Annotated in this window: 53 protein-coding genes and 1 pseudogene (2 of these 54 running past the window's edge); 25 read left to right on the top strand and 29 right to left on the bottom strand. The window is 72.4% G+C overall.

The annotated features are described in order from the left end of the window. The 4 genes from AC6H2I_RS07930 to AC6H2I_RS07915 all read right to left on the bottom strand — a co-directional run. On the bottom strand, positions 1–278 hold the start of the coding sequence (locus AC6H2I_RS07930) for a protein-glutamate methylesterase/protein-glutamine glutaminase (RefSeq protein ID WP_497500052.1). Its footprint begins 919 nt before the window's first position; the window shows 278 of its 1,197 coding nt (coding positions 1–278); it begins with the start codon at positions 276–278; the stop codon falls past the left edge of the window. A 112-nt stretch (positions 279–390) separates the two neighbouring features. Further along, the gene (locus tag AC6H2I_RS07925) at positions 391–756 is read right to left on the bottom strand and encodes a response regulator (RefSeq protein WP_497500051.1); all 366 of its coding nucleotides are present in this window, start codon (positions 754–756) and stop codon (positions 391–393) included. A 46-nt stretch (positions 757–802) separates the two neighbouring features. Then, the gene (locus tag AC6H2I_RS07920; RefSeq protein ID WP_497500050.1) at positions 803–1,300 is read right to left on the bottom strand and encodes a chemotaxis protein CheW; all 498 of its coding nucleotides are present in this window, start codon (positions 1,298–1,300) and stop codon (positions 803–805) included. After that, on the bottom strand, positions 1,297–4,107 hold the full coding sequence (locus AC6H2I_RS07915) for a hybrid sensor histidine kinase/response regulator (RefSeq protein WP_497500049.1): 2,811 nt from the start codon (positions 4,105–4,107) through the stop codon (positions 1,297–1,299). Before AC6H2I_RS07915 ends, AC6H2I_RS07920 begins: the two co-directional genes overlap by 4 nt. A gap of 196 nt (positions 4,108–4,303) precedes the next feature. Here AC6H2I_RS07915 and AC6H2I_RS07910 point away from each other — a divergent pair, with 196 nt between their 5' ends. Further along, positions 4,304–4,477: a hypothetical protein gene (locus AC6H2I_RS07910; RefSeq protein ID WP_497500048.1), complete on the top strand. Its 174-nt coding sequence runs from the start codon at positions 4,304–4,306 to the stop codon at positions 4,475–4,477. Here the strand turns inward: AC6H2I_RS07910 and AC6H2I_RS07905 are convergent. The 3 genes from AC6H2I_RS07905 to AC6H2I_RS07895 form a co-directional block, all read right to left on the bottom strand. Next, on the bottom strand, positions 4,474–5,247 hold the full coding sequence (locus tag AC6H2I_RS07905) for a nitrilase-related carbon-nitrogen hydrolase (RefSeq protein WP_497500047.1): 774 nt from the start codon (positions 5,245–5,247) through the stop codon (positions 4,474–4,476). The genes AC6H2I_RS07910 and AC6H2I_RS07905 overlap by 4 nt on opposite strands. 145 nt (positions 5,248–5,392) lie before the next feature. Then, positions 5,393–6,622: a diaminopropionate ammonia-lyase gene (locus tag AC6H2I_RS07900; protein WP_497500046.1), complete on the bottom strand. Its 1,230-nt coding sequence runs from the start codon at positions 6,620–6,622 to the stop codon at positions 5,393–5,395. A gap of 114 nt (positions 6,623–6,736) precedes the next feature. Beyond that, on the bottom strand, positions 6,737–7,447 hold the full coding sequence (locus AC6H2I_RS07895; protein ID WP_497500045.1) for a Crp/Fnr family transcriptional regulator: 711 nt from the start codon (positions 7,445–7,447) through the stop codon (positions 6,737–6,739). Between the two features lie 256 nt (positions 7,448–7,703). On the opposite strand from AC6H2I_RS07895, the gene AC6H2I_RS07890 reads away from it, so the two are divergent. Beyond that, the gene (locus AC6H2I_RS07890) at positions 7,704–8,096 is read left to right on the top strand and encodes a hypothetical protein (protein ID WP_497500044.1); all 393 of its coding nucleotides are present in this window, start codon (positions 7,704–7,706) and stop codon (positions 8,094–8,096) included. On the opposite strand, the gene AC6H2I_RS07885 is transcribed toward AC6H2I_RS07890, so the two are convergent. Together AC6H2I_RS07885 and AC6H2I_RS07880 are read right to left on the bottom strand one after the other, a co-directional pair. Continuing rightward, positions 8,068–8,607 carry an isoprenylcysteine carboxyl methyltransferase family protein gene (locus AC6H2I_RS07885; protein ID WP_497500043.1) on the bottom strand — a complete coding sequence of 180 codons (540 nt, stop codon included), beginning with the start codon at positions 8,605–8,607 and terminating at the stop codon, positions 8,068–8,070. The genes AC6H2I_RS07890 and AC6H2I_RS07885 overlap by 29 nt on opposite strands. Then, entirely contained in the window at positions 8,604–9,677 is a 1,074-nt protein-coding gene (locus AC6H2I_RS07880; protein WP_497500042.1) for a type III polyketide synthase, read from the bottom strand. Before AC6H2I_RS07880 ends, AC6H2I_RS07885 begins: the two co-directional genes overlap by 4 nt. 176 nt (positions 9,678–9,853) lie before the next feature. Here AC6H2I_RS07880 and AC6H2I_RS07875 point away from each other — a divergent pair, with 176 nt between their 5' ends. Next, positions 9,854–10,582 (top strand): DUF502 domain-containing protein, encoded by a 729-nt coding sequence (locus AC6H2I_RS07875; protein ID WP_497500041.1) that lies wholly within the window; start codon positions 9,854–9,856, stop codon positions 10,580–10,582. A gap of 53 nt (positions 10,583–10,635) precedes the next feature. Here AC6H2I_RS07875 and AC6H2I_RS07870 read toward each other — a convergent pair whose 3' ends face one another. Next, entirely contained in the window at positions 10,636–12,399 is a 1,764-nt protein-coding gene (locus tag AC6H2I_RS07870; RefSeq protein WP_497500040.1) for a methyl-accepting chemotaxis protein, read from the bottom strand. Positions 12,400–12,595: 196 nt separating this feature from the next. Here AC6H2I_RS07870 and purU point away from each other — a divergent pair, with 196 nt between their 5' ends. Beyond that, on the top strand, positions 12,596–13,462 hold the full coding sequence (purU, locus tag AC6H2I_RS07865; RefSeq protein ID WP_497500039.1) for a formyltetrahydrofolate deformylase: 867 nt from the start codon (positions 12,596–12,598) through the stop codon (positions 13,460–13,462). 212 nt (positions 13,463–13,674) lie between these two features. On the opposite strand, the gene AC6H2I_RS07860 is transcribed toward purU, so the two are convergent. Next, the gene (locus AC6H2I_RS07860) at positions 13,675–13,842 is read right to left on the bottom strand and encodes a hypothetical protein (protein ID WP_497500038.1); all 168 of its coding nucleotides are present in this window, start codon (positions 13,840–13,842) and stop codon (positions 13,675–13,677) included. Between the two features lie 345 nt (positions 13,843–14,187). Between AC6H2I_RS07860 and AC6H2I_RS07855 the strand changes: the two genes are divergently transcribed. The 3 genes from AC6H2I_RS07855 to AC6H2I_RS07845 all read left to right on the top strand — a co-directional run bounded on the left by AC6H2I_RS07855 (position 14,188) and on the right by AC6H2I_RS07845 (position 16,878). Continuing rightward, a complete protein-coding gene (locus tag AC6H2I_RS07855) occupies positions 14,188–14,793 on the top strand; it encodes a BON domain-containing protein (protein ID WP_497500037.1) in 606 nt (201 codons plus the stop codon). A gap of 67 nt (positions 14,794–14,860) precedes the next feature. Next, entirely contained in the window at positions 14,861–16,231 is a 1,371-nt protein-coding gene (locus tag AC6H2I_RS07850; RefSeq protein WP_497500036.1) for a hypothetical protein, read from the top strand. A 101-nt stretch (positions 16,232–16,332) separates the two neighbouring features. Further along, positions 16,333–16,878 (top strand): arsenate reductase ArsC, encoded by a 546-nt coding sequence (locus tag AC6H2I_RS07845; RefSeq protein ID WP_497500035.1) that lies wholly within the window; start codon positions 16,333–16,335, stop codon positions 16,876–16,878. 69 nt (positions 16,879–16,947) lie between these two features. Here the strand turns inward: AC6H2I_RS07845 and dnaE are convergent, their stop codons facing one another. Beyond that, on the bottom strand, positions 16,948–20,430 hold the full coding sequence (dnaE, locus tag AC6H2I_RS07840) for a DNA polymerase III subunit alpha (protein ID WP_497500034.1): 3,483 nt from the start codon (positions 20,428–20,430) through the stop codon (positions 16,948–16,950). 111 nt (positions 20,431–20,541) lie between these two features. Next, complete coding sequence (locus AC6H2I_RS07835) at positions 20,542–21,879, bottom strand: YihY family inner membrane protein (protein ID WP_497500033.1); 1,338 nt, start codon at positions 21,877–21,879, stop codon at positions 20,542–20,544. A gap of 98 nt (positions 21,880–21,977) precedes the next feature. Between AC6H2I_RS07835 and fabI the strand changes: the two genes are divergently transcribed. The 8 genes from fabI to AC6H2I_RS07795 all read left to right on the top strand — a co-directional run bounded on the left by fabI (position 21,978) and on the right by AC6H2I_RS07795 (position 30,011). Next, positions 21,978–22,826 (top strand): enoyl-ACP reductase FabI, encoded by an 849-nt coding sequence (gene fabI / locus AC6H2I_RS07830; protein ID WP_497500032.1) that lies wholly within the window; start codon positions 21,978–21,980, stop codon positions 22,824–22,826. Positions 22,827–22,893: 67 nt separating this feature from the next. Further along, entirely contained in the window at positions 22,894–23,970 is a 1,077-nt protein-coding gene (gene aroC, locus AC6H2I_RS07825; RefSeq protein ID WP_497500031.1) for a chorismate synthase, read from the top strand. A 109-nt stretch (positions 23,971–24,079) separates the two neighbouring features. After that, positions 24,080–24,706 carry an invasion associated locus B family protein gene (locus tag AC6H2I_RS07820; protein ID WP_497500030.1) on the top strand — a complete coding sequence of 209 codons (627 nt, stop codon included), beginning with the start codon at positions 24,080–24,082 and terminating at the stop codon, positions 24,704–24,706. 118 nt (positions 24,707–24,824) lie between these two features. Continuing rightward, complete coding sequence (locus AC6H2I_RS07815) at positions 24,825–25,397, top strand: peroxidase-related enzyme (RefSeq protein ID WP_497500029.1); 573 nt, start codon at positions 24,825–24,827, stop codon at positions 25,395–25,397. Positions 25,398–25,431: 34 nt separating this feature from the next. Next, positions 25,432–27,183 (top strand): signal peptide peptidase SppA, encoded by a 1,752-nt coding sequence (gene sppA / locus AC6H2I_RS07810; RefSeq protein WP_497500028.1) that lies wholly within the window; start codon positions 25,432–25,434, stop codon positions 27,181–27,183. Between the two features lie 105 nt (positions 27,184–27,288). Next, positions 27,289–27,801 carry a type III secretion system chaperone gene (locus AC6H2I_RS07805; protein WP_497500027.1) on the top strand — a complete coding sequence of 171 codons (513 nt, stop codon included), beginning with the start codon at positions 27,289–27,291 and terminating at the stop codon, positions 27,799–27,801. A gap of 175 nt (positions 27,802–27,976) precedes the next feature. After that, entirely contained in the window at positions 27,977–28,840 is an 864-nt protein-coding gene (locus tag AC6H2I_RS07800) for a hypothetical protein (protein WP_497500026.1), read from the top strand. A gap of 13 nt (positions 28,841–28,853) precedes the next feature. Beyond that, positions 28,854–30,011: an EAL domain-containing protein gene (locus AC6H2I_RS07795; RefSeq protein ID WP_497500025.1), complete on the top strand. Its 1,158-nt coding sequence runs from the start codon at positions 28,854–28,856 to the stop codon at positions 30,009–30,011. 28 nt (positions 30,012–30,039) lie between these two features. On the opposite strand, the gene AC6H2I_RS07790 is transcribed toward AC6H2I_RS07795, so the two are convergent. The 8 genes from AC6H2I_RS07790 to AC6H2I_RS07755 form a co-directional block, all read right to left on the bottom strand. Beyond that, on the bottom strand, positions 30,040–30,600 hold the full coding sequence (locus AC6H2I_RS07790; protein ID WP_497500024.1) for a putative glycolipid-binding domain-containing protein: 561 nt from the start codon (positions 30,598–30,600) through the stop codon (positions 30,040–30,042). Between the two features lie 2 nt (positions 30,601–30,602). Next, entirely contained in the window at positions 30,603–31,343 is a 741-nt protein-coding gene (locus AC6H2I_RS07785) for a TlyA family RNA methyltransferase (RefSeq protein WP_497500023.1), read from the bottom strand. Between the two features lie 63 nt (positions 31,344–31,406). Beyond that, positions 31,407–32,447, bottom strand: coding sequence for a sensor histidine kinase (locus AC6H2I_RS07780; protein WP_497500022.1), 1,041 nt, complete (start codon positions 32,445–32,447; stop codon positions 31,407–31,409). Positions 32,448–32,656: 209 nt separating this feature from the next. Further along, entirely contained in the window at positions 32,657–34,576 is a 1,920-nt protein-coding gene (dxs, locus tag AC6H2I_RS07775) for a 1-deoxy-D-xylulose-5-phosphate synthase (protein ID WP_497500021.1), read from the bottom strand. Positions 34,577–34,594: 18 nt separating this feature from the next. Continuing rightward, complete coding sequence (locus tag AC6H2I_RS07770) at positions 34,595–35,461, bottom strand: polyprenyl synthetase family protein (RefSeq protein ID WP_497500133.1); 867 nt, start codon at positions 35,459–35,461, stop codon at positions 34,595–34,597. Positions 35,462–35,502: 41 nt separating this feature from the next. After that, positions 35,503–35,772, bottom strand: coding sequence for an exodeoxyribonuclease VII small subunit (locus tag AC6H2I_RS07765; protein WP_497500020.1), 270 nt, complete (start codon positions 35,770–35,772; stop codon positions 35,503–35,505). Positions 35,773–35,888: 116 nt separating this feature from the next. Continuing rightward, the gene (locus AC6H2I_RS07760) at positions 35,889–36,818 is read right to left on the bottom strand and encodes a histone deacetylase family protein (RefSeq protein WP_497500019.1); all 930 of its coding nucleotides are present in this window, start codon (positions 36,816–36,818) and stop codon (positions 35,889–35,891) included. Positions 36,819–36,942: 124 nt separating this feature from the next. Then, positions 36,943–37,200 carry a sulfurtransferase TusA family protein gene (locus AC6H2I_RS07755; protein ID WP_497500018.1) on the bottom strand — a complete coding sequence of 86 codons (258 nt, stop codon included), beginning with the start codon at positions 37,198–37,200 and terminating at the stop codon, positions 36,943–36,945. Positions 37,201–37,441: 241 nt separating this feature from the next. Here AC6H2I_RS07755 and AC6H2I_RS07750 point away from each other — a divergent pair, with 241 nt between their 5' ends. Then, the gene (locus AC6H2I_RS07750) at positions 37,442–37,795 is read left to right on the top strand and encodes an ArsR/SmtB family transcription factor (protein ID WP_497500017.1); all 354 of its coding nucleotides are present in this window, start codon (positions 37,442–37,444) and stop codon (positions 37,793–37,795) included. 28 nt (positions 37,796–37,823) lie between these two features. Here AC6H2I_RS07750 and AC6H2I_RS07745 read toward each other — a convergent pair whose 3' ends face one another. Continuing rightward, positions 37,824–38,243 carry a DUF423 domain-containing protein gene (locus tag AC6H2I_RS07745; RefSeq protein WP_497500016.1) on the bottom strand — a complete coding sequence of 140 codons (420 nt, stop codon included), beginning with the start codon at positions 38,241–38,243 and terminating at the stop codon, positions 37,824–37,826. A 204-nt stretch (positions 38,244–38,447) separates the two neighbouring features. Between AC6H2I_RS07745 and AC6H2I_RS07740 the strand changes: the two genes are divergently transcribed. The 4 genes from AC6H2I_RS07740 (at position 38,448) to AC6H2I_RS07725 (ending at position 43,716) form a co-directional block, all read left to right on the top strand. Beyond that, entirely contained in the window at positions 38,448–40,709 is a 2,262-nt protein-coding gene (locus AC6H2I_RS07740; protein WP_497500015.1) for a response regulator, read from the top strand. Positions 40,710–40,872: 163 nt separating this feature from the next. Then, positions 40,873–41,844 carry a TRAP transporter substrate-binding protein gene (locus AC6H2I_RS07735; RefSeq protein WP_497500014.1) on the top strand — a complete coding sequence of 324 codons (972 nt, stop codon included), beginning with the start codon at positions 40,873–40,875 and terminating at the stop codon, positions 41,842–41,844. Between the two features lie 55 nt (positions 41,845–41,899). Continuing rightward, positions 41,900–42,403: a TRAP transporter small permease gene (locus AC6H2I_RS07730; protein ID WP_497500013.1), complete on the top strand. Its 504-nt coding sequence runs from the start codon at positions 41,900–41,902 to the stop codon at positions 42,401–42,403. Positions 42,404–42,408: 5 nt separating this feature from the next. Further along, the gene (locus AC6H2I_RS07725) at positions 42,409–43,716 is read left to right on the top strand and encodes a TRAP transporter large permease (protein WP_497500012.1); all 1,308 of its coding nucleotides are present in this window, start codon (positions 42,409–42,411) and stop codon (positions 43,714–43,716) included. Here the strand turns inward: AC6H2I_RS07725 and AC6H2I_RS07720 are convergent. From AC6H2I_RS07720 to AC6H2I_RS07710, 3 genes are all read right to left on the bottom strand, one after another. After that, the gene (locus tag AC6H2I_RS07720) at positions 43,679–46,318 is read right to left on the bottom strand and encodes an EAL domain-containing protein (protein ID WP_497500011.1); all 2,640 of its coding nucleotides are present in this window, start codon (positions 46,316–46,318) and stop codon (positions 43,679–43,681) included. The two genes, AC6H2I_RS07725 and AC6H2I_RS07720, sit on opposite strands and share 38 nt — an antisense overlap. Then, a complete protein-coding gene (locus AC6H2I_RS07715) occupies positions 46,315–46,728 on the bottom strand; it encodes a DUF805 domain-containing protein (RefSeq protein WP_497500010.1) in 414 nt (137 codons plus the stop codon). The genes AC6H2I_RS07720 and AC6H2I_RS07715 overlap by 4 nt, the downstream gene beginning before the upstream one ends. Positions 46,729–47,040: 312 nt before the next feature. Beyond that, positions 47,041–47,304, bottom strand: a complete 264-nt coding sequence (locus AC6H2I_RS07710; protein WP_497500009.1) for a hypothetical protein — start codon at positions 47,302–47,304, stop codon at positions 47,041–47,043. A gap of 141 nt (positions 47,305–47,445) precedes the next feature. Between AC6H2I_RS07710 and AC6H2I_RS07705 the strand changes: the two genes are divergently transcribed. From AC6H2I_RS07705 to AC6H2I_RS07690, 4 genes and pseudogenes are all read left to right on the top strand, one after another. Further along, a complete protein-coding gene (locus tag AC6H2I_RS07705) occupies positions 47,446–48,582 on the top strand; it encodes an FAD-dependent oxidoreductase (protein WP_497500008.1) in 1,137 nt (378 codons plus the stop codon). 131 nt (positions 48,583–48,713) lie between these two features. Next, the gene (exbB, locus tag AC6H2I_RS07700) at positions 48,714–49,907 is read left to right on the top strand and encodes a tonB-system energizer ExbB (protein WP_497500007.1); all 1,194 of its coding nucleotides are present in this window, start codon (positions 48,714–48,716) and stop codon (positions 49,905–49,907) included. A 4-nt stretch (positions 49,908–49,911) separates the two neighbouring features. Beyond that, positions 49,912–50,325: pseudogene (gene exbD, locus AC6H2I_RS07695) on the top strand (TonB system transport protein ExbD); the annotation flags it as partial. An 89-nt stretch (positions 50,326–50,414) separates the two neighbouring features. Further along, positions 50,415–51,296, top strand: coding sequence for an energy transducer TonB (locus tag AC6H2I_RS07690; RefSeq protein WP_497500006.1), 882 nt, complete (start codon positions 50,415–50,417; stop codon positions 51,294–51,296). Between the two features lie 151 nt (positions 51,297–51,447). Here AC6H2I_RS07690 and AC6H2I_RS07685 read toward each other — a convergent pair whose 3' ends face one another. Beyond that, positions 51,448–51,606 carry a hypothetical protein gene (locus AC6H2I_RS07685; protein WP_497500137.1) on the bottom strand — a complete coding sequence of 53 codons (159 nt, stop codon included), beginning with the start codon at positions 51,604–51,606 and terminating at the stop codon, positions 51,448–51,450. On the opposite strand from AC6H2I_RS07685, the gene bfr reads away from it, so the two are divergent. Next, the gene (bfr, locus tag AC6H2I_RS07680) at positions 51,544–51,993 is read left to right on the top strand and encodes a bacterioferritin (RefSeq protein WP_497500132.1); all 450 of its coding nucleotides are present in this window, start codon (positions 51,544–51,546) and stop codon (positions 51,991–51,993) included. The genes AC6H2I_RS07685 and bfr overlap by 63 nt on opposite strands. Positions 51,994–52,040: 47 nt before the next feature. Here bfr and AC6H2I_RS07675 read toward each other — a convergent pair whose 3' ends face one another. The 3 genes in view from AC6H2I_RS07675 to AC6H2I_RS07665 are tightly spaced (at most 18 nt apart) and all read right to left on the bottom strand, a layout consistent with a single transcriptional unit that may run on beyond the window. Next, positions 52,041–53,150 (bottom strand): DUF1513 domain-containing protein, encoded by a 1,110-nt coding sequence (locus AC6H2I_RS07675; RefSeq protein ID WP_497500005.1) that lies wholly within the window; start codon positions 53,148–53,150, stop codon positions 52,041–52,043. After that, positions 53,131–54,237, bottom strand: a complete 1,107-nt coding sequence (locus tag AC6H2I_RS07670) for an imelysin family protein (protein ID WP_497500004.1) — start codon at positions 54,235–54,237, stop codon at positions 53,131–53,133. The genes AC6H2I_RS07675 and AC6H2I_RS07670 overlap by 20 nt, the downstream gene beginning before the upstream one ends. Positions 54,238–54,255: 18 nt before the next feature. Continuing rightward, positions 54,256–54,663 carry the 3' portion of a di-heme oxidoredictase family protein gene (locus AC6H2I_RS07665; protein WP_497500003.1) on the bottom strand. It continues 876 nt past the right edge of the window, so 408 of the gene's 1,284 nt are visible here — the last part of the coding sequence; its start codon lies off the right edge, out of view; its stop codon occupies positions 54,256–54,258.

Raw genomic sequence — 54,663 nt, 5'->3', positions numbered from 1 at the left:
GCCACCGCCAGCAGCTTGGGGATGGCGGTGAGGCCATCCATCACCGGCATTTCGATGTCGAGGACGACGACGTCGATGGTGTTGCGCTGGAGCGAGTTGATCGCCATCTGGCCGTCGCCCACCGACGCCACCACCCTGATCTCCGCGTCGCCCTCGAGCGCCCGGGTCAGCAGCCCGCGGATCACCGCCGAATCGTCGACCACCATCACCCGGTACGGGTCGGTGCCGGACGGTCGTGCCGGCGAGCCGGCGGCGGAGCTTCGGAAGCTGTCGGACATTCTTGCGGCGGACCTTTCCAAGAACGGCGGGCGGACCCGCCGGTTGACGTGACGCGTTCGTCCTGGTCCCCGGGCCCCGGGGGGCCCGGGACCGACCGGGACGGGAGAGCCGCTAGAGCAGCCCCACCTGCTCGAACTTCGTCTGGATGATGTCGCTGTCGAAGGGCTTCATGATGTACTCGTTGGCCCCCGCCGACAGCGCCTCCTGAATATGCGCCAGGTCGTTCTCGGTCGTGCAGAACACGACCTTCGGCTTTTCACCACCGCTCATCTTGCGCAGGCGCCGCAGGAACTCGATTCCGGTCATCACCGGCATGTTCCAGTCGAGCAGGATGGCATCGGGCATTCCGCCGGCGCAGACCTCCATGGCCTGCTTGCCATCCTCCGCCTCGCTGCAGGAGAACTGGAGCTCTTCCAGGATCTTCCGCGCGACCTTGCGCACCACCCGGCTGTCGTCGACCACCAAACAGGATTTCATTGGATACGCCCCGACTGTCGTTGGCGGTGCGGCACCAGCCGCACCGTCACGCCGCTTCCATGGTGGTGAAGTTTAGCAGTCGCGGAACGTCGAGAACCACCATCAACTGCCCGTTCAGCCGGTAGATGCCGGTCGACACCTCGCGCCAGCGAGGGTCCAGGGTCGCGGGGTTGCGCTCGAAGTCGTCGTTGGACAGGCTCAGCACCTCGCCGACACTGTCGACCATCAGGCTGTAGAGCTCGCCGCGCAGGTCGACGACGATGCTCATGCCCACCCTGTCCTTGGCGCGGCCGGGCAGGCTGAGGCGCAGGCGGACGTCGATGGCGGTGACGATGCGCCCGCGCAGGTTCAACGACCCCGCGACCTCGGGCGGCGCCAGCGGGATCCGCGTGATCCGCTGGTTGCCGAGGACGTCCTGCACCTGGAGGACCGGAATGCCGAACATCTGGTCGGCAATGGTCATGGTGACGTAGTCCTGGCTGCCCCCGGAGCTGACCTCGTCGCCTTTGGACTTCTTGGCTGGAACCCTGGCCTTCGCGCTCATGCGGCACCTTTTTGTTCGGAGAGGGTCTGCTGGAGAGTGTACAGCAGGGCGTCACGGTCGAATTTGGCGACGTAGTCGGTGAAGCCCGCCTGGCGGCCGCGGTCGAGGTCGCGCGGCGTGGCGTGGCTCGACAGCGCCACCAGCGGGACGTCCTGCCAGCGCGAGCCCTGGCGGATCGCCTGGGCGAGTTCGAAGCCGCTCATGCCGGGCATCTCGATGTCGGAGACGATGACATCGAACTGCTCGCCCGCCTCGCACAGCGCCAACGCCTCGTTGGCGTTCTCCACCGCGGTGACCTCGTAGCCGGCGACCGACAGCAGCGGGGTCAGCAGGTTGCGGAAGAACGGGCTGTCGTCGACCAGCAGAACGCGCTGCAGCTTCTCCTCCTCGAAGGCGTCGGAGGACGAGCCAAACCAGTCCTTGTAGGCCTGGGTCAGGAAGAAGCCCGCGTCGATCACCTCGGTCGCCTTGCCGGCGATGATGGCGGAGCCCATCAGGCCGGGCCGGTCGGCGGCGAGCTGCACCATCAGCTTCTCCTCGACGATGTCGACGATCTCCTCGACGATCAGGCCCATGGACCGGTCGCCGTCGGCGAACACCAGCACCGGCTGGCGCCCCTCGCTGCCCAACACGAAGGCGGGGTCGATGGGGACCAGCGGCATCAGCTTGCCACGATACTGGACCACGGGAAGGCCGTTGGACAGCTCGACCTGCGCAAGGTCGACGTCCTCGAGGCGGGCGACCAGCGACAGCGGAACCGCCTTGGGCGCGCCGTGCCCGGCGCGGAACAGCAGCAGCGCCATCTTGTCCTCGTTGCGCGAGGCCTGGACGGCCATGGCCTCCTTGGTCACCGTCTCGCTGCCCATGGCGATCTCGCCGGTCGCGGTGGCGATGCCGTTGGGATCGAGGATCATGATGACCGAGCCGTCGCCGAGGATCGTGTTGCCCGAGAACATCTCGATGTGGCGCAGGATCGGCGCCACCGGCTTGACGACGATTTCCTCGGTGTCGAAGACGCGGTCGACCATGATGCCGAAGGTGTAGGTGCCGACCTGGGTGACGACGATGAAGGTCTCGTCGTCGGTCCTCGGCTTGCCCTCCACGTCCTCCAGCCGCAGCAGCTCCTGCAGCGACACCAGGGGCAGCAGGCGGTTGCGCAGGCGCAGCACCGGCGTGCCCTTGAGGCGTTCGATGGTGTGCTCGCTGTCCTGGGCGGCGCGCACCAGCTCGACCACCGAGATCTGCGGGATGGCGAAGCGCTCGCCGGCGCACTCGACGATCAGCGCCGAGACGATGGCCAGGGTCAGCGGGATCTTGATGACGAAGGTCGAGCCGATGCCCTGCTTCGACTTGATCTCGATCGTGCCGCCGATCTTCTCGATGTTGGTCTTGACCACGTCCATGCCGACGCCGCGGCCCGACACGCTGGTCACCTTGGCCGCGGTCGAGAAGCCGGGCTTCATGATGAACTGGATGATCTGCTGGTCCGACATCGCGGCCAGCTCGGCCTCGCTGGTGATGCCGTTCTGCAGCGCCTTGGCCTTGATCTTGTCGATGGCCAGGCCTTTGCCGTCATCCTGGATCTCGATGATGATGTGGCCGCCCTCGTGGTACGCGTTGAGGGTGATGCGGCCGGTCTCCGTCTTGCCGGTCTTGACCCGGTCCGCCGGCACCTCGAGCCCGTGATCGGCGGAGTTGCGGACCATGTGGGTCAGCGGGTCCTTGATCAGCTCCAGCACCTGGCGGTCGAGCTCGGTGTCGGCGCCCAGCATCTGCAGGTCGATCTTCTTGCCCAGTTCGTGGGCGAGGTCGCGCACCAGACGGGGCAGCTTGGCCCAGGCGTTGCCGATCGGCTGCATGCGCGTCTTCATGACGCCTTCCTGCAGCTCCGAGGTCACGTGGTTGAGACGCTGCAGCGGGGCGGCGAACTCGCTCTCCTTCTGGGAGCGCAGGATCTGCAGAAGCTGGTTGCGCGTCAGCACCAGCTCCGAGACCATGGTCATCAGGTTCTCGAGCAGGTCGACGTTGACGCGGATGGTCTGCGCGGCGACCGCCGACTCCTTGGGCTGATCGCGCTCGTCGTTGTTCTGCGCCTGGGCGGCGGCCGGCACCGGCATCTTCGAGGGGGCGGCGGCGGGCTGCGCGTCGGCGACCGCCAGCTCCTGGGCCGGCTCGTCGACCGGCGCGGGCTCCGGCGCGACCGGCGCCAGCGCGGTGCCGGAAGCGGCCGGCGCCGCGGCCGGGGCCGCGTCGGCGGGACCCGGCGTCGAGTTCCACAGCGCCTCGAGCTCCTCCAGCGACACCTGGCCATCGCCCGAGGAGGCGGGAGCGGGCGCCGCGGCCGGAGCGGCGGCGGCGGCCTTGCCCGGCGCCGGGGCCGCGGGCGGCGGCGGCGGCGGCGCGGCGCCGACCGGCGGGATCGCCGGCAGCTTGCCGTCGGCGCACTCGTTCAGGCGGGCGATCAGCGGAAGATCGTCGCCCGGCGGCTCGGCCTCGGTCGCCTCCAGCACCGCCAGAAGCCCCTTGATGGTGTCCAGCGCCTTGAGGATCAGCGACACCGCCTCGGCGGTGACCGTCAGTTCGCCGTCGCGGAACTTGCCGAGAACGTTCTCGGAGGCGTGCGCCACCTTCTCCAGGCGCGGCAGGCCGAGGAACCCGCAGGTCCCCTTGATCGTGTGGACGAGACGGAAGATGTTGGAAAGCAGCTCGGGATTGTTCGGGTTCTGCTCCAGCCGAACCAGCTCGACGTCGAGCACCGAGAGGTTTTCGTTTGTTTCCGTCAGAAACTCACTGAGCAGATCATCCATGATGCGTCCCCGAGGGTCTTTCAGGTTGTCGTTCCGTCCGGCGCACGGCGCGCCGGGGACGGACGGCAGCGAAAGGGCCGAGAACCGACCCTTCGAATACCGCCGGAGGGTGGCAAACACTGATTAAGAGAGGGTTACCCGCATTTTATCCTTTCTCGCAGCGGCCCCCAACCGACCACTTGTTTCAGGAGCCCCCATGACCGATGAAGACCTCGCGCAGTCGGTGCGCCAAGCCATCGCCAATCTCAACGAGTCGCTGGCCCTGGCCGCACGCCAGAACCTCGCCGTGACCGTGCGCACCACCGCGCACCAGACCGCCCACGGGGTGGAGCAGCTGGTGCTCGAGGCGCGGATCATGAAGCAGCTCTAGGAGGTCCCGCGGGTCGCCGCGCCGGGGTTCCGCTCGGCCAGGCGCGCGTACAGCGCGGGACGCCGTTCGCCGAGGTAGTCCATCGCCCGGCTGGCGTCCCGCCGCGCCGCGCCATCGACGTCGGCGAGCATCAGCCCGGTGCGGGCGGCAAGCGCCCGCACCGCCCCGTCGGGGCCGTAGAGCCGCCCCCCGCCGCCGGCGACCCGGGCCACGAACATCCGGTTCTCGCACGCCCGCGCCGGCAGCAGCAGCGACGCGCCGCCGCTCTCGTGGGGCCCGTCCAGGACCGCCACGAGGTCGCAGCCGCGCAAGGCCAGGTCGCGGGCCGGCTCCGGAAACTCGGCGTCGCAGCCGATCAGCGCGCCCACCGTCAGGTCGGCCACCCGGGCCAGGGCGGGGAGTCCCTGGCCCGCGGCGAAGCTCCCTTTCTCGCCGGGCCCGAGATGGGCTTGGCGGTAGGTGCCCAGCGGCGCCCCGTCGGCGCCGACGAAGGCCGCGGCGTTGTAGACGGCACCTCCGGCCTGCTCGGCGAACCCGAACAGGATCGCCACGCCGGCGGCCCCGGCGGCCCGGCAGGCGGCGTGCAGCGACGGCCCGTCGAACGGCTCGCAGCGGTCCCGCGCACCCTCGCCGCCGCACAGGAACAGGGCCGGCAGCAGCAGCAGGTCGGCGCCCGCCGCCGCCGCCGCGCAGGCCCGCTCCTCCAGCCGCGACAGGGTGGCGGCGGCGCCCTCGGGCGCTCCGGTCAGCGGGGCAATGGCGATGCGCATCCAGCGGTCCTCCCACGTCTTGGTCTTTCGGGGCTGCACGGATGACACCCCGTTGCCGGAACCAACACGGTGGGAGAGGATTTATTGCCGGACGCGGCGGCCGTCCGGCGGCCGTCCAGCGACCGCGGTGCGGCGCCGGGTGTGCTCAGGCGCCGTCCACCGCCGCCGCGGAGCGGCCCACCAGCGCCTCGTAGACCGCGGGATCGCTGGCGCCCTCGGTCCCGAACACCAGGACGCGCGCGTCCGGGCACAGGCCCAGCTCCGCGCCGGTGTCGGGATGCTGCAAGGCGCACAGCACGGCGGCGAGGCCGGCCGCACCGGATTCGCCGGCGACCACCGGGCGGTCGCCGCCCCGCCCTTCGGCCAGCAGGCGCATGGTCGCCACCGCCGCGGCATCGGGGATGGTCATGACGGCGTCGGCCCCGCGCTCCAGGATCGCCCACGCCAGCAGGGACACCTCGCCGCACGCCAGCCCGGCCATGACGGTGTCCAGCGGCCCCAGGGTCGGCACCGGCCGCCCCGCCTCGGTGCTGCGGAACAGGCAGTCGGCGCGCTCGGGTTCCACCACCACGAAGCGCGGCCGGCCGCGCCCCCAGGTTTCCCAGAGATGGCCGCACACGGCGGCGGGCAGCGCCCCGACTCCGCTCTGCACGAAGACGTGGGTGGGCCGCTCGCTGGCGGGAAGCTGCTCGATCGCCTCCTCGACCATCAAGGTGTACCCCTGCATGACGTCGCGGGGGATGTCCATGTACCCGGGGTAGGAGGTGTCGGACACCACCGTCCAGCCATGGGCCGCGGCATCGCCGGCGGCACGGCGGACCGCGTCGTCGTAGAGCCCGTCGACCGCCACGACCGTGGCGCCGTAGCGTGCGATGGCCGCGCGCCGGCCCTCGGAGCAGGCGGCGGGGACATAGACGACGCAGCGGCAGCCGAACACCTGGGCCCCCCAGGCGACCGACCGGCCGTGGTTGCCGTCGGTGGCGGTCGCGACGGTGATGGTGCGGGTGATCCGGCCATAGCGGCCGACGACGAGGTCCAGCGCGGTCACCGGCACGCCGGGCGCGGTGGCCGACACCTGGCGCATGAGCAGGCGCAGCACGGCGTACGCGCCACCCAGCGCCTTGAAGCTGCCGAGAGCGAAGCGCGCGCTCTCGTCCTTGTACCACAGCCGGTCGAGGCCCGCCGCCCGGGCCAGCCCCTTGAGGCTGCGCAGCGGCGTCGGGGCATAGCCGGGCCAGGCCGTCACCTCGGCCCGCACCTCGTCGAAGGCGGCCCGGCTGAGGATCGCGCGCTCCGACGGGCCGTAGGGGCGGTCCCGGTCGGCGTGCGGGTTGGTGAGCAGGCGCGGGACGCAGGGCGGCAGCAGATCCGGCATGGGAGACGTTCTCCTACCTCCGCGGAAGCTCCTAACCTTTGCACAAAAGCAAAGCGCATCCCCGCCCGTCAAGCACGGGACACGATGTCGCAGGCGCGCCGGCGGCGGCCGGGCCTAGAGACCGCCTCGGACGTGCTCGACCATCGCCGCGAGCCGGGCGAGGTCGTGGATCACCAGGGCATGGCCGCGCCGTTCGACGACACCGTCGCGCGCGAGCTCGTTGAGCACGCGGGCCACCGTCTCCCGCGTCGTGCTGACGCGGGCGGCGATGTCGCCGTGCAGCGGCGCGGGATCGATGATCGGGCCGGGGCCGGAGCCGGGGTCCGGGGCGCGGCGGGCCAGACGCAGCAGTTCGGCGTGCACCCGGTTGTTGGCGCCCAGCGTGCTCAGCTCGACGACGCGCTCGGTGGTGCGGCGGCCGATGCCGGCAAGCCGTTCCATGACGGCCAGGGCGAGGTCCGGGCGGCCGGTGACCAGGGCGCGGAACGGTCCCGCGGCGAGGTGGGCGATCAGCGTGCCGTCGTCCACGGCGACCACCGAGGCCGACCGGGGCTGGCCGTCGATGGCCGCCATCTCCCCCACCAGCCCGCCGGCGGGGATGTCGTCGAAGCTGATCTCGCGCCCGCTGGCAGCGTGATTCACCACCCGCACCCGCCCTTCGACGACGAAGCAGACGTCGCGCCCTTCCGCGGCCTGGTCCAGCACAGGATCGCCGGCCCCGAAGCGGCGCCAGCGGCATTGCCGGGCCACGGCGGCGCGCTCGGCCGGCGCCAGCGGCTTCAGAAGGGCGATGCCATCCAGCGACGCGGCCGCGGCCTCGGGCATGACGGGTCGGCTCCTCGGCAAGAGGGTCGGCGAACACGGGGTGGCGAACACGGGGTGGCGGGGCGGGCGGCCCGGTCCGCCGCCCCCGGCTCGCCGAGGATAGCCGAGCGGTCGCCGGGGGCCAACCGGCACCGCTTCCGGGCACCGCTTCCGGCGCGGTGGAGGGCGGTGCCGGCTGTGACCAAACGGGGACGCTAACGCACCATTAACCCGGCGGACCGGACAACGGGACCTCCACGAGCGACGGAGCCGCCCGATGTTCAAGTCCGTTCCCCGCGCCGACCAGGTCGACACCCAGCGCCTGCTGTCGGTGGTGGCGATCCCACTGGCCGCCGCCATCGCCATGGCCACCGCGGTGGCCGCGACCGGCGCCACCGATCGCGTCGGCGAGGCCGGGGGCGCCTTCGCCTACGTGCTGGGCTTCGTGAAGTTCTGCTATCTCGCCGTCGCCATGGCCCATGTGTCGGGCGCCGTCGCCGAGCGCGCCAACGGCGGCCTGCCCGCCGGCCTGTGGCTGGACGAGGCCGACGGATCGGGACCGCGCCCCACCCCGGTCGGCGCCGACCCGTTCTGGTACGCCTTTCCCAACCACGTCGACGGCGCGGCCATCGCCCTGGCCCTCACGACCCTCTGCTTCGCCCTGACCTGACCGGGTCCTCGTCCGGACGCGGCGCCAGGGCGCGCTCCTCGACCGCGATGCGGTGCAGGGTGAGGGGCGCGTTGGCCAGGCTGGCGGCGACCGCCAGCCACACCTGGCCGAACGCCAGGGGCAGCACGGCCAGCTCGCCGGCGACGATCCAGTAGTTGGGATGGCGCAGCCAGCGGTAGGGGCCGCGGCGCACCAGCGGCGCACCCGGCAGGGTCACCACCCGGGTCGTCCAATACGGCCCCAGCGCGGCGATCACCCACAGCCGCCCCGCCTGCAGGGCCGCGAACAGCGCCAGCAGCGCCCCGTCCGGAACCGTGCCGGCGGGCGTCAGCGTGAACAGGGCGACCAGCCAGCCGGTATGAAGCGCGACGAACAGCGGGTAGTGTCCGGCCCCGGCCTCGTGGGCGCCGCCGGCCAGGAGGCGGGCCGTGTTGCGCCGTGCCAGCGCCAGTTCGCCCAGGCGCTGGAGGGCGACCAGCAGGACGACGGCCTGCGGCCACCCCACCGTCACGCCGGCCCTTCCAGCAGCAGCAGGCCGGCGGTGAAGCCCGGGCCCAGCGCGGTCATCAGGTGCCGCCCCCTCAGCCCCGTCGCCAGCCGCCGTTCCAGCACGAACAGGACGCTGGGGGCGGACATGTTGCCGCAGGCGCGGAGAACCGCGCGGGCGTCCTCCAGCCCGTCGGAGAGCGGCGCGAACGCCGCGCCCAGGGCGTCCAGCACCTTGGCCCCGCCGGGGTGGCAGACCAGGCCGGAAAGGGCCCCGACGGTCAGCCCGTGACGCGCCAGGAAGGCGTCGGCGACCGGGCGCAGGCGGTCGCGGACCAGCGCCGGGATATCCTGGGAGAACACCACGCCGAAGCCGTCCTCCTCCACCCGCCAGCCCATCACCCGGCGGGTGCCCGGCCAGGTGTGCTCGCCCTGCCCGACCAGCGCCGGCGCCGGGTCGCCGCTGGCCGCGTCCCGGCCGTTCGCGGCGCGCACCACGGCGGCGGCGGCGCCGTCGGCGAACAGCGCGCTGGCGACCACGTCGGTCGGCGTCGCCGAGGCGGTGCGGCACGCCAGGGTGCACAGCTCCACCACCAGAAGCAGCACCGTCGCCCCCGGCATGGCGCGGGCCAGGAGCGCCGCCCGCCCCAGCCCCAGCACCCCGCCGGCGCAGCCCAGGCCGAACACCGGCAGGCGCAGGGTGTCGGGACGCAAGCCCATGCGGTCGAGCAGCAGGGCCTCGAGGCTCGGCGTGGCGATGCCGGTCGTGGTGACGCAGACGATGGCGTCCACGTCGGCCGCGGCCCGTCCGGCCCGCGCCAAGGCCAGCCGCGCGGCCTGTTCCAGCAGATCCAAGGCCGCCGCCTCGAAGGCGGCGGTGCGCTCCGGCCAGCCATGCGCCTCGAGGTACCAGGCCAACGGCCGGCAGGCGTAGCGGGTGGCGATGCCGGCGTTGGGGAACACCGGCGCCAGCCGCTCGAAATCGCGCAGGCGGGGTCCATAGATGGCGCGCGCCGCGGCCAGGGCCTCCTCCTGGTCGAGCCGATGGGGGGGCAACGCGGTGGCGAGGGACAGCAGGCGCGGGACGTCGGTCATGATCGTCCAATGTTGCCGCGGGGCGGCGGTTCCGCCATAGCCCTCTCGGCGGATCGGCCGACCGGCCGAGCCACGCGGTGGCACCGCGGGCCGACCGCCGCCCACCGGAAAGACCGTTGAGGAACGGCGGGTTCCTGGTCCACTATGTCGCGCCGCACACCGTTTCGGGGACACGCGTGGACACCAGTGAGAACAGCGCCGACCAGGGCCCGCCGCCGCCCCGGCCGCATCGGCGCGAAGGGATCGGCCTGATGGGGCGGTTGCGGGCCTACTTCCTGGCCGGCGTCCTGGTCGCCGCGCCGATCGCCATCACCGTCTATCTCGGCTGGTGGTTCCTCACCTTCATCGACGGCACGGTGCGGCCGCTCATCCCCGCCGGCTACAACCCCGAGGAGTACCTCCCGTTCTCGCTGCCGGGCATCGGCGTGGCGGTGCTGATCGTCGTGCTGACGCTGATCGGCGCCTTCGCCGCCGGCTATGTCGGGCGGCTGATGCTGCGGGTCGGCGAGGGGGTGGTGGGGCGCATGCCCGTGGTGCGCGGAGTCTACGGCGCCACCAAGCAGATCGTGGAGACCATCCTCGCCAACAAGTCCACCGCCTTCCGCGAGGTGGTGATGGTCGAGTACCCGCGCCACGGCCTGTGGTCGCTGGGCTTCATCACCGGCCCGGCCCATCCCGAGGTGCAGCGGGTGTCGAGCGAGGAGATGGTCAACGTCTTCATCCCCTGCGCGCCGCCCACCGCCGGGTATCTGGTGATCATGGCGCGGCGCGAGGTCGTGGTGCTGGACATGCCGGTGGAGGACGGGCTCAAGCTGGTGGTCTCCGGTGGCATCGTCAGCCCGCCGGACCGCCGCCCGCGCGGGCTTGCCGACGCCGCCCCCCCGGTGGAGCGGCGGCGGGCGTAGCCCCGCCGCCCCACCCCCGCCGGCGCCCGGTTCAGCCGGGCCCCCTCAGGCGGTCAGGCGGTCAGGCGGAAGCGCGCCACCAGCCCGTCCAGATCGGTGGCCAGGCGCCCCAGCTCGCCGGCCGCCTCGGAGGTCTGCGACGCACCCGCGGCGGTGTCGCCGGCGACCCGGCCCAGGAACTCGACCGCCTCCTTCACCACCATGGCCTGGCCGGACGTCTGCGCGGTGTCCTTGGCGACCTCCTTGGCGGCGGTGGCGACCTGGGAGACGTTGCGGCCGATCTCGGCGGTGGTGGCGCTCTGCTGCTTGACCTCGTGGGCGATCGACGCGGCGATCGCATCGATCTGGCCGATCACCTCGTTGATCGAGGCGATGGCACCGGCCACCCGCTCCATCATCGCGGCAACCTGGTCGATGGAGGCGACGCTGCGGTCGGTCTGGGCCTGGGTGGCGGTGATCTTGCGCTCGATCTCCTCCGTCGCCTTGGCCGACTGGGTCGCCAGGTTCTTCACCTCCGTGGCGACCACCGCGAAGCCCTTGCCGGCCTCGCCGGCGCGCGCCGCCTCGATGGTGGCGTTGAGCGCCAGCAGGTTGGTCTGGCCGGCGATGTCGGAGATCACCTTGATGACCGCGCCGATCTCGTTGGACGCACGGGCCATCTCGCGGATGTTCTCGACCGCCTCGCGGATCGCCCCTTCCGCGCCGTCCAGCACCTCGCCCGCCTGCTGGGCCGCGGCGGACGCACGGTGCGCCACCTGGGAGCTGTCGGCGGCGTGGCGCGACACCTCGGAGATGGACGCCCCCATCTGCTCCGCGGCGGCGGCCACCGCCTCGGAGTTGGCGGCAAGCTCCTCGGCGATGCTGGACAGGTCCTGCACCGCCCCGGCCACGCCGTTCACCGCCTCGCTGATGCCGTCGGTGCGCTCGTTCATCTGCTCGGCGTTGCGGCTCATCGAGGCCGCCGAGGAGGTGAGCTCGACCGAGGCGGAGGCCACCGAGGCGCTGGCCTCGCCGACCCGGGCGATGCTCTGCCGCAAGGTGCCGATAAGGCCGTTGAAGTCCCGGGCCATGGCAGCAACCTCGTCGTTGCCGTCGATCACCGCCTCGCCGCTGAGATCGCCGGCGCTGGCCGCGGCGATCACCGCCTGCATCGGCGGAATGGGGCGCAGGATGGCCCGGCCGACCAGCATGGTGGCGGCGACGCCCAGCGCCATGATCAGCGCCCCGATGCCGACCAGCTGCCAGGCCACCGCGCCGAACGCGGTGTCGACGTCGTCGATGTAGATGCCGGACACCACCACCCAGTCCCACGGCGCCAAGGAACGCACGAAGCTCAGCTTGGGCATCGCCGTCTTCGACGGGTCGCCCGGCTTCGGCCAGGAATAGGCGGCGAAGCCCCCCTGCGGGTTGGCGCGCGCGGCGTCCAGCATCGCCTGGACGAAGAACACGCCGTTGGGGTCGGGCGTCTTGGACAGGTTCTGCCCGACCAGCTTCGGGTTGTCGCCGTGGGCCCTGATCAGGCCGCTCGGGTCCAGCACGAAAAAGTACTCGTTGCCACTGTAGCGCAGGGCCGACAGGGCCGACAGCGCCGCCGCCTTGCCCTCGGGCTCGGCCAGGCGGCCGGCGCGGACCTCGGCCTCGTAGTGGCCGACCAGCGTGTAGGCCACCTCCACCAGATTGCGCACCTTGTCCTGGCGGTCCTCCATCATCTGGCCGCGCAGGGTCGCCAAGGCGACGGCAACGACGACGCCCAGCCCGACCAGGCTGATGGCGAGAATAACGCCGATCTTTGCGCGGATGCTCAATCCCTTGATCATACCCATTTCCCCGAAGAGGCGGTCAAAGCGCGCCGACCCTACCCGATCAAGGGTTGAAATTCGTTAACGCCCTTCACTTATCGCCGAGTCCACGATGCAATGGCGGCGCCGCCGCCATGCCCACAGCGCGGGTGCAACGCCCGCCCAATCATGATAGGGGGATGTCCCCCCGCCACGACCGCAGCCGCGAAACCGCATGTCAGACCCCGGCACCGAACACATCCTCACCGTTTCCTGCCCCGACACCGTCGGCATCGTCTTCGCGGTGTCCGGCTTCTTGGCCGCGCGCGACTGCAACATCATCGACAGCGCCCAGTTCGGCGATCGCGCCAGCGGTCTGTTCTTTCTGCGCATCCATTTCTCGCGCGGTGCCGCCGCCCCCGACCAGGCCACCCTGGAAGCGGCCTTCCGGGAGACCGTGGGCGACCCCTTCCGGATGACGTGGAAACTGCACGACGCGTCGCGGCGCCAGCGCGTGCTGATCATGGTGTCGAAGTTCGGCCACTGCCTGAACGACCTGCTGTACCGCTACCGCATCGGCTACCTGCCGATCGAGATCCCGGCGATCGTGTCCAACCACCGCGACTTCTACCAGCTCGCGGCGTGGCACAACATTCCGTTCCACTGCCTGCCGGTGACGCCCGAGTCCAAGGCGCAGCAGGAGGAGCGGCTGTGGGAGATCATCGAGCAGGAGTCCATCGATCTGGTGGTGCTCGCCCGCTACATGCAGGTGCTCTCACCGGGTCTGTGCGAGCGGCTGGCCGGGCGGGCCATCAACATCCACCATTCCTTCCTGCCCAGCTTCCGCGGCGCCAAGCCCTACCAGCAGGCCTACGCCCGCGGCGTGAAGCTGATCGGCGCCACCGCCCACTACGTCACCTCCGGCCTCGACGAGGGACCGATCATCGAGCAGGAGGTGGAGCGGGTCGACCACTCGATGACCGCGGAGGACTTCGTGGCGATCGGCCGCGACATCGAGAACGTCGTGCTGGCGCGCGCCGTGAAATACCACGTCGAGCACCGCGTCCTGCTCAACGGCAACCGCACGGTGGTCTTCCGCTGAGGGGGAGCCGCGGGCGCGCCGGCCCCCGCCTCGGGTCCCGCGACGGGATGGCCCGGAGGGATGGCCCATAGACCCGGAGGGATGGCCCATAGAATGGACCAGGCCGGGGGGTGGTCGGGCGCCGGGCGCAGGGTGGGGGCCGGACGCTGGGTGGGGACCGGGCGCCCGGACGCGACCATCGCACGGGCCCACCACCGCCCGCACCCGTGGCGTCACACGTCCGGGAAGTGGTCGAGTTCCCGGCGCAAGGTCATCGCCTCCCTGCGCAACGCCGTGATCTTGCGGCCATCGGGGGACGGGCGCCGCCCCTCCTCCTCCAGCCGCTCCTCGACCTCCCGCTTTTCCTGGCGGATGATGTCGAACAGGACGTTCTTCAACATCGCAACCTCCCGAGCTGGTCGCTGCCAATTTACTCCGACTCGGGCGGATGTTCAACGAAGCGCCCCGTGGAGTCCATTCCTCTTCCGACTCAATACGCCTGCGCGCCGCCCGCGGATCCCCGCCCGACGTCATAGCGGCGGTGCGCTTGAAATCGCGTGCGGACACTCCCATTCGTTAACTCAGGAGGGGCCTCGCGACCGCGGCGCGCCGACGGCGGGTGGAACTTCCACGCATCACCCTCGGACAAAGCGATGACATCTGAAGAAACCCATTGCATTCCGGTCGGGTCCGTGACTTTTTCGCGCCGCCCGCCGGTGCGGCGGGAGGCGGAACGGAGGAACACGGTGGCGGTCTGGGCGTGTCTGCGGGCGGTGATCGGGGTGGCCGTGGCGGCGGCGGCGGCGGGAACGGCGGCCGGTTGCGCACCCGTGGCGGTCGGCGGAGCGGCCGCCGGAGCGGTCGTCGCGGCCTCCGAGGAGCGCGGCATCGGCGGCTTCATCAGCGACGCGGAAATCCAGGCGCAGATCAACCATCTGTGGTTCGGTCATTCCGTGGAGATGCTGAGCCGCCTGGACATGACCGTCGACCGCGGCCGCGTGCTGCTGACCGGCAACGCCGCCGACCCCCAGATGCGCCTCGACGCGGTGCGTCTGGCGTGGCAGGTGCAGGGCGTGCGCGAGGTCATCAACGAGATCCAGGTGGGCGGCGGCGGCGGTCTGGTCGACGGCGCCCGCGACGCGTGGATCTCCACCCAGCTGCGCGGCGCGCTCACCTTCGACAAGACGATCCATTCGCAGAACTTCACGATCGATACGGTCAATGGCGTGGTCTACCTCATGGGGATCGCCACCGACCAGGCCGAACTGGACCGCGTGATCCAGCACGCCCGCTCGCAAGCCTATGTGCAGCGCGTCGTGTCCCACGTCCAGATCGGCCGCGCCGCCACCTGACGCGCGCCCTCGCCGGCGCCCCCATCCGCCACCGCAACCGTCGCCCCCCGAAGGTGGGGAATCCGCCATGGTCCCACTCCGCCCCGCCGCCGCACAGCCGGTCCGCCGCTGGCTCGCCGCCATCCTGCTGGCGGCGTTGGCGGTGCTGTCGCCGCCGCTGGCCGGCGCCGGCGCCCGCGCCGCGGATTCCGGGCCGGCCAACCGGCTGTTCGTGCAGGCCATGCAGATCATCGATCAGGCCGACGGCACCTTCGACATCGCCGAGGAGAGCCGCCTGCTGAAGGAGGCCGACCGCCTGCTGAGCGAGGTGGTGACCAAGTACCCCGAGAGCGATCTCGCCGTGCAGCTCGTCACCAACCAGTTCGTCGGCGACTTCGACTTCTACGAGTTCCGCACCCGCATCGACGCGCTGGTCTGCAACGACCCGCTGTCGTCGGCGTGCTTCCTGCACCGCATCGCCGAGATGCTGCCGCCGGTCGAGACCCCGATCGCCGCGGCGCGGTGGGACTGGCTGTCGCTGGCGGTCGCCAACGACCTGCTGGGCCACCCCGACCGCGCCAAGGAGATCGTCGCCCCCTTCGTCGCCGCGGTGCGCCGGGGCAGCACCTCCGGGTCGACCGGGCAGGACCTCTTCGTCGCCCGCGCGCTGGCGCTGATGGGCCAGACCCAGATCGCCCTGGAGATCACCCGGCAGATCGACGACTGCTCCACCCGCATCTACAACCTGGTCGACATCGCCAAGGCCGCCCACTGGCGCGGCGATCCCAACGGGATCGCCGCCACGCTGGCTGAGGAGGCCAAGCAGTACGCCTCGTCCCAAGGCTGCACCTGGGAGCTCGGGCTGGTCGCCCAGGCCCTTCTCCGGGCGGGGAAGGAGGGGCCGGCGCGCACCCTGTTCCTCAACACCGTGGAGACCCAGTTCTCCAAGTTCCGCGAGACCAAGGGCGACTGCTGCCCGCCGGAGCTGGCCGTCGCCGCGGCGGAGCTGGGCGATTCCAACCTGGCGCTGGGCCTTCTGCGCACCGTGCAGGACGAGAACCCGTGGACCGTTCCGGTGGTGCTGGGGCGGCTGGCCGGGCGGGGCGAGAGCGCGCTGGCCCTCGCCTATGTGGAGCAGGTCCAGGACATCGACATCCGCGGCGAAACCCTGGCCGAACTGGTCGAGGTGGCGGTTCGCCGGGGTGACAAGTCCGGCGCGCAGGAGGTCATGCAGCGGCTGTCGGCCCTGGTCGAGGAGAACGCCGCCAGCCGTCCCGCCCTGCTGGCCCAGAGGGCGAAGGCGGAACGCAGCCTGCGCGGCGACGAGAGCTGGCGGCCGAGCTTCCAGCAGGCGATCGCCGTTGCCGAACGGTCGAGCAATTTCGTCCGGCGCGACATCGGCGCGCCCCTGCTGGCCGCCCTCGTGCGGATCGAAACCGGAAAACCCATGCTCGACTGACGCCGGCCCCGGCGGCGGTCTTCTGCAACAAAACATTGACTTGGCCTTCCCCGGGGGGCGCGTCATGGTTCCGCCACGCAACGTCCGGGGGGACCTTTTCGATGAACGCGACCGCCGCGAAAACCTTCAATGTGCTGTTCCTGTGCACCCACAACTCGGGGCGCAGCATCATGGCGGAATGCCTGATGCGCCGGTGGTCCAACGGCCGCTTCCAGGCCTTCTCCGCGGGCAGCCATCCCGGCGGCACCGTCAGCCCCTTCGCGCTGCGCGTGCTGGAGAGCTTCAACCACAAGACCGAGGGCCTGCGCTCCAAGAGTTGGGACGAGTTCGCGCAGCCCGACAGCCCCGCCCTGGACTTCGTGTTCACGGTCTGCGACAGCGCCGCCGGCGAAACCTGCCCGGTGTGGCCGGGGCAACCGATGACCGCGCATTGGGGCATCGAGGACCCGTCGGCGACCGTCGGCACGGAGGAGAAGGTCCTCAAGGCCTACCGCCGCGCCTATGTGGAGCTGGAGAGCCGCATCAAGGTGTTCAGCAGCCTCCGGGTCAACGCCCTCGACCGCCTGAACCTGCAGCACCGCCTCAACCAGATCGGCGGCCATCACGCGGGCAAGGACGAGTTCATCCAGGCCGGCGCCTTCGGCTGAACCCCGCCGGGCTGGGCCGCCGCCGGCTGAGCCGGCCGGATCGGACCGATCCGGCCGGTCGGGCGCGTTTCAGAGGTCGGCGACGTCCACCACGCCGGGCACCGCCTTCAAGGCGGCCCGGCCACGGCCGTCGATGTGGTAGGCACCGGGGAGCTGGATCTCGATCTCGGTCAGCGGCTCGACTTCCACCAGCACGTGGATGCGGCCCCGCCCCTTGGAGAACCGGTCCAGCGTCCCCTTGAGGCCGGGCAGCGGCCGGTCGTCGCGCAGCACCACCCGCAGCCCATCCGACACCGCGGCCACCGCCTCCTCCAGAGGCCGCACCTCCTGGCAGGTCAGCCGCACCTCCTCGCCGTTCATCTGGGCGTCCACGGTGAGCAGCACCGGCCGGCCCGCCTCCAACAGCTCGCGCGAGGTGGCCAGCACCTCCGAGAAGCAGGTGACCTCGTAGCCGCCGCCGGCGTCCGACAGCTCGACGAAGGCGAAGCGGTTGCCCGATTTGGCGGTCTTCTCCTTCCGCGAGACCACGATCCCGGCCATCTTGTAGCGGGTGGAGCCGCCCTTGGAGATGGCCGCCGAAACCTCCGCCGAGCGCACGACCTTCATGCGTCCCAGCGCCCGGGCGAAGGCGTCCAGCGGGTGGGCCGAGAGGTAGAAGCCGATGGCCTGGAACTCGCGCTTCAGGCGTTCCAGCGGCTCCCACTCCGTCACCTTCGGCAGGTTGGGTTCGCTCAGGCCGCCGCCGCCCCCGCCGAACAGGTTGCCGATGCCGCTGTCACGCTCGGCCGCCTCGGCCTGGGCGTAGCGGATCAGCGTCTCCAGCGACGCGTGGACCTGGGCGCGGTTGGGGTTGACGCCGTCGAAGGCGCCGGCGCAGGCCAGGTTCTCCAGCTGCCGCTTGTTGATGGACTTGAGGTCGAGCCGCCGGGCCAGGTCGAACAGTCCGGTGTAGGGCCCGTTCCGGGTCCGCTCGTCGACCAGCGCCTTCATGGCCTGCAGGCCGACCCCCTTGACCGCGGCCAGCGCGTAGCGGATCGCCTTGGTGCCGTCCGGCAGCGTCTCGACCCCGAAGATGGCGTCGGAGCGGTTGATGTCCGGGGTCAGCAGCCGCACCCCCAGCCGCACCAGTTCCTGGCGGAAGACGTTGAGCTTGTCCGTGTTGCCGAGGTCGAGCGTCATCGACGCCGCCATGAACTCCACGGGGTAGTTGGCCTTCAGGTAGGCGGTGTGGTAGGCGACCAGGGCGTAGGCCGCCGCATGGCTCTTGTTGAAGCCGTAGCCGGCGAACTTCATCACCTGGTCGAAGATCAGACTGGCGTTCTCTGGATCGACGCCGCGCGCCTCGGCCCCCTCGCAGAAGATGGCGCGCTGCTTGTCCATCTCCTCCTTGATCTTCTTGCCCATCGCGCGCCGCAGCAGGTCGGCGCCGCCCAGCGTGTAGCCGGACAGCACCTGGGCGATCTGCATCACCTGCTCCTGGTAGATCATGATCCCGAAGGTCTCCTTCAGGATGCCCTCCAGCGACGGGTGCATGTAGTCGGCCGGCTCGTCGCCGTTCTTCACCCGGATGTACTTCGGGATGTTGTCCATCGGCCCGGGCCGGTAGAGCGACACCAGCGCGATGATGTCCTCCAGCCGGTTGGGCTTGAGGCGGCGCAGCACGTCGCGCATGCCCGAGCTTTCGAGCTGGAACACCCCCGTCGACTCCGCCCGGCCGAGCATCTGGTAGCTGCGCTCGTCGTCGAGCGAGACCTGGGACAGGTCGGGCCGTCCGGGGATCAGGTTCACCGCGGTCTGCAGCACCGTCAGGGTCTTCAGGCCGAGGAAGTCGAACTTCACCAGCCCGGCCTGCTCGACGAACTTCATGTTGAACTGGGTGACCGGCATGTCGGAGCGCGGGTCGCGGTAGAGCGGCACCAGCTCGTCCAGCGGCCGGTCGCCGATCACCACGCCGGCCGCGTGGGTCGAGGCATGGCGGTAGAGGCCTTCGAGCTTCAGCGCGATGTCGACCAGGCGGGCGACCGTCTCGTCGCCGTCCCGGGCCTGGCGCAGCGGTTCCTCGCTGTCCAGCGCCTGCTGCAGGGTCACCGGGTTGGCCGGGTTGTTGGGCACCATCTTGCAGATCTTGTCGACCTGCCCGTAGGGCAACTGCAGCACCCGCCCGACGTCGCGCAGCACGGCGCGTGCCTGGAGCTTTCCGAAGGTGATGATCTGGGCCACCCGGTCGTAGCCGTACTTGCCCTGGACGTAGCGGATCACCTCCTCGCGGCGGTCCTGGCAGAAGTCGATGTCGAAGTCCGGCATCGACACGCGCTCGGGGTTGAGGAAGCGCTCGAACAGCAGACCGAACCGCAGGGGATCGAGGTCGGTGATGGTCAGCGCCCAGGCGACCACGGACCCGGCGCCCGAACCACGCCCGGGCCCCACGGGAATGCCCTGGCCCTTGGCCCATTTGATGAAGTCGGAGACGATCAGGAAGTAGCCGGGGAACTTCATCTTGACGATGACGTCCAGCTCGAATTCGAGCCGCGCGCCGTAGGTCTTGCGCAGCTCGGCGCGCGCCGCCTCGTCCATGTCCGGTGCGAAGACGGCGGTGTCGAGACGCATCGCCAGACCCTCGCGGGACTGGGCGCGCAGCTCCTCGTCCTCGCTTCGACCGGCCTCGGTCGGGAAGGCCGGGAGGATCGGCTTGATCGGCTTGAGCAGGAAGGAGCAGCGCCGGGCGATCACCAGCGTGTTGTCGACCGCCTCGGGAAGATCGGCGAACAGCTCGCGCATCTCCGCCGCCGACTTGAACCGATGGTCCGGCGTCAGCCGGCGCCGCTCGTCCTGGCTGATGTAGGCGCCCTCGGCGATGCACAGCAGCGCGTCGTGCGCCTGGTACATGTCGGCGGTGGCGAAGTGGCAGTCGTTGGTGGCGACCAGCGGCAGGTCGCGGGCGTAGGCGAGGTCCACCAGGGCGGGTTCGATGGCGTCCTCGACCGCCGCGAAGTGGCCGCCATGGCGTTGCAGCTCCACATAGAGACGGCCCGGGAACAGGCCCTCCAGGCGCGACAGCACCTCCCCGGCCAGCGCCGCCCTGCCCTCCGCCAGCAGCCGCCCCACCGGGCCGTGCGGGCCGCCGGTCAGCGCGATCAGCCCGGCGCCGTGGCCCTCCAGCGCCTCCAAGGGCACCTGGGGGCCGGCCATCGGGTCGGAGTCGAGGAACGCCTTGGACACCAGCTTCATGAGGTTCCGGTAGCCCTCGGCGGTCTGGCACAGCAGGACGAGCTGGTCGGGCCTGGTGTCCGCCTTGCCGGGGATGCCGGCGCGCCGCTCGGCCGGGCCGGTGCGCGTGATCCCCAGCACCGTCCCGATGATCGGCTGCACCCCGGCGTCGCCCGCGGCCAGCGCGAACTCCAGCGCGCCGAACAGGTTGCCGGTGTCGGTGACGGCCACCGCCGGCATCGCCTGCTTCTGGCAGAGCTTCACCAGCTCCTTGACCTTGATGGCGCCCTCCGACAGGGAGTAGGCGGAGTGCACGCGCAGGTGCACGAAATCGGCGTGGGGCATCGGACCATCGCTGGGTGTCGGGACGGAGGGGCGGCCGGCGCCGCCCGGAGGTCGCGGCACAGTGGTCGCCCATCGCCGCGCCGCGATCAAGCCCCGTCGCGGGCGCCCGGCTCAGGGCGAGGTGCGGCGGTGCGGGCGCAGCGGCACCGGGCCGGAGCCCTCGCCGCCGCTGGGCAGGTCGGTGAGCAGCGACTTCAGCGGGACGGCCAGGATCTCCTGGGAGTTCGACTCGGCGGCGTCGAGGAGCTGGGCGGTGCGCTCCTGCCACGGCAGCTCCAGCCCGCCCAGCCCCCGCACCGACCCGCGCAGGCCGATCCCCAGCGCCTTCAGCAGGTCGTACAGCGTCGACTCGCCGAGGTCGCGGGTCACCACCCAGGATTCGCGGGTGGTGTGGGCGGCCCAATGGGCGTTGCGCAGCTGCTCCAGGATGCCGTCGATCAGCACCGCCCCCACCGGCACCCGCTGCACCAGCGTGCGCCGGCGCAGGCCCACGCCGAGGCGGCTGGCGTCCATCAGCTCGTGCAGCACCGCCAGCGCCAGGGCCAGGCGCTGGGCCGGCAGCAGCCCCTCCGGCCCCTGCCGGGTGATCTTGCCGGCCCGCCACTCCGGCAGCGTCGCGGTGACCACCGCGCCGAACAGCACGGTGGTCCAGGCGATGTAGAGCCAGAACAGGAAGATCGGCACCGTCGAGAGGGCGCCGTAGATGGTCTGGTAGGCCGGGTAGGTGCGCAGGTACCAGCCGAATCCGGCCTTCGACAGCTCCAGCAGCAGCGCCCCCACGGCGCCGCCGCAGGCCGCGTCCAGCCACCCCACCGGGCGGTTCGGGATGACCAGGTAGAGCAACGTGCAGCCCAGCATCTGCAGCAGGAAGGGCAGCAGCGTCCCGATGCCGGTGAGCGGGTCGGCCAGGTCCTGGAGATGGGCCACCTCCAGGGTCGACCACAAGGTGCTGGACAACGACAGGCTGGCGCCGAAGAACAGCGGCGCCAGCGTCAGGATGGCCCAGAACGAGAGCACCCGGGTGACCATGGAGCGCGGCTCGTAGATCCGCCAGATCGCGGCGAACGATCCCTCGATGGTCCACATCAGCAGGATCGCCGACACCGCCAGCCCGATCACCCCGAACACCGTCATCTGCCCGGCGTTGGCCATGAAATGGCCGAGGTACTCGAGGATCGCGTCGCCGATCTCGGGGACCATGTTGCGGAAGATGACCTCCTGCACCCGCGTCTGCAGCGATCCGAAGGCCGGGAACGCCGTGAAGATGGCGAAACCGATGGTCATCAGCGGCACGATCGCCAGCAGCGTGGTGTACGTCAGAGACGCCGCGGTCTGGAAGCAGTTGTCGTTGTAGAAGCGCATCGCCGAATGGAGCGTGAAGCTCGTGACCTCGCGCGTCAGGGCGCGCAGCTGGCGCCACCCGCCGACGAGGCCGTTCAGGGGCGTCATGCTGATCTCCCGCTCAGGTTTGACCGGGGCAGTCTTTGGTGTAGGATGCGCCCCACTTTTTTCATGTCCCGAAGCACACTATGGATAACGAGGTCCGGATGTCCAACCCGAAGCCGCTGATGGAAGGCAAGCGCGGCCTGATCATGGGCGTGGCCAACGATCGGTCGATCGCCTGGGGCATCGCCACCGCGCTGGCGCGGCACGGTGCCGAGCTTGCCTTCACCTACCAGGGCGACGCGCTGGCCAAGCGCGTCAGGCCGCTGGCGGACTCGGTCGGCGCGCGCCTCGTCCTGCCCTGCGACGTCAGCGACGAAGACAGTGTCGACGCGACGTTCGCGACGCTCGAGAAGGAATGGGGATCGCTCGATTTCCTGGTCCATGCGATTGCGTTTTCCGACAAGAGCGAGCTCGACGGCAAGTACCTCAACACCACGCGCGGCAATTTCCTCCGCACGATGGACATCTCCTGCTACTCCTTCACCGCCGTGGCGCGGCGCGCGGTGCCGCTGATGCGCGACGGCGGCAGCCTCCTCACCCTCTCGTACTACGGTGCGGAGCGGGTGATGCCGCACTACAACGTGATGGGCGTGGCCAAGGCGGCGCTGGAGGCCAGCGTGCGCTACCTCGCCGTCGATCTTGGCGCGCAGAACATCCGCGTCAACGCGATTTCCGCCGGCCCCATCAAGACCCTGGCGGCCAGCGGGATCGGCGACTTCCGCTACATCCTGAAATGGAACGAGCTGAACGCACCGCTGAAGCGCAACGTCACCATCGGTGAGGTCGGCAACGCCGGCCTGTTCCTGCTCAGCGATCTCGGCACGGGCGTCACCGGCGAGGTGATGCACGTGGACAGCGGCTATCACACCGTGGGCATGGTCGCCGTCGACGCCGCGCCGCAGGTGGCCCAGCTCCTGACCAGCCTCGGCGGAGCCGCCAAGGCGGAGTGACCGTGCCCCTCCCCCGGCGATCCCGGGGGAAGCCCGTGATCCCCGGTTGCCCAAAGGATTCCCGAGCATGGCCGGCAACAGCTTCGGCACCGCCTTCCGCTTCACGACCTGGGGCGAGAGCCACGGACCGGCCATCGGCGTGGTGGTGGACGGGTGCCCGTCGCTGCTCACGCTGACCGAGGAGGACATCCAGCCCTGGCTGGACAAGCGCCGCCCCGGCCAGTCCCGCTACACCACCCAGCGCCAGGAGGCCGACCGCGTGCGCATCCAGTCCGGGGTGTTCGAGGGGCGGACCACCGGCACGCCGCTGGCCCTGGTGATCGAGAACACCGATCAACGCTCCAAGGACTACGGCGACATCGCCGCCAAATTCCGGCCGGGGCACGCCGACTACGCCTACGAACAGAAGTACGGCATCCGCGACCCGCGCGGCGGCGGCCGGTCGTCGGCCCGCGAGACCGCCTGCCGGGTCGCCGCCGGGGCGGTGGCCCGCAAGGTGCTGGGCGACGCCATCTCGGTCCGCGGCGCGCTGGTGCAGATCGGGCCGCACCGGGTCGACCGGACGCGCTGGGACTGGGCGGCGGTGGACGCCAACCCCTTCTTCTGCCCCGATCCCGGCGCGGCGCCGCTGTGGGCCGACTACCTCGACGGCGTGCGCAAGGCCGGCTCGTCGGTCGGCGCGGTGGTCGAGGTGGTCGCGTCCGGCGTTCCCGCGGGGCTGGGCGAACCGCTCTACGACAAGCTGGACGGCGACCTGGCGCGGGCGATGATGACCATCAACGCGGTCAAGGGGGTGGAGATCGGCGACGGCTTCGCCGCCGCGGCCCTGACCGGCGAGGCCAACGCCGACGAGATGCGGCGCGGCCCCGACGGCCGCCCGGTGTTCCTGGCCAACCACGCCGGCGGCGTCCTCGGCGGAATCTCCACCGGCCAGGACGTGGTGGTCCGCTTCGCCGTCAAGCCCACCAGCTCGATCCTGGTGCCGCGGCGCACGGTGGACCGCGACGGCAACGACACGGAGATCGTGACCAGGGGGCGCCACGACCCCTGCGTGGGCATCCGCGCCGTGCCGGTCGGCGAGGCGATGATGGCCTGCGTGCTGGCCGACCACCTGCTGCGCCAGCGGGCCTACACCGTACGTTGAGCAACCTTACCTCTTTCGAGGGGGCGTTTCATTGCCCGGCGGGGCCGGATCCGCTATCGTCCGTGCCGAGAGCGACGTCAGCCGGACGGATGACAGCGGGACGGAAGACATGACGCGACGCCGACGCTTCGGCCTCCTCGCCATCGGAATTCTGCTGGCGGTCGCGGGGGCCACCGGCCACTCCGGGGCCGTACGCGCCCAGGTTCCCTGGATCGAGGGACGCACACCCTTCCCCTGGATGTCCGACGCCCCGGCCTTCCAGGAGTTCACGGAAACCTTCAAGGACTGGAAGCTGTACTGCCAGGTGTGGAGCCGGCCGCAACGCGCGGAGTGCGAGGTCGGCACCCGCCGTGGCTCAGGCCCCCACAAGGCGTCGCGCCTGGTGTGGCTGCGCTCGTCGGAGCGTTGGCTGGACGGCCTGCGCTTCCGCCTCGACGAGCGTTCGCTGGACATCGCCAAGGGGGTGCGCCTGTGGATCGGCCCGGAGATGGTGCGGCCCCAGTTCCCCTGCCAGCGCTTCGCCTATGAGCGCAGCACCTGCGCCGTCACCGACCCCGCCGTGAACAGCCAGCTGGTGGAACGCATGACGCGCAGCGACAGCGTCTCCGCGGTGGGCCTGTCGCCGACCGGGGAGAAGGTGGAAATCTTCTTTTCCCTCAAAGGGTTCAACGAAGCTCTTCAGCGTATGGATGAACTGCGCCAGCAGGCCGGGGTGACCGACTGGGCCAACGGCTGAGCGGCGCGCCGCCGCCGCCCGGACCGCGTCCCAGCCCGGACTCGGCGCAACGGGCGCCGGCCGCGCGCCCACCCTGGGACGCCCCCGGGCGATCCCGCCACCAGGAGGACACCCACCCGTGCCGCAGCCCGACCACGTCATGGCCCTGCCGGTCCCCGACCCGGCCACGCTCGACGACGACCTTCAGGCGTACTTCGCCAAATGCACGGAGAAGCTGGGCTTCGTGCCCAACGTGCTGCGCGCCTACAGCGCCCGCCCCGGGAAGCTCCGCACCTTTTCGCAGTTCTACAACGAGCTGATGCTCGGCAACAGCGGGCTCAGCAAGCTGGAGCGGGAGATGATCGCGGTGGTCGTGTCGTCGGCGAACCATTGCTACTACTGCCTGGTGGCGCACGGGCAGGCGGTGCGCAAGCTGTCCGGCGACCCGCAGCTGGGCGAGATGCTGGCCGCCAACCACCGGGTGGCGCCCCTGGAGCCGCGCCAGCGCGCGATGCTGGACTTCGCGTGGAAGCTGACCGTCGAGCCGTCGGCGGTGGGCGACGCCGACCGCGAGGCGCTGCGCGCCGCCGGCTTCACGGCGGAGGAGATCTTCGACATCGCCGACGTCACCGGCTTCTACAACATGTCCAACCGCGTCGCCACGGCGGTCGACATGATCCCCAACCCGGAGTACCACAGCCAGAACCGCTGATCCCCAGCGCCCGCCACGCCGGAGGTCCCCCGGGATGCTCACCTTCATCGTCCGTGTGTTCGCCCTGCTCGGATTCCTGGTGGTGGCCGGGATCGCCGGGGCTGCCTATTTCCTCCTCTCCGACGACGCGCCGGACCTGCCGGACCGCATCGTGCTGGAGCTGGACCTGGACCGGCCGCTGGCCGACGCGCCGTCCTCGGGATCGCTGGCCCTGCTGGGGTCGGAGACCACCCTGCGCGACGTTCTCGACTCGCTGGAACGGGCCCGGCGGGACCCGCGCGTGAAGGGGGTGGTGGCCCGTCTGGGCAGCGACGAGATCGGCTTCGCCCAGGTCCAGGAGCTGGCCGCGGCGGTGCGGCGGCTGCGCGACAGCGGCCGTTTCGCCTTCGCCTTCGCCACCAGCTTCGGCGGCGGCGGGCCGGGCAACCGGTCCTACCTGCTGGCGACCGCGTTCGACCAGATCTGGCTCCAGCCCCTGGGTGTGGTCGGTCTGACCGGCCTGTCGGCGGAGGTCCCCTTTGCCGGCGAGGCGCTGGCGGAGCTTGGCATCCACCCGCAGGTGGTGCAGCGCGAAGACTACAAGACCTTCGCCGAGAGCTTCACCCGCTCCGACTTCTCCGACGCCCATCGCACGATGATGGAAAGCCTGGTCGGCGACCTCATGGACCAGATGGTCGCGGCGGTGGCCACCGCCCGCGACACCGAGCCGGCGGCGGTCCGGGCGCTGATCGACCGGGCCCCCCTGATGGAGGACGAGGCGCGCGAGGGCGGGCTGATCGACCGTGTCGGGTACCGCGACGAGGTGCGGGCCGCCGCCATGGCCCGGGCCGGCGGCGGCGCCGCAACGGTGTCGCTGGACGACTACCGGGACGCCGCGGGATCGCCCCACGACAGCGGCCCGACCGTGGCGCTGATCCATGTCGCCGGCACCATCGTCGACGGCCGGAGCGAGGTCGAGCCGGTGGCGGGCAGCCTCGCCGCCGGCGCGGACACCGTGGTGGAGGCGTTCGAGGACGCCGTCGCCGACGCGGACGTCGTGGCCATCCTGCTGCGCGTCGACAGCGGCGGCGGGTCGGTCACCGCCTCCGAGGCGATCCGCCGGGCCGTGGTGGGCGCCCGCGCGGCGGGCAAGCCGGTCGTCGTGTCCATGGGCGACGCCGCGGCGTCGGGCGGGTACTGGATCGCGATGGACGCCGACCGCATCGTCGCCGACCCGGCGACGCTCACCGGATCCATCGGGGTGGTGGCCGGCAAGCCGGTGGCGCAGGAGCTGTCGCAGCGACTCGGCATCGCCTGGGGCGTGGTCCAGGAGGGGCGCAACGCCGGCATGTGGTCCCCGGTGCGGCCGTTCGACGACGCCGCGCTGGAACGGCTGAACACCCTGGTCGACCGCTCCTACGCCGCCTTTCTCGCCCATGTCGGCGAAGCCCGCGGCATGCCCCCGGACGCGGTTCGGGCGGTCGCCCAGGGCCGGGTGTGGACCGGGGCCCAGGCGGCCGAGCGCGGACTCGTGGACGAGCTGGGCGGCCAGCACCTGGCCCTGGTGCGGGCGCGCGAGGCGGCCGGGCTGGGTCCCGAGGACCCGGTGACCGTGGCGGTCTTCCCCCGCCCGAAATCGACGCTGGACCAGGTGTTGGATCTCGTGTCCGGCGAAGGCGACATCGTCGACAGCGGGGCCGCCGCGGCCCTGGCGCCCTGGATCGCGCGCCTGCGCCCGCTGATCGAGGCCGGCACGCCGGGCGTGCGCGCGGTGATGCCACCGACCGGGCTGCTGCCCTCCCGCTGACCGACGGCGCCCCGCCGGGATGGCGGTGGAGCCACGGACATCCTAAAGTGCACGAACCGACAGCGCACGAACGAACAGGAGCGCCGACCGGCGACGCGGACACCCATGACGACACAGGACCGGTCCGCCCCTGAGGTGCTGGACGACCTATTGGCGGAGATCGCGGACCGCACCGGGCTGCCGCTGCGGCTCAGCGCCGACGGGGTGTGCGGTCTACGCTACGGCGCGGATCTCGCGTGCACGATCGAGGTGGATGCCGGCCGCCGGGACTGCGTGCTCGCCGGCCGCGTCGCCGAACTTGACGGCCTGTCCGCCGACACGCGGGTGCAGATCCTCACCCGGGCGCTCGTCGTCAACGGCCACTGGCATGCCGACGCCGCGCGCCGCCTGGTGATGGACGAGGCCGCGCCGGACCGCCTTCTGGTGGTCGTGCGCCTCGCCCTCGACCACCTCAGCGCCGATCGGCTGGAGGGGGAGGTCTCGTCGCTCCTGCACCACCTCGAACAGGTGAAGACGGACATCGCCGCCATCGCGCAGTCGGGCACGCCCCGGCCCGATCCCTCCGCCGGGCCGCAGCCGCCCGAGTCGCCCGCCGCACCCTGGGGGCTGCGCGCATGACGGGAGCCGGGGTGCGCCGATGACGGAGATCCGCGGCCCCGGTGCGCCCCCCGGCGGCGTGCCGCGACCGGGAACCGGGCCCGCGTCGACCCAGCCAGCCACCGGCCGGCCCGCCGGTTCCCAACCGGGGGGCGGAGCGCTCTCGGCGCTGCTCACGGGGGCCCGCCGGCTGAGCGTGGAGACGGGCACCCACCCGCAGGCTTCGCGCCTGCCCCACGACGCCGCCACCTCCGTCGCGCCCGACGTCTTCGGTGGTGACGACCCGCGCCGCGTGGCGGTCGTCCCCGACGCGTCCCGGCTCGTCACCGCGGCGACGCCGGAGCCAGACCAGGTGCGACCCGGCGGGACGAGCCAGGGCGCCGGGGCGGCGGGTGCGGACGCCCGCTCGTCCGCGACCGGCGCCGCCGCCATCGACCCGGCCGTGGAGGCCGCGATCTTCAAGACCATCGCCGAGATCCTGCGCGGCGAGCGGCGCCGGGGCGGTCGGCGCGAGGACGGGTCGCTGTTCGGCGCCGACCTCGCCGACCGCGAGGCGGGCGCAGCGATCCTCGACGCCATGCGGCAGCCGCAGCGGCCGGACGGCGCCCGGACCCGCTCGCTCGCCGCCGCCCGACACCGGCTGATCGCGCGTCTGGGACGGGACACCGCCGAGGACACCCTGGAGGCCCTGGTCGACGCCATCATCGAGATGCATCTGCTGGCGGACATCCTGGAGGGCGCAGACCCACGCCTCGCCGCCACGCTCCTGGTCGACGGGGCGACTCCGTCGGCCGAGCGGGTGCGCCGGGCGACCGGGGTGGCCCCCCTCGACAGCGGCGAGGCGGCCATCGACCACGCCTACCGGCAGATGGAGATCGCCGCCGACGCCCGCTCGGATCTGGTGCTCGGCCGCACCACCGCGGACCTGATCCGCGTGCTGGAGCGGCTGGGCGGAGGCGACGGGGCGCCCGCCGACATCGCCCACACCCTGGCCCGGCGCGCCGGCGCCGCGGCCGCGCGCACCACCGATGCCCCGACGACCGCCCCGAAGCGGCCCTGATCCGGAAGAACGGATGCCCCTCCCCCCCGACCTCGCCGACATCGTTCCCGACCTGCGGCGCCTCCTGCGGCGGCCGGAGCCCGGCCTCGTGTTCTTCGTCCGGCTGGCGGAAATGTCCTGGTTGTCGGTCAACGCGCCGCTGATCACCCTGGTGCGCAACCTCGTCCTGGAACGCTTCGAGGCGATGGGCGCCTTCGCCGCCGCGACCCCGGCCGGCACGGTGATCGGCTATGGATCGGCCAGCGCCGCCTTCTCGGTCCGCGCCGTGCGCAGCGCCGTCCACGGGGTGGTGTTTCCGGACCGGCCGCCCCCTCCCGAGGCCGACGGGCTCATCCAGGTCTTCCTCCTGCCGGACCAGTACACGGACATGCGCGCCCGCCTCCAGGACGTGTTGGAGGAGGACCACGCGGCCGGCGAAACCCGGGACACGGCGACCCGAATCCTCACCGGCCCGCTCAGCGCCACCAATCTGGGGTTCGTCCAGCGCGTCGTCGCCTCCGCCCAGCTCGCCAACTACCTGTCGTCGCAGACCCTCTACCACACCGCCCACGACGGCCGCTGGCGGCCGGTGCTCCAGGAGCATTTCTGCAGCTTCGCCGTGCTGGCGCACCGCCTGCTGCCGAACCTGTCCTTCGACGAATCGGAGCGCTTCTTCTACGAGGTGTGCCGGGTTCTCGACCGCCGGCTGCTGACCGAGCACCTCACCGCCATCCTGGCGACGGACCGGACGCCGGTCAGCGTGAACGTGGTGATCGACTCCCTCCACGCCGCGGACACGCGGGCATGGCTCGCCGCTCTGCCGGACGACCGGCGCGCGCGGTTGAGCCTGGAGCTCCAGAGTTCCGACCTGCTGTCCAACCTGCGGCGCGGCATCGAGGCGATCGACTGGCTGCGGGCGTACGGGCTCGGCGTGATCATCGACGGCGTGTGGCTGCCCACCCTGCCCTACATCCGCTTCGACATGGTTCCCGCCGACCGCTTCAAGATCCTGCTGCACGGCGAGCAGTGCGCCGCCCTGGCCGATCCGGCCGTGGTCAAGGGGCTGCGGCGCATCGGCACCGAACGCGTGGTGTTCAGCCGCTGCGACGATCTGCGGGCCACGAAGATCGGCGAGGCGCTGGGGGTCGGCCTGTTCCAGGGGCGGGTGATCGACCGGCTGGCCGCCCGCTGACCGCCGCCGCCGCCGCCGCCGGGGCGCCTCACAGCACGCGCTGGAACAGCCCGGGATAGCAGACGACCAAGCCGTGTTCGTCGACGTCGAGCTCGGCGGTGAAGGAGCTGTCGAGCGCCTCGAACCGATAGCGGGCGTCGCGCTTCAGACAGGTGTAGCGCTGCCGGGACAGGCGGAGGTCGAGCGCGGGGAGCGACACGTACGCCACGGCGATTTCCGCGCTCTCGCGCGTGCGCAAGCCCAGGCGACGGATCGGCAGGGTGTTGGTGAACGGGCTGTCCGACAGGTCGACGTCCACCGCGCCGTCGATGGCGGCCATCGGTTGGCCGTCCGCCCCGGTCCAGCCGCCGACGCCGTCCGCCGTGAGCTCCAGGCGCCGGTCCCCGCCCAGCGAGTCGACGCGCAACGCCCGCACCCGCCACCCCGCGTCGCAGGCGATGCGGTAATGGACGGCGAAGGGGCGGCCCTGGTCGTCCGCGCCGATGATCGCCCCATCGGCGACGGTACCCCCCGGCCCGGCGTCGAGGACGAGATGCTCCAACCCGTCGCCGGTCCAGGGGCACCAGCGCGCCGTCACGGGAGCCGCCATGATCAGCCCTCCCGCCGCGCGCCGACCAGGAACTCCCGGTTGCCCTCGGGCCCCAGGATCGGGCTTTCCGCGACGCCCAACACCGACCACCCGTCCAGGCCGTCGAGCCAGGACCGGATGCGCTGGCACACCTCCTCGTGCAGGGCGGGGTCGCGCACCACGCCGCCCTTGCCGACGCGCCCCTTGCCGACCTCGAACTGGGGCTTGATCAGGGCCACCAGATGCGCCCCCGGGGCCGTCAGCGCCAGCGCCGCCGGCAGGACCACCTCCAGCCCGATGAAGCTGGCGTCGCACACCACGAGATCGACGGGACGGGGCACCTCGGCCCGGGTGAGGTGGCGGGCGTTCGTCTTCTCCAGCACCACCACCCGCGGGTCCTGGCGCAGCTTCCAGGCGAGCTGCCCGTGGCCGACGTCGACGGCGTAGACCGTCGCCGCGCCACGGCTCAGCAGGACGTCGGTGAACCCGCCGGTCGAGGCGCCGACGTCCAGCGCCGTCGTCCCGGCGGCATCGATGGCGAAGGTGTCCAGGCCCTTCACCAGCTTCAGCCCGCCACGCGACACCCAGGGGTGTTCCTGCCCCTTGACCGCCAGGGGCGCCTCGGCGGCGATCTGGTCGCCCGCCTTGTCGATGCGGCGCGTCTCGGAGAACACCAGCCCCGCCAGGATCAGCGCCTGGGCCTTGGCCCGGCTGTCCACCAGCCCGCGCTCCACCAGCGCCACGTCGACCCGCACCCGCGCCATCGCACGACCTCCCCGCTCCACTCTCTCAAGATGTGGCGCAGAACGGTGGCACGCCGCAAGGGGTCAGGCCGGCAGGTCGAGCACGAAGCGCGTGCCGGTCCCCGGTGACTCCAGCCGCAGGGTGCCGCGGAGCTGGCCGGCGAACGCCCGGACCACCTTCATGCCGAGGGAGGTGGCGCGCCCGGTGTCGAAGCCGGGCGGCACGCCACGGCCGCGGTCGGCCACCGTCAGGCGCTTGCGTCCGTCGGCCATGACCTGGAAGCCGACCAGGACGTCGCCCGGCTCGCCCGCGGCGTAGGCGTGCTTCATGGCGTTGGTCACCAGCTCGTTGACGATGAGCGCGAGGGGGATCAGGGAATCGGCCGGCAGGTCCGCGGCGTCGGCGTCGACCAGAATGGTGCGCCCCTGGCCGTCCGCCGACAGGCTGGCCTCCAGCTCGGCGCACAGGTCGCGCAGACAGTCGGCGACCGCCACCGTGCGGAAACGCTCGCTGACGTGGAGGCGCTGGTGCACCTGGGCGATCGTGCCGATGCGCCCGCAGGCCTCCTGGAACTGGGCACGCACCCCCGGGTCCTTGTTGGCGAGGGCCTGCAGCGTCAGCAGGCTGGACACCAGCTGCAGGCTGTTCTTGACGCGGTGGTTGACCTCCTTCAGCAGGGTGTCCTTCTCGCGCGCCGCGGCGGCCAGGGCGTCCTCGCCCTGCCGGCGCGCCGTCACGTCCACCGCCAGGCCGACGGCGCCGACGACGGCGCCACCGGCGTCGCGCCGCGGTTCGACCCGGGCCTCGAAGATCCGGCCCTGGAGCGCGATGTCGTAGGTTGCGGACTCGCCCGCCAGCGCCCGGCGGGCCGCCGCGATCGGCGCGAACGCCTCGTCCGTGGTCGCGAATCGCTCGAACAGGGTGCGCCCCACCAGCGCCGCCCCGTCGATCCCGAGGCCGGCCAGCCCGCCGCCACGCACGGAGGTGAACCGCAACGCGGTGTCGACGGACCAGACGATCCCCGGCATGTGGTCGACGACGTCGTCCGGCCCGGCGTCCGCTGGCACCCGCACGGCCTCCCCGTTGCCGGCGTGGTCCGCTCTGGCCGCTGACATGATCGCCATGAAGAGATCGCTCCCGCTTCAATCATCAAGCTGTGACAACGCCTTGATGCTAGTCGAAGCGACCGCTCCCATCCACCCGAACCAAGGTGTCTTCCGCTCTCCATTTCGGGGTATGATTTGGCGATTTCGCGTCGCCGCGGCCCGACCGGCAGGGTGGGGGCCCCCGCCAATGGCGGAGCGCCCACACCTTCGGCCTAGGTCCCGCAGGGTCAGGCCCGGGCGGCGGCGGCCTCCATGCCCAACGCCGCCAGCGCGGTGGCGACGATGTGGCGGTCGCTGAGCCCCGCCGCCTCGTACTGGCGGGCCGGCGAATCATGGTCGAGCAGGCGGTCGGGCAGCACCATCGGGCGCACCTTGAGGCCGTGGTCGAGCAGACCGGCCTGCGCCAGATGGTGCAGCACGAAGCTGCCGAAGCCGCCCACGGTGCCCTCTTCCAGGGTGATCAGCACCTCGTGCTCGAGCGCGAGGCGCCGCACCAGCGCCTCGTCCAGGGGCTTGGCGAAGCGGGCGTCGGCAACCGTGGTGGACAGGCCGCGGGCGGCCAGATCCTGGGCCGCCTTGCGGGCCTCGCCGAGCCGGCCGCCGTAGCTGAGGATGGCGACCTTGGTGCCCTCCTGGACGATCCGGCCCTTGCCGATGGGAAGCGGCGTGCCGCGCTCCGGAATCACCATCCCCACCCCCTCGCCGCGGGGGTAGCGCAGCGCCGAAGGCTGGTCGTCGATGGCGGCCTGGGTGGCGACCATGTGCATCAGGTCGGCCTCGTCGGCCGCCGCCATCAGCACGATCCCGGGCAGGCAGCCGAGATAGGCGACGTCGAAGGCCCCGGCGTGGGTCGCGCCGTCCGCTCCGACCAGCCCGGCGCGGTCGAGGGCGAAGCGCACCGGCAGGTGCTGCAGCACCACGTCGTGCACGACCTGGTCGTAGGCGCGCTGGAGGAAGGTGGAGTAGATGGCGCAGAACGGCTTGTAGCCCTCCGCCGCCATGCCCGCGGCGAAGGTGACCGCGTGCTGCTCGGCGATGCCGACGTCGAAGCAGCGCTCGGGAAAGCGCGCGCCGAACCGGTCCAGGCCGGTGCCGGCCGGCATCGCGGCGGTCACGGCGACCACCCGCCGGTCGGCCTCCGCCTCCTTGATCAGCGCGTCGGAGAAGACGCGGGTGTAGGTCGGGGCGTTGGAGGTCGCCTTGGTCTGGGCCCCGGTGATGACGTCGAACTTGGCGACCGCGTGCAGCTTGTCGGCCGAAGCCTCGGCCGGCGCGTAGCCATGGCCCTTGCGGGTGACGACGTGGACCAGGACCGGTTTGGCGTCCTCGGCGTCGCGCACGTTCTGCAGGACCGGCAGCAGGTGGTCCAGGTTGTGCCCGTCGATGGGGCCGACGTAGTAGAAGCCCAGCTCCTCGAACAGGGTGCCGCCGGTGACCAGGCCACGGGCGTACTCCTCGGCCTTGCGCGCGGCGTCGCGCAGCGGGCGTGGCAGCTGTTCGGCGATGTCCTTGGCGAGGTGGCGCAGCGACAGGTACGGTTTGGAGGAGATCAGGCGCGACAGGTACGCGCTCATCGCCCCGACCGGCGGGGCGATCGACATGTCGTTGTCGTTGAGCACCACCACCAGCCGGCTGTCGGTGGACCCGGCGTTGTTCATGGCCTCGTAGGCCATGCCGGCGCTCATCGCCCCGTCGCCGATCACGCACACCACGTGGTTGGCGGCCCCGGCGAGGTCGCGGGCGACCGCCATGCCCAGCCCGGCGGAGATCGAGGTCGAGCTGTGGCCGGCACCGAACGGATCGTACGCGCTCTCCGCCCGCTTGGTGAAGCCGGACAGGCCGCCGCCCTGGCGCAGGGTGCGGATGCGGTCGCGCCGGCCGGTCAGGATCTTGTGGGGGTAGCACTGGTGGCCGACGTCCCAGATCAGCCGGTCGGTGGGCGTCTCGAACACGTAATGCAGCGCCACCGTCAGTTCCACCACCCCGAGCCCGGCACCGAGGTGGCCGCCGGTGACCGAAACGGCGTCGACGGTTTCCGTGCGCAGCTCGTCGGCGAGCTGGCGGAGCTGGTCCGGCTTCAGGGTGCGCAGGTCGGACGGCACCCGCACGCGGTCGAGGAGCGGCGTCTTGCTGGTCGGGGATGTCACGGGTCCGCGTCCTCTTCTCTAGGTGCGCCGCGCGACGACGAAGCCGGCGACGGCCTTCAGCACGTCGGCGCGGCCGTCGAAGATCTCCAGATGCGCGTTGCACTGGCCGGCCAGCATGTCGGCCTGGGCCCGGGCGCGCTGGCGGCCCAGGATCGAAACGAACGTCGCCTTGCCGGCGGCTGCGTCGCGGCCGACGCTCTTGCCGGTCTCGGCCTCCGTGCCCTCCACGTCGAGCAGGTCGTCGACGATCTGGAAGGCGAGGCCGAGGTCGTGGGCATAGGCGTGCAGGGCGTGGCGCTGCGGCCGCCCGGCCTTGCCGAGGATGGCGCCGGCCTCGCACGAGAAGGCGATGAGGTCGCCCGTCTTCATGCGCTGCAGCCGGGTGATGGCGCCGATGTCGAAGGTCTCGTGCTCGGCGATCAGGTCGAGCATCTGGCCGCCCACCATGCCGCCCCCGCCGGCCGCCCGGGCCAGGGCCGCGACCAGCTGGCAGCGGACGTTGGGGTCCTCGTGGGTCGCCGGGTCCGCCAGCACCTCGAAGGCCAGCGTCAGCAGCCCGTCGCCGGCGAGGATCGCCGTCGCCTCGTCGAACTGGCGGTGCACCGTCGGCCGGCCCCGGCGCAGGGCGCCGTCGTCCATCGCCGGAAGATCGTCGTGGATCAGCGAATAGCCGTGCACCATCTCGACCGCGGCGGCGACGCGCAGGGCGCGCTCACGGTCGACCCCGAACAGCGCCGCCGACGACAGCACCAGGAACGGCCGCAGCCGCTTGCCGCCGCCCAGGCAGCCGTAGCGCATCGCGTCGAACAGCCGGGCCTCGGGAAGATCGCTGGAGGGGATCAGGGCGTCGATCGCCCGTTCGACCTGCTCCGCGGCGTCCGCCATGGCGGATTTCAGGGACTCGTTCACGTGCTCTCTCGTTCGCGTCAGTCGATCCGGGCGGGTTCGCTGCCGACACGGCCGTCGGCGGCGACGGTGATCCGGTCGACCTTGGCCTGGGCCTCGCGCAGCTTGGCCTCGCAATGTTGCTTGAGCGCGGTGCCGCGCTCGTAGGACGAGATCGCGTCGTCCAGCTTGCCGCGGCCCTCCTCCAGCTGGCGCACGATGCGCTCCAGCTCGGCCAGGGCGTCCTCGAAGCTCAACGCGGCGATGTCCGGCGCAGGGGCGGCCGGCGGGGAAGTCGATGAATCGGACATGACGTAACCGTGGTGTGAACCGTTCCCGAAAGTAGGACCGGCAAGGGGGGGTGTGCAAGCGCCGACGGCGCGGCTATGCCGGGACGCCGCCGTCCCCCGACGAACGGCGTACCGCCTCAGGCCGCCATCAGCTCGCGCACGTGGGCGGCGCAGGCGGACGCCAGGGCCCTCAGGTTGTAGCCGCCTTCCAGCACCGAGACGATGCGGGCGCCGCAATGGGTGCGCGCCAGTTCGCCCAGCTTGCGGGTCGCCCACACGAAGTCGTCGTCGGTGAGGTGCAGGCCGGCCAGGGGATCCCGCGAATGGGCGTCGAACCCGGCGGAGATCATGATCAGGTCCGGCTTGAAATGGTCGATGGCCGGCAACACCGTGTGGGTCATCGCGTGCCGGAACTCCGGGCTGCCGGCCATGGCGGGCAGCGTGGCGTTGACGCAGTTCCCGTAATCGCCCTTCTCGCCGGCGTCGCCGGTGCCGGGATAGAGGGGCGACTGGTGGGTCGAGCAGTACATCATGTCGGGATCGGACTGGAAGATGTCCTGGGTGCCGTTGCCGTGGTGGACGTCGAAGTCCATCACGGCGACCCGCTGCAGCCCGTGCGCGGCGCGGGCGTGGTAGGCGCCCACGGCCACGTTGTTGAACAGGCAGAATCCCATGGCGCGGGTGCGCTCGGCGTGGTGCCCCGGCGGCCGCACGGCGCAGAAGGCGTTGCGCGACCCGCCGGCGGCCACCGCGTCGACCGCGGCGATCGCCGCGCCGGCCGCCCGCAGCGCGGCCTCCCCCGACCCCGGCGACACCACGGTGTCGGCGTCGATGCCGGCGTGCCCGGCCTGCGGCACCCGCCCCAGCACGTCCTCGATGTAGGCCAGGGGATGGACGCGCGCGATCTGCTCGAGCGCGGCGCGCGGCGCCTCCTGCCGGTCCAGCAGGACGAACTCCTCCGCCTCCAGCGCGGCCAGGACCGCCTTCAGGCGATCCGAGCACTCGGGATGGCCGAGGCCGGTGTCGTGCTCCAGACAGGCGGAGTGCGTGAACAGGGAGGTGTGCATGTTTTTTTCTATCGTTATCGTTGCGCTTGGGCGGTTTCCTCCCGTCCATTCTTCCCGGAACGCCCCACAAAGTACAGGCTCATTGCGTCGACCGCGCGATCACGCCCGCCGCCGCCGGCGGACCTCACACCAGGCGCTCGATCTCCAGCCGGAACACCCCGGCGGCGCTCTCGCTGGCAAGCAGCCGGTTGCCCGTGGTCTCGCAGAACGCGGCGAAATCCCGGGGCGCGCTGGGGTCCGTCGCCTCGACCTCGAGCACATCGCCGACGGCCAGGCCCTTGAGCAGCTTCCGCGCACGCAGCACGGGCAACGGGCAGAGCAGCCCCCGGGCATCGAGCCGGTGTCGCGCCATTGGCCCCTTCTCCTCTTCGTCCGCATTCATCCGCATTCATCCGCAAGCGTCCGGCCGGCACCGCCGTGCGGTCCCGCCGCCGCCGAAACGGCCATGGTGGGGGCCGGTTCGCCGATTGTACACCACCGGGCCTTCCGCGGTGGACAAAGCGCGGGGCTCGTCCATATGATGAAAACGGCATGATGAAAACGGCCGGGAGGGCCCCGCGGGCTGGACGCCCGCGCCCATCGAGGCCCCCTCGCGGGGGGCGGCAGTGACGGTGAAGGCATCCATGGACATCGCGGACCTCCAGGCGAACGCCCGCAAGGCCAGTGCCTTGCTGAAGGCCATGAGCAACGAGCGGCGCTTGCTCATTCTGTGCCATCTCTCGACGGGGGAACGGTCGGTGGGCGAGCTGGAAGACCTCGTCGGATTGAGCCAGTCCGCGCTGTCGCAGCATCTGGCGCGGCTGCGCCGCGACAAGCTGGTGCGGACACGCCGCAGCGCCCAGAACATCTATTATTCGTTGAGCGGCGACGAGGCGAAGGCGGTCATGGCGACGCTGCACGACCTCTACTGCGCGGCTCCGGCAACGGCCTACGCCGAGGCCGCCGGGGACACCCCGCGGGCCCGGTCGGTCGCCTGACCACATCCCCGGCGGAGCGCCGCGGGCCTCACCGGATGGGGTCGTCGGCGGTCCAGCGCCACCCCGGCAGCACGGCGGTCGCGGCGGCCGCCAGCCACCCCAGGATCAGCATGGTGCCGCCGGCCGGCGCCATCATCGGCAGGGGAACGACGCCGCCCAGTCCCTGCAGGTACAGGGCGCCGCAGAACAGCGACATCCCCACGGCGATCAGCCATCCGCTGGCCCGCACGCCCAGGCGGGCGGCGCCCCGCGTGCGGCTGGCGAGCAACGCCACGCCGAGCAGCGCCAGGGCGTGCCAAAGCTCGAATTGCGACGCAAGTCGCACGAGATCCTGCAGCCGCGCCTGTTCCGGCGCCGCCAGGCCGTGGCTGGCGTAAGCACCCGCCGCGACCGCGGCCGCGCCGTTGAGGCCGGCGTAGGCCAGCCAGATCCGCCCGACAACGCCCATTTCCGCGCACACGCCCCCGTGAAGCCGACCCTGCAGGGCCAAGTTCGAATATACGCAAAACGCAGTATGCTGGATTGAAAAAAAACTGGCCCGCGCCTTGCTGGAGGGAGCGGTGAAGCTGCGCGGGGTCGCGTTCCCGGATCGATCCGGGGGACCGTGTGCATATTGATTTGCATTCTGCATCGAAACCGCGGGCGGGCCGTCATGCTTGCATTTTCCCAGGACTCGTTCCGGTCGCCAGACTCCGACGCCGGTGGCGGGGAAGCGGCGGCAGCGGACGGGGCGCGCCCGGAATGGCTCTTCGATCTCGAGCGCGCCGCCATGCTGGACGCCAACCCCCAGGCCCTCGCCCTGTGGGAGGCGCCGTCGCGCGACGCCCTCCTGGCCCGGTCCTTCGCCGACCTGTCCGACGCCGCCCGCCTGCGCCTGGCCGACCTGGCCGAGCGGCTGGGGCGTGGCGAGGAGGTCACCGACCTGTGGACGTTCTACCCCGCCGGGCACCCCAAGACCGTGCGCTGCGTGTGCCGCGCCGAGCCGCTGCCGGACGGCCGCATGGCCATGCGGGTCACCGCCGACTCCCTGGCACCGGATGCCGAGCCCGGCGTCGAGAACCTGCGCTGGATCGAGGCCTTCCGGCACGCACCGAACCCGGTCGCCGTCTACGCCCTGTCGGGGGCCTGCCTGCTGCAGAACCCGGCGGCGTGGCGGGTGGTCGGCCCCGGCACCACCCTGCTCGGCCATGTCATCGACCGCGCCCAGGCGGATCAGGCGCGCGCCACGCTCCGCCAGGGGAACGCCACGGTGATCACCGCCCGGGTGCTGACCAGCGCCGGCCCGCGCTGGCACGACCTGCACATGCGCACCGTCCAGGACCCCGGCAGCGGCGACCGGGTCGCCCTGGTGCAGGAGATCGACGTCACCGCGCAGCGGGTCGCCGCGGAGCGCCTGCAGGCGAGCGAGACCCTGCTGTCCGGCATCCTTGAAACGGCGATGGACGGGGTGCTGGCCTTCCGCACCGTGCGCGACGACGACGGCGCCATCGTCGACTTCGAGTGCCTGCTGGCCAACGCCGCCGCCCTGCGCATGGCCGGCACCCCGGAGGCCGGGCTGGCGGGCCGCCGCCTCAGCGCGATCGCCGCGTCGCCCGACGCCCGGCGGTTCGTCGACGCCTGCCGCGACCTGGTGGAGACCGGGGTTCCCCTGGACGGCGAGATCTGCCAGCCGGTCGGCCGGGAACGGCGCTGGTTCAAAGTGGTCGCGGTGACGCTCGGCGACGGCTTCACCGCCACCGTCTGCGACGTCACCGCCCAGCGCCGGCTCGAGGCCGCCCTGCGCGGCGCCAAGGAGGACGCCGAGGCCGCCAGCCGCGCCAAGTCCGAGTTCCTCGCCGCGGCGAGCCACGAGCTGCGCACGCCGATGCACGGCGTTCTGGGCGCGCTCGACCTGATGCGCGAGGCCGGCATCGGCGGCGAGGTCGGCACCATCCTCAGCGCCGCCCGCCGGTCGGCGACGACGCTGATGGAGCTGATCGACAGCCTGCTCGAATTCGCCGCTCTGGACACGCCCCGGGCCGGCGAGGACACCGCCACCTTCGCGCCCGGCGAGCTGGTGGAACGCACGGCGCTGGCCCTCGTCGAGCCGGCCGCCGAAAGCGCGATCTGGCTCGACAGCCACGTCGCCCCCGCGGTCCCGGCCCAGGTCACCGGCGACGCACGGCGCATCGGCCGCGTCTTCGAGGCGCTGGCCGGGCACGCCGTAAGCCATTGCGAGGGCGGGCACATCGCCCTTTCGGTGTCGGCGACGGCGGTCCGGCCGAACACCGTCGCTCTCGAGTTCTCCATCACCACCCGCGGCACCACCGCACGCCGCGGCTGGGGCGGAACGGACCTCCGCTTGACCCTGGTCCAGCGCCTGGTGGCCCTGATCGGCGGCCAGCTCGGCCGCGAGGAGGCACGCGACCGCGCCGATGGCGGCACCCGCTCCTGGTTCACGGTGGAGGTCGCGGTTGCGGCCGCCGCGGAGCACGCGGCGGCGGGTGCCCCGGAACCCCCCACGGCGCGCGAACACCGTCTCCAGGCCTGGGCGGAGCGGCGGGGCGGGCGCATCCTGGTCGTCGACGACAGCGCCACCAACCGCCTCGTGGTGGCGGCGGTGCTGGGCAAGGCCGGCTTTTCCGTCACCCTGGCCGAGGGCGGCCTCGAGGCGGTGCGCGCGGTCACGGAATCGCGCGACCCGCCGGAACTGGTGCTGATGGACGTCTCCATGCCGGAGATGGACGGGTACGCGGCGACCGCCGCCATCCGCGCCCTGCCCGGCCGGCGCGGCCGGGTGCCGGTGCTCGCCCTCACCGCCCACGCCTCGGCCGACGACCGGCGCCGCTGCCTGGACGCCGGGATGGACGACCACGTCGCCAAGCCGGTGCGCAAGACCGATCTGCTCGACACCCTGTCGCGCTGGCTGCCCTGACCCGCAGCCACCCGCTGCCCACTGCCCACCACCACCGCCCGCGGCCCGCGGCCCGCGGCCCGCGGGAGCGACGAATCCCCCTTGGTGCTGCGCCGCGGCGGTGACACCATGCCCGGTCGCCGCCGTCCCGCGGACGCCGGCCGCACGACAGGGAGATGGTGCCATGAGGTTTGCTGCAGTGATCGCGGCCGGGCTGGCGCTCGGCATGACGGCGACCGCCGCCGCCGCCGAGCGGTGGGACATGCCGACGCCCTACCCCGACGGCAACTACCACACCGAGAACATCCGCCGCTTCGCCGAGGACGTGGCCGCGTCGAGCGGCGGTGCGCTGGAGATCGCCGTCCACGCCAACGCCTCCCTGTTCAAGCACCCGGAGATCAAGCGGGCCGTGCAGACCGGCCAGGTCCAGGCCGGCGAGGTGCTGATGTCGGTGCTGGCCAACGAGGATCCGCTGTTCGAGGCGGACGCCGTCCCCTTCCTGGCCACCAGCTTCGACGACGCCGAAACGCTGATGGCGGTCACCCGCCCGCTCATCGAGACGCGCCTCGCCGCCGCCGGGCTGCGCCTGCTGTTCAGCGTTCCCTGGCCGCCCCAGGGGATCTACACCAAGACTCCGGTCGCCGCGGTCGCCGATCTCGCCGGCGTGAAGTTCCGCACCTACAACGCCAGCACCACCCGCTTCGCCGAGCTGCTGGGGGCGGTGCCCACCGCGGTCCAGGCGGCGGAGGTGCCCCAGGCCTTCGGCGCCGGCCTGATCCAGGCGATGATCACCTCCCCGGCCACCGGCGTCGACACCCAGGCCTGGGACTTCGTGAACCACTACTACGACGTCCAGGCGTTCATTCCCAAGAACATGGTGTTCGTCAACGAGCGCGCCTTCCAGCGCCTGCCCGAGGCCGCGCAGCGGGCGGTGATCACGGCCGCCGCCGAGGCGGAGTCCCGGGGCTGGGCCACCGCGCGCCGCTCCAACGACGAGCTCGTGGAGGCGCTGCGCCAGGGCGGCATGACGGTCGCCGCGCCGGCGCCGGCCTTCCTCGCCGAGCTCCAGGCCATCGGCGCCACCATGGCCGGTGAATGGGCGGCCAAGGCCGGCGCGGACGGGGCCGACGTGCTGGCCCGGTTCAAGGCGCACTGACGGGGCCACGGCGGCGGCCCGGGCCGGGCCGCCGCCCAACGATGGGACGGCGCCGATGCGTTTCCTGGAGCGTCTCTACCTCGCCGCGGGGTACGCCGCCGCCGGCTTCCTCGCGGCCATCGGGGCGGTGATCCTCGCCCAGATCGGCGGCCGCCTCTTCGGCTACCGGGTGCCCGACGGCGACGACCTCGCCGGCTGGTGCATGGCCGCGTCGAGCTTCCTGGCGCTCGCCCACACCCTGCGCACCGGCGGCCACATCCGGGTGTCCCTGCTCACCGACCGCCTGCGGCCGCGCTGGCAGCGCGGCGCCGAGGCGTGGGCCCACCTGGCGGGCGGCGGCATCAGCCTGTTCTTCGCCGTCCACGCCGTGCGCCACGTGCACCAGTCCTTCGCGTTCGGCGACCGCTCCTACGGTGTGCTGGCGGTTCCCCTGTGGATCCCCCAGCTCGCCATGGCCGTCGGGGCGGTGCTGCTGGCCCTGGCCCTGGCGGAGGGCCTGGTCGCCCGGCTGCGCGGCGCACCGCCGGCGATGGCCGGCGAACCGGCGCGGACCGAGTAGGCGCCATGGGAACCCTGCCGATCGCCGGCTTGCTGATGGCGCTGCTCCTGGTCCTCCTGGCCTCGGGCCTGTGGGTGGCGCTGGCCCTGATGGGGGTGGCGCTGGCCGCCATGGTCCTGTTCACCGGGGCGCCGGCCGGGGCGGTGCTCGCCACCACCACCTGGGGCGCCAGCGCCAGCTGGACCCTCACCGCACTCCCCCTTTTCGTCTGGATGGGGGAGATCCTCTACCGCACGCGCCTCGCCCGCGACATGTTCGACGGGCTGGCGCCGTGGCTGTCGCGGGTACCGGGGCGGCTGCTGCACACCAACGTGCTGGGCTGCGGCCTGTTCGCGGCGGTCAGCGGCTCGTCGGCGGCGACCGCCGCGACCATCGGCCGGATCTCCCTGCCCGAGCTGGCGACGCGGCGCTACGACGAGCGGATGAGCATCGGCTCGCTGGCCGGGGCGGGAACCCTGGGGCTGCTGATCCCGCCATCGATCATGATGATCGTCTACGGCGTCGCCGCGGAGGTCTCGGTGGCCCGCCTGTTCGTGGCCGGCGTGCTGCCCGGCATCGTGCTGATGGCCCTGTTTTCCGGGTACATCGCGCTGTGGGCGCTGCTCAACCCCGGCCGCGTGCCGGCGGGCGGCGAGGCCCTGCCGCTGCGCGAGAAGCTGTGGCGCGCCCGGCTGCTGCTGCCGGTCGTCGGGCTGATCGTCGCGGTCGTCGCCTCGATCTACACCGGTCTCGCCACGCCGACCGAGGCGGCGGCCGTCGGCGTCCTCGGCGCCCTGCTGCTGGCCGCCGCGTCGGGCTCGCTCGACCGCGCCGGCTTCATGGCCAGCCTGATGGGGGCCACCCGCACCTCCTGCATGATCGCCTTCATCCTGGTCGGCGCCTCGTTCCTCACCGTGGCGATGGGGTTCACCGGGATTCCCGCGGCCCTCGCCCGGACCATCGCCGGGTGGCAGCTTCCGCCGCTGGCGCTGCTCGCCGTGCTCACCGTCTTCTTCATGATCCTCGGCTGCTTCCTCGACGGCATCTCGATGATCGTCCTCACCACGTCGATCATCCTGCCCGCGGTCGAAGCGGTGGGGATCGACCTGCTGTGGTTCGGCGTCTACGTCGTCCTGGTGGTGGAGATGGCGCAGATCACCCCGCCGATCGGCTTCAACCTGTTCGTCATCCAGGGGCTGACGGGGCGCGACATCCTCTATGTCGGGCGCGCGGCCCTGCCGTTCTTCGCCGTGCTGGCGCTGATGACCGCCCTGGTGATCGCCGTCCCCGACCTGGTCACCTTTCTGCCGCGCCGCATGATGGGGGGCGGGTGACCCGTCCCCCGGCGGGCGCCAGCAGCGCGCGGCCGAACAAGGCCTCCATCGCGGCGGCCGGGACGGCGGGGCTGACGAGGTGGCCCTGGATCTCGTCGCAGCCGGCCCGCCGCAGCACCTCGGCCTGGGCGGCGGTCTCCACCCCCTTGGCCACGGCGCGCGCTCCCAGGGCGTGGCACAGGTCGACCACGGCGCGCACCAGAGCCGCCCCGCCCGGTGCCCCCGCGCCCTCCGGCGGCGCCGTCGCCTCGGCGACCAGGGTCCGGTCGATCTTCAAGGAGCGCACGGGCAGCGCGCGCAACGCGCTGAGGGCGATGTGGCGGCTGCCGACATCGTCGATCACGACCGCAACGCCCAGGCGGTCGACCTCCCGGATGGCATGGGCCACCGCCTCGGGGCGGTCCAGCAGCGCCCCCTCGCTCAGTTCGATGGCGAGCCAGCGCGCCGCCAGGCCGCTCTCCGCCAGCGCCCGGGCCACCGTCCCCGTCAGCGCGTCGGCGGCGATCTGGAACGGGGACACGTTGACGGACACGCACAGCGCCGGAAACCCGCGCTCCTGCCAGCGGCGGTTCTGCCGGCACGCCTCGCCCAGCACCCACGCGCCGAGGTCCGGCATCATGCCCATCCGCTCCACGGCGGGAAGGAAGCCGCCGGGCGGCACCACGCCCAGCTCGGGATGCTCCCAGCGGATCAGCGCCTCCGCCCCCGCCAGGCGGCCGGTCGTCAGGTCGACCTTGACCTGATAGTCCAGAACGAACTCGCGCGCCGTCAGCGCCCGGCGCAGCCGATGCTCCGCCGACAGCACCTCCTGGCTGCGGGCGTTGAGCGCCGGCGAATGGATCTGGAAGCGGTTCCGGCCGATCTGCTTGGCCTGGTACATCGCCTGGTCGGCGCGCTTCAGCAGCGTCTCGGCGTCGCGGCCGTCGTCGGGGTAGACGGCGATGCCGATGCTGCTCGTCACCTGCAGGGGCCGGCCGTCCCAGGGGATCGGCGCGCGGACCGCGGCGATCGCCCGCTCCGCCAGCTTCGCCGCGTCCGCCGGATCGGCAAGGCCCGGGAGCACCATGACGAACTCGTCGCCGCCCATGCGCGCCACGGTGTCGCCCTCGCCGACGCAGGACGACAGCCGCGCCGCGGTTTCCACCAGCACGCGGTCGCCGGCGTCGTGGCCCCGCGTGTCGTTGATCCGCTTGAACAGGTCGAGGTCGAGGAACATCACCACCAGCCCGGCGCCGTGGCGATGGGCGGCGGCGATCGCCAGTTCCAGCCGGTCCATCAGCAGCCGCCGGTTGGGCAGCCCGGTCAGCGCATCGGCGTGCGCCAGGGTGCGCACCTCCTCCTCGTACCGCTTGCGTTCGGTGATGTCGGCGAAGATGGCGGCGTATTTGACACCGCGCTCCCCGCCGCCGTCGCGGATCGCGTTGATGCTCAGCCACTGCGCATAGATCTCGCCGTCCTTGCGCCGGTTCCAGATCTCGCCACGCCAGTGGCCGGCGGCGGCAAGCTCCTCCCACATGGCGGCATAGAACGCGGCGTCGTGGCGGCCGGACTGGAGAACCCCCGGGGTGCGGCCGCGGACCTCCTCCAGGGTGTAGCCGGTGAGGCGGGTGAAGGCCGGGTTGACGTACTCGATGCGGGCACGGTCGTCGGTGATGATGACGCCCTCCATCGACGCCTCGATCACCTGCCGGGCAAGCGTCAGGTCGCGGCGTGAATGCAGCAGCGCCTCGTCGCGCTCGCGCAGCGTGGCGTTGAGCTGGGCGACGTACTCGTACTGCAGCGTGGCCAAAATGTCGGAGAACGACAGCAGGCCGACGAAGGCCTCCCCCTCCCCGGTCACCGCGAGGTGGCGGATGCCATGGCGGGCGAACAGGTTGCGCGCGGTCAGCAGCGGCGCGGTCGCCGCCACGGCGAGCAGGGGCCGGCTGGCGACGGCGCCGACCGTCCCGCCGGCGCGCCGCTCCCCCGCCAGGCGCACGAGGTCGCGCTGGGTCAGCATGCCCGGCCCCTGCGCGCCGGCCCCCAGCGCGCCGGCCCCCAGCACGCCGGCCCCCAGCACGATGGCCGCCTCCGCGCCGGCCTCGCGCATGCGCGCCGTCGCCGCCTCCAGCGACAGCGCGGGCGGCAGCAGGAGCGGCGCCTCGGTCATCACCGAGCGCACGTCGCGCAGGGTCAGGTACTGCTCGACGCCGTGGTTCATCACCACGTCCGTCTGGCTGACCATCCCGACCGGCGCGCCGTCGGCGTCGACCACCAGCAGATGGCGCACCCGTTCGGTGCGGAACACCAGACCGGCCGCGCCGACCGTGGTGGTGGCGGGGATCGAGCGGACCGGGCTGGTCATGACCGTGCGCAGCGGCCGGTCGAAGCCGGCGGTGGCTGAGAAGTCGATGCGCAGGGCGTCGCGCTCGGTCCAGATGCCGACGGCGCGGCCGCCGTCCATGACCACCACCGAACTGTGGTGCCGTGCGGCCATCATCCGCGCGGCCTCGCTCACCGGGGTGTCGGGGGCGCAGCACAGCAGGTCGCGGGTGGCAATTGCGCCGACCGTCTGGACACGCTCCGCCGCGGCCGGGAGAGGGCTGCCCTGCGCGTCCGTCACGGGATCGGTCCCGCTCCCCGTGCGGTCTCGCCGGACGCCCTGGGCGGCGACGCGCCGGGCGGAGGACCGAAGCGGTTCGCCCCCGGCGTCCCGGCCTGCGCCGCGAAGACCAGGAGCACGATCCACCCGACCAGCGGCACGAAGGCGATCAGCCACCACCACGCCGTCCGGTCGATGTCGTGCAGGCGCCGCGCCGTCACCGCGATCCCCGGCAGCAGAAGGGCGAGGCCGGCGATGCTGTTGAGCGGGTCCGCGCCGGATTCGGAAAAGAGGATCGCGTCGGCGAACCCGGTGACCAGGCTGACCAGCAGCGTGAACAGCAACCAGTACCAGTACGCCGGCCGCGTCGCCCGGCCGTGGAAGGTGGCGTAGTTCGCAAAGCCGGCGCGGACGGCGTCGTTGAATCCCAACGGGGTGTCTCCTGCGGTCAGTCGCGCGCCGGGAACGCCGCGCGGGGCTGCAGCGCGCATCGCCACCGTGCTGCACGATCCTCGTGCCCCAACCCCATCATGTTGGCAAGGGAGATGGCAAGCAATCCCGAGGCGCGCCACCACGCCGGGATCCAGCGGACCGGGATCCAGCGAACCGGGATCCTGTGGGCTGGGATCTTGTGTGCCGACATCCGGCGGGCCGACGCCGCGCAACGGCGTGCGCAGCCGGGCGCGGGGGGATGGGAATGGCCCCGTCACCGCGGCTCCGGGCCGCGGTCCCCGGTCGGAAGGCTACACCACGACGTCCAGCATGGACCCGCGGCTGTGACCGTAGGTGCCGTTGGTGCGGGCGTGGATGGCGCGGGCCATGGTGTCGATCTGCTGCCCGGTCTGCGTGCTGCCCTTGCTGTCGCGCCCGCCGTCGGCCTTGCCCGCGGCCTGGGGCGCGGCGGTCGTCTGCGTGCGGGTCTGCGGCGTCGTCTGCTGCGCCGCGATGGCGGCGGGCGCGATCGCGGCCTGCACCGCCGGCGTCATCGGCGGCTGCGGTTTCGCCACCTGGGCGGCTATGACCGGATTTAACTGCATGTTAAGAGGTTACGCCTCGCCCCCCCGCAGTTCAAGGTCCGAATCGCCGCGGGGGGGGGGGCGCGGACCAGCCGGTGATGGACCGCACCACGGCGACGGAGGGGGACGGGCATGACGGGGCGCGATCTCGTGCTGGTCGGCGGCGGCCATGCGCACGTGCTGGTGCTGAAGCGCCTCGGCGAGGCGCCCGAGCCGGGGGTGCGGCTGACCCTGGTTTCGCGCGTGGTGCGGACCCCCTACTCGGGGATGTTGCCGGGGCACATCGCCGGCCACTACGACGTCGACGCCATCCACATCGACCTCGACCGGCTGTCCCGCTTCGCCGGCGCCCGGTTGGTCCACGACGAGGCGATCGGCCTCGACCGCGACCGGCGTGTCGTCCTGTGCCGGGATCACCCGCCGATCCCCTACGACGTGCTGTCGCTGGACATCGGATCGACGCCGCGCGCCGCAACGGTGCCCGGGGCGCGCGACCACGCGGTTCCGGTGAAGCCCGTCGACCGGCTGGCCGAGCGCTGGCAGGCCATCGTCGCCGCGGTCGAGGCGGCGCCGACGCCCCGGCGCCTCGCCGTGGTCGGCGGCGGCGCCGCCGGCGTGGAACTGGCGCTGGCGGCGCGCCACCGCCTGGGCCGCCGCGCGGAGGTCGCCCTGGTGACCCGGGGCCCGCTGTTGCGACGCCACAACCCCTGCACCCGCGCCGCCCTGCGGCGCATCCTCGAGTCCCACGGCGTCGCCGTGCACACCGGCGTGGCGGTCGTGCGGGTCGGGCCGGAGGCCCTGTTCCTGGACGATGGCCGGCGCCTCGCCACCGATCATGCCCTGTGGACCACCCAGGCCGGCGCCGCACCGTGGCTCGCCGACACCGGGTTGCCCCTCGACGAGGCCGGATTCCTGCTGGTCGACAGCTGCCTGCGTTCGACCGGCGATCCCCGGGTCTTTGCCGCCGGCGACGTGGCGACGGTGGCCGACCACCCGCGGGAGAAGGCCGGCGTGTTCGCGGTGCGCCAGGGACCGCCGCTGACCGCCAACCTGCGCCGGGCGCTGCGGGGCGACCCGCCGCGCCCGTTCGTTCCGCAACGCCGCGTCCTCAGCCTCATCGGGACGGGCGACGGCCGCGCCGTGGCCGCACGGGGCGGCTGGTGCGCCGAGGGGCGCTGGGCATGGTGGGTGAAGGACTGGATCGACCGGCGTTTCATGCGCCGCTTCGCGACGCTGCCCGATCGACCGTTGGACTCACCAACCAAATAACCACACGGTTCCCGGCCCCTGCGGCGCAAAGACCATTGCGAAACAGGGCCCGGTGGCTATAGGAATGCGTTTCATTCGCATTATTTACGGACCCGCTCGTCGCCGTGGCGGGCGCCGAAGGAGCTTCGACCATGGCCGACACCGGACCCGGCGCCGACGCGCCCGCCCCCCCCCCCGCCGAGGCTCCGGCCGCTTCGACCGCACCCGCGCCGCCCACCGCCGCTCCGACGGCGCCCGTCCAGACGATTCCGGCAGCGGCGGCCACCGCCGCTCCCACCCCCGCCGCCGCGGCGGCCCCCTCGGGAACGGCGCCCGCGGCCACCGCGCCGCCCGACGCGGCCATGCCCCAGGCTGCCGCCCCCGGATCCGCCGCGCCCGCTGCCCCGGTGGCAGCCCCGGTGGCGGCGCCGAGCGCCGACGCGCCCGCGGGCGGTCCGGCGGCGGGGGTGGCGGGACAGCCGCCGACCGGGCCGGACGGGATGCTGCTCACCGGACCCGACGGAACGCCGCTCAGCGGGGCAGATGGGCAGCCCCTGGTCGGGGCCGACGGGCAGCCCCTGGTCGGGGCCGACGGAATGCCGCTGGTGGACCCGCTGGCGGGCACCGAGGCCGGCGTCGACGGCGGCCCCGGCGTGCTGCCCCATGAGCTGTCGCCGCTGGGCATGTTCCTGGCGGCCGACATCATCGTGCAGTCGGTCATGGTCGGCCTGGCGCTGGCCTCGGTGCTGACCTGGACCGTGTGGCTGGCCAAGAGCGTCGAACTGGCGGCCGCCAAGCGCCGGGCGCTGCGCGCCCTGGGCAAGCTGGGCACCGTGCGCAGCCTGGCCGAGGCGGTCGAGGCGGTGGGCTTCACCCGCTCCGTCGAGGGCGACCTCTTGCGGGCCGCCGCCGGCGAGCTTCACCTGTCGGTGGGGGCCAGCGACAAGGACGGCATCAAGGAGCGCATCGCATCGCGGCTGGAGCGGCTGGAGGCGGCGGCCGGCCGCCGCATGATGGCGGGCACCGGAATCCTCGCGACGATCGGCTCCACCGCCCCCTTCATCGGCCTGTTCGGCACGGTGTGGGGCATCATGAACGCGTTCATCGGCATCTCCAAGGCGCAGACCACCAACCTGGCGGTGGTCGCGCCGGGCATCGCCGAGGCCCTGCTGGCCACCGCCATCGGCCTGGTGGCCGCCATTCCCGCGGTGGTGATCTACAACGTCTTCGCCCGCTCCATCGCGGGTTACCGCGCCCTGCTGGGCGACGCGTCGGCGGAGATCCTGCGCCTCGTCTCCCGCGATCTCGACCGTGGCGCGGTGTCGCTGGACCGGGCTGCGGAGTGATCCCATGAGCGTCAAGCTGGACCACGGCTCCGACGACCTGGCGGAGAACCACGAGATCAACGTCACGCCGTTCATCGACGTGATGCTGGTGCTGCTGATCATCTTCATGGTGGCGGCACCGCTGGCCACCGTCGACGTGCCCGTCGACCTGCCCTCCTCCACGGCCAAGCCGCAGCCGCGCCCGGACAAGCCGGTGTACCTCAGCGTCAAGGCCGACCTCACCCTGGCCCTGGGCGAGGCGCCGGTGGGGCGCGACGCGCTGGGCGCCGCGCTCGATACGGCGACCGGCGGCGACCGGGAGAAGCGCATCTTCCTGCGCGCCGACAAGACCGTCGACTACGGCTCGCTGATGGAGGTGATGAACGTGCTGCGCGGCGCCGGGTACCTGAAGGTCGCCCTGGTCGGCCTCGAAGGGGCGATCCCCGGCACCCCGGCGCCGCCGGCGCCCGCCGCAGCCGGGGCGCCCCCTGCGCCGGCCGGGCCGGCCGTGGAGGGCGCCGCCCCGCGATGACCGGCCTTCCCGATCCGTTTTCCGCGCGGCGCCCCGTGCGCACCACCGTGCGCTGGACCGCCAGCCTGATCGCCGTGGTCACCGTCCACGTCGGCGGCGCCGCCGCGATCATGGCGCTGCAGGTGCCGCCGCCGCCGAGCACCCCGCCCCTGGCGGCGGTGATGATCGACCTGGCGCCGCTGCCCAGCGCGCCGACGGTGCAGTCCGCCGCCACCGAGCCGCAGCCGGAGCCGCCGCCCGAGCCGGAACCCGAACCGGACCCCCCGCCCCCCGACCCGCCACCGCCGGAGCCGCCCCCGCCGGAACCGCCGCCGCCGGACCCCGAGCCCCCGCCGCCGGAGCCGCCACCCGAGCCGCCGCCGCCGCCCGAGGTCGAGCCCGAGGTCGCCATCGAGGAGCCGCCCCCGCCGCCGCCCAAGCCGACGCCGCCACCGCTGCCCCAGAAGCCCCAGAAGCCGAAGGAGCCGGTGCGCGAGGTGAAGCGCCCGAAGCCGGCGCCGCCGCCGTCGTCCGCACCCGCGGCACCGTTGCCGGCGGCGCCGACCGCCGCCGCGCCGATCCAGTCGGCGCCATCCGACCGCCCCAGCCAGACCGTGCCGAAATGGCGCGACCGCCTGCTGGGGCACCTGGAACGGCACAAGCGCTACCCGCGGTCCGCCCAGGTGCGGCGCCAGGAGGGGGTCGCCTATGTGCGGTTCACCATCGACCGGCAGGGAACGGTTCTGTCGGTGCGCCTCGACCGCCCGTCCGGCCACCGGCTGCTGGACCAGGAGACGCTCGACCTCGTCCAGCGCGCCTCGCCGCTGCCGGCGCCGCCGGACGAGTTCACCGAGGACCCGGTCGAACTGGTCGTGCCCGTCCAGTTCTTCCTGCGCTGACCCGCGCGGTGCACCGGACCGGTGCACCGCCCCTCCCCGGCTCCTCCGGCGGCCGATGAGCCGCCAGGGACTGCAAGTCATTATCAGTTACATCAAAGTATTCGATGATAATGATTCACAAGGTCTTTGCGCGATTGCCCCGCCACCTATTTCATGCGAATAGGGAACGCAGCACCTTGCCGTTGAGACGCGGCCGGATCATCGTTTTGCAGTCGGAGGGAAGATAATGAAGGGCGATCCTCAGGTTATTGCGCACCTGAACAAAATCCTTACCGGTGAGCTCACCGCCGTCAACCAGTACTTTCTGCATGCACGGATGCTCAAGAACTGGGGCCTGAAGAGGATCGGCAAGAAGATCTACGAAGAATCCATTGACGAGATGAAGCACGCGGACAAGCTGATCGAGCGCATCCTGTTCCTCGAAGGACTGCCCAACCTGCAGGATCTCGGCAAGCTGATGATCGGCGAGGACGTGCCGGAGATGCTGAACAACGACCTGAAGGTCGAACTCAGCGCCCGCACCAACCTGATCGAGGCCATCACGACCTGCGAGCAGCTGCGCGACTACGAAAGCCGCCAGCAGTTCGAGGAGCTGCTCGAGGACACCGAGGAGCACATCGACTGGATCGAGACGCAGCTCGAACTGATCCAGCGCGTCGGCCTCCAGGCCTACCAGCAGGAGCAGATGTACGACTGACGCGGTCGCCCCCTCCCGGCCCGCGCCGGTGAGGGGGCCGCGTCGAGTCAGGCCAACGGCGTCAAGTGGTTGTCCCAGCGGAAGCCCGCCACGTCGTGGCCGCCAACCCTGGTGGGCGCCCGCGGGCTGAGCGGCGCCACGGCGCCGTGGCCGCTGGTGGCGAGGTAGCCGGCCGCGGTCGCGGCGAGCCCGCACCCGTCGGGCAGCGGCGCGGCGCCGAGCCAGGCGCCGGAGGCGGCGTCCCAGAAGCCCACGCGACCGCCGCGCGGCGAGCTTCCGGCCACCGTCCGCCCGTCGCTGGCGACGCTGCCGATGTAGCCTTCGAAGCGCATCAGCTCCTCCTCCGGCGCATCGAACAGGTGCAGGGTGCCGTCCGTGCGGCGCACCCCGACCAGCGGCTGGATGGCGCCGGTGGGGCGCTCGTCCTGGACCGCGAAGGCGACCTCGCCGCCGGGCAGGGCCGCCAGGTGCCGGATGCCCAGGTTGTCGTTGTCCGGTTCCAGCCGTGCCTTGTCGAGCAGGCGCCCGTCCGCGGCGTCGATGACCGTGAACGACGAGTCCATGGTGTCGAGGTTGAGCTTCACGCGTCCGGTCTCCGGGTGGGTCAGCACCCCGCCGTTGGCGATCGCCAGGGACGCCCCGCCGTCCAGCAGCACCACGTCGTGGGGGCCGAGCCCGTGGGTCGGCAGCGCGCCGATCCGCCGGTAGCCGGCCGCCACGTCGTAGACGCCGAGCGCCCCGGTCTCGCCCGGCACGTCGTCCTCCACCACGTAGAGCAGGGTCCCGTCGGCGGTGAACGCGCCATGGCCGGCGAACCGCCGGTCGTCCGGCGCGGGCACCGGCGGGCCGGCCGCGCCGTCCTCCAGATTCACCCGGACGAACCAGCGGCCGGGCCGGCGGCAGAACACCACCGCCTCGGCCCGGGTGGGGTGCGGCACCACCGCGTGGGCCCGGCCCGGCAGCGGCGTCGCGAACGCCACCACCCCGTCGCCGTCGAGGGCCGCCACGCCGTAGGTCAGCGTGCCGGCGCCGGCGGTCGCGTAGGCCGAGAGGAAGAGCGGCCCGCCGCCCCGCACGGTGCGGGGCAGCGCCGCCACGGCCAGCAGCCCGCCGAATCCGGCAAGCAGCCGGCGCCGATCAATCGCCGTCCAGTTCATTGAATCCCAACGCCACGCCGATGAGAGGGGGAAAGGTCTGCACGAGCACCGCCTGGACCCGTTTGGTCGCCTGCCGCACGGCCACCACGGCCGGCCGCCGGGCCGGGTCCGCGATCGCCTCCAGGAACGGGGTGTCCACCGCCTCGGCCGCGGCCAGCGCGGCGGCGAAGGAGGAGGAGGCCGCCTCCGCTGCGGCGGCGCCCTCGGCGCCCGCGGGCAGCAGCGCGGCGTAGCCCGGCCCGCCCCGCTCGCCCTCGACCATCGCCGCCATGGCCTGGAGGTTGAGGGCGATGGCGCGCATCGAGCGGCCGCTGCGCGTCGCCTCGGCCAGGGACGGCCTGGTGTCCGCGGCGTTGTCGCCCATCGGGAACAGCAGCTTCTGGTCCACCACGATCTGCGCCATGGTGACCAGGGAGGCGTAGAGGTTCTCCGTGGCCGCCTCCGGCGTGGCCCCCACCGAGGTCGGCTTGCCGGCCACCAGGTCCGGCGTCAGGGCCGCCCAGCCGTCGCGCACCTCGGCCGCCAGCGCCGCGGTGTTGCGGGCCACCGCCACGGCGAGACCGCAGCGGAAACGCCCGCCGTCGCCGGTGAAGCTGGCCGGCGTGACGCCCTCGTCGAACAGCAGCCGCTCCTGCGCGGTCAGGCCCTGCACGGCGGCGCTCTGCTTGCGCAGGGCGCCGGGCTCCAGCACCTTGGGGTCCTGGGCCTTCAGCACCTGGCCCAATTGGCGGGCGACGATGTTGCGCCGTTCCGGCCAGAAGGCGATGCGGTCGGTGCGCATCTCCAGCAGCAGCGGCCCCGAGCGCAGGTGCTGGGTCCCGGCCCAGGCGTCCATGGCGCCGTGGTAGCCGGCGCGCGCCGCCTCCAGCCCGGCGGCGTCGGGGCCGGCGCAGAAACGCTCCAGCACCGGCACCAGGCCGGCGGTCGCGGCGGCCAGGGCGTCGACGCGCGGCTGCACATGGGTGCGCACCAGGCCGTCGAGGAACGCCACGGTCTGGGCGGTCGTGCGGGCCGCGGCCGGCGCCGCCGGCAGCCACCCCGCGACGGCCGCGGCGGCCATCAGGACCAGCAATGAACGTCGTCGCATCGATTTCCCTCTGTTTCCCTAAAGCGACCGCACGAAGCGGACGAGCCGCTCGCGCGCGGCGCGCGGCAGGTCCTGGAAGCGCCGGCGGGCCGTCGCCGCCTCGCCGCCGTGCCAGAGGATCGCCTCCTCCACGCTGCGGGCGCGCCCGTCGTGGAGCAGCGCGAACCGGCCATCGGCATCGGCCCGGCGGCCCAGGCCCCACAACGGCGCGGTCCGCCAGTCGCGGCCCGTCGCCTCGCCCGCCGCCACGCCGTCGGCCAGGTCGTCGCCCAGGTCGTGCAGCAGCAGGTCGGTGTAGGCGAAGATGGCGCGTTTGGAAAGATGCGGCGCCGCCGCATCCTCCCCGGTCTCGAACGCCGGACGGTGGCAGGCGGCGCAGCCGGTGGCGGCGAACAGGGACGCACCGGCGGTGTCCGCCGGCGGTTC

Source organism: Azospirillum sp. NS33 (genome assembly GCF_059703765.1).
Note: the sequence above shows the minus strand (reverse complement) of the source record. Positions and strands in the feature narration are given on the sequence as shown.

Excerpts from the sequence above, each read along its gene's own strand:
- AC6H2I_RS07690 (WP_497500006.1), top strand. The coding sequence starts at position 50,415 with ATGACCGGCCTTCCCGATCCGTTTTCCGCGCGGCGCCCCGTGCGCACC.
- AC6H2I_RS07785 (WP_497500023.1), bottom strand. The coding sequence starts at position 31,343 with ATGGCGCGGGTGCGGGTCGACGTGGCGCTGGTGGAGCGCGGGCTGGTG.
- AC6H2I_RS07705 (WP_497500008.1), top strand. The coding sequence starts at position 47,446 with ATGACGGGGCGCGATCTCGTGCTGGTCGGCGGCGGCCATGCGCACGTG.
- AC6H2I_RS07685 (WP_497500137.1), bottom strand. The coding sequence starts at position 51,606 with ATGCAGAAAGTACTGGTTGACGGCGGTGAGCTCACCGGTAAGGATTTT.
- purU (WP_497500039.1), top strand. The coding sequence starts at position 12,596 with ATGTCAGACCCCGGCACCGAACACATCCTCACCGTTTCCTGCCCCGAC.
- AC6H2I_RS07740 (WP_497500015.1), top strand. The coding sequence starts at position 38,448 with ATGCTTGCATTTTCCCAGGACTCGTTCCGGTCGCCAGACTCCGACGCC.
- AC6H2I_RS07765 (WP_497500020.1), bottom strand. The coding sequence starts at position 35,772 with ATGTCCGATTCATCGACTTCCCCGCCGGCCGCCCCTGCGCCGGACATC.
- sppA (WP_497500028.1), top strand. The coding sequence starts at position 25,432 with ATGCTCACCTTCATCGTCCGTGTGTTCGCCCTGCTCGGATTCCTGGTG.
- dnaE (WP_497500034.1), bottom strand. The coding sequence starts at position 20,430 with ATGCCCCACGCCGATTTCGTGCACCTGCGCGTGCACTCCGCCTACTCC.
- AC6H2I_RS07895 (WP_497500045.1), bottom strand. The coding sequence starts at position 7,447 with ATGCCCGAGGCCGCGGCCGCGTCGCTGGATGGCATCGCCCTTCTGAAG.
- aroC (WP_497500031.1), top strand. The coding sequence starts at position 22,894 with ATGGCCGGCAACAGCTTCGGCACCGCCTTCCGCTTCACGACCTGGGGC.
- AC6H2I_RS07915 (WP_497500049.1), bottom strand. The coding sequence starts at position 4,107 with ATGGATGATCTGCTCAGTGAGTTTCTGACGGAAACAAACGAAAACCTC.
- AC6H2I_RS07745 (WP_497500016.1), bottom strand. The coding sequence starts at position 38,243 with ATGGGCGTTGTCGGGCGGATCTGGCTGGCCTACGCCGGCCTCAACGGC.
- AC6H2I_RS07920 (WP_497500050.1), bottom strand. The coding sequence starts at position 1,300 with ATGAGCGCGAAGGCCAGGGTTCCAGCCAAGAAGTCCAAAGGCGACGAG.
- AC6H2I_RS07900 (WP_497500046.1), bottom strand. The coding sequence starts at position 6,622 with ATGCCGGATCTGCTGCCGCCCTGCGTCCCGCGCCTGCTCACCAACCCG.
- AC6H2I_RS07905 (WP_497500047.1), bottom strand. The coding sequence starts at position 5,247 with ATGCGCATCGCCATTGCCCCGCTGACCGGAGCGCCCGAGGGCGCCGCC.
- AC6H2I_RS07870 (WP_497500040.1), bottom strand. The coding sequence starts at position 12,399 with ATGATCAAGGGATTGAGCATCCGCGCAAAGATCGGCGTTATTCTCGCC.
- AC6H2I_RS07860 (WP_497500038.1), bottom strand. The coding sequence starts at position 13,842 with ATGTTGAAGAACGTCCTGTTCGACATCATCCGCCAGGAAAAGCGGGAG.
- AC6H2I_RS07730 (WP_497500013.1), top strand. The coding sequence starts at position 41,900 with ATGCGTTTCCTGGAGCGTCTCTACCTCGCCGCGGGGTACGCCGCCGCC.
- AC6H2I_RS07770 (WP_497500133.1), bottom strand. The coding sequence starts at position 35,461 with ATGGCGGACGCCGCGGAGCAGGTCGAACGGGCGATCGACGCCCTGATC.
- AC6H2I_RS07890 (WP_497500044.1), top strand. The coding sequence starts at position 7,704 with ATGTTCAAGTCCGTTCCCCGCGCCGACCAGGTCGACACCCAGCGCCTG.
- AC6H2I_RS07670 (WP_497500004.1), bottom strand. The coding sequence starts at position 54,237 with ATGCGACGACGTTCATTGCTGGTCCTGATGGCCGCCGCGGCCGTCGCG.
- AC6H2I_RS07880 (WP_497500042.1), bottom strand. The coding sequence starts at position 9,677 with ATGACCGACGTCCCGCGCCTGCTGTCCCTCGCCACCGCGTTGCCCCCC.
- AC6H2I_RS07750 (WP_497500017.1), top strand. The coding sequence starts at position 37,442 with ATGGACATCGCGGACCTCCAGGCGAACGCCCGCAAGGCCAGTGCCTTG.
- AC6H2I_RS07850 (WP_497500036.1), top strand. The coding sequence starts at position 14,861 with ATGGTCCCACTCCGCCCCGCCGCCGCACAGCCGGTCCGCCGCTGGCTC.
- AC6H2I_RS07675 (WP_497500005.1), bottom strand. The coding sequence starts at position 53,150 with ATGAACTGGACGGCGATTGATCGGCGCCGGCTGCTTGCCGGATTCGGC.
- AC6H2I_RS07790 (WP_497500024.1), bottom strand. The coding sequence starts at position 30,600 with ATGGCGGCTCCCGTGACGGCGCGCTGGTGCCCCTGGACCGGCGACGGG.
- AC6H2I_RS07760 (WP_497500019.1), bottom strand. The coding sequence starts at position 36,818 with ATGCACACCTCCCTGTTCACGCACTCCGCCTGTCTGGAGCACGACACC.
- AC6H2I_RS07835 (WP_497500033.1), bottom strand. The coding sequence starts at position 21,879 with ATGACGCCCCTGAACGGCCTCGTCGGCGGGTGGCGCCAGCTGCGCGCC.
- AC6H2I_RS07925 (WP_497500051.1), bottom strand. The coding sequence starts at position 756 with ATGAAATCCTGTTTGGTGGTCGACGACAGCCGGGTGGTGCGCAAGGTC.
- AC6H2I_RS07805 (WP_497500027.1), top strand. The coding sequence starts at position 27,289 with ATGACGACACAGGACCGGTCCGCCCCTGAGGTGCTGGACGACCTATTG.
- AC6H2I_RS07845 (WP_497500035.1), top strand. The coding sequence starts at position 16,333 with ATGAACGCGACCGCCGCGAAAACCTTCAATGTGCTGTTCCTGTGCACC.
- AC6H2I_RS07910 (WP_497500048.1), top strand. The coding sequence starts at position 4,304 with ATGACCGATGAAGACCTCGCGCAGTCGGTGCGCCAAGCCATCGCCAAT.
- AC6H2I_RS07735 (WP_497500014.1), top strand. The coding sequence starts at position 40,873 with ATGAGGTTTGCTGCAGTGATCGCGGCCGGGCTGGCGCTCGGCATGACG.
- AC6H2I_RS07755 (WP_497500018.1), bottom strand. The coding sequence starts at position 37,200 with ATGAATGCGGACGAAGAGGAGAAGGGGCCAATGGCGCGACACCGGCTC.
- AC6H2I_RS07725 (WP_497500012.1), top strand. The coding sequence starts at position 42,409 with ATGGGAACCCTGCCGATCGCCGGCTTGCTGATGGCGCTGCTCCTGGTC.
- AC6H2I_RS07780 (WP_497500022.1), bottom strand. The coding sequence starts at position 32,447 with ATGGCGATCATGTCAGCGGCCAGAGCGGACCACGCCGGCAACGGGGAG.
- AC6H2I_RS07795 (WP_497500025.1), top strand. The coding sequence starts at position 28,854 with ATGCCCCTCCCCCCCGACCTCGCCGACATCGTTCCCGACCTGCGGCGC.
- AC6H2I_RS07820 (WP_497500030.1), top strand. The coding sequence starts at position 24,080 with ATGACGCGACGCCGACGCTTCGGCCTCCTCGCCATCGGAATTCTGCTG.
- exbB (WP_497500007.1), top strand. The coding sequence starts at position 48,714 with ATGGCCGACACCGGACCCGGCGCCGACGCGCCCGCCCCCCCCCCCGCC.
- fabI (WP_497500032.1), top strand. The coding sequence starts at position 21,978 with ATGTCCAACCCGAAGCCGCTGATGGAAGGCAAGCGCGGCCTGATCATG.